Below are 57,671 nucleotides of genomic sequence, written 5' to 3'. Positions count from 1 at the left end.
GCGAACGCGGAGCGAACCCGGGAATCCGTTTCCGGCGCGGACGTCTCACCCTCCTCGTCCGGCCCGCGCCGCCGCGATAGCAGGGCCCGAACGCCCAGGTACACCAGGTAGATTCCGCCGATCACCTTGAGCGTGCGATAGGCCGTCGCGGACTGCTCCAGCAGCGCCGCCACCCCGGCTGCGACCACCACCGCCCAGACGATCCCGCCCAGTGCCGATCCGAGCGCCGCCGCCACCGCCTGACGTCGGCCGGCCATCGAAAACCGCAGGACCAGAAAGGTATCCGGCCCCGGCGTCAGAGCGAGCAGGACGCACAGGCCGACGAAACTGAGCAGCAGCGGAAGACTCACTCCTCCATGGCAACTCGCCACCGCCCCTGAGCGCAAGCCCATTCCCGGCTTCGCGCGACCCGCTCCGGTGTTTCCCCTGCCCGGCCCATGCGAAAGGCCGCCGACCCCCTGATGAAAAGGTCGACGGCCCTCGGACGTCAGAGATTCAGTTCCGCGTGCTGAATTCCGCGCCGAGCTCACGGAACAGGTCGGTGTTCATGGTGAAGGCCAATCGCGCCTCGTCCAGCACGCGCTCGACCTCGGCGCCCGCGATCGGCATGGCATCGAGGGCCTCGCGGTATTCCCGTTTGAACGCGGCCGGATTCGAGATGCCCTCGAACACGTAGAACCGCACCCCATCGCCCTTCTTGGGCAGGTCCCACAGCTTCTCGGCGGTACCGCGAATGACCTGGCCACCCGACAGATCCCCCAGGTAGCGGGTGTAGTGGTGCACCACGTACCCGGCCGGCCATTCACCCGCGCATTCCTCGATGCGGGCGGCATAGGCGGCGGTGGACGGCAGCGGCGCCAGCTCCTCGCGCCAGTTCGCGCCGCCCAGGTAGTCCAGATCGGCTTCGAGCGCGGCCAGGCGATTCAGCTCGGGACGCACGAACGGGCCCGCGACCGGATCGGAAGCCAGTGCGGCGGAATGCTTTTCGAGCGCCTCGTAAACGAACCAGAGCTGCCCGGTGTAGCGGTAGAAGGCCTGCACCCCGAGCTGTCCGGTGAGCAGATCGCGCATGAAGGTGGAGTGCTCGGCCTCGTTGTGCTGCTGCTCGGTCGCGGTGCGGATGAGCGTCGAGAACGGCGTGGCGGCGTCTACCGTGCTGGTCATGGTCGAGCTCCCTCGTGATCAACTACCGGGCCGCACTCTTTAGGCCACCCTAACTTCGTCTCCGACTGTACGCCTCAGCAACGATCTCGCGATTCGAACTTCGGCACCCTCCCACTCCAACTTTCGGATGATTTTCGCGGCGGGGTTGACAACCACCCGAGGCATCTGCCAGCCTCTCCAATCAGGTCATGAGTACCAGCGTCAAGCCCTGGCTAGCTGGTCGGCAACCCTCCTCCGCGGTGGGGTGCTCCAGGTGACGACCGGGCCGTAGCCCGACCGGGCACGGCAAGCGCGGACTCTCGATCACCTGTTTTCTGATCGCGCGTCCCATTACCCGACGGGATTTCGTGATGACTGCTTTCGCCGACCAGGCCTGTGCCCCGCTCGCCACCGTTTCCGGTCGCGACCTCCAGGTCCCCCTCGTCCAGGGCGGAACCACCACCTACGCCAACTTCGACTACGCCGCCAGCGCCCCCGCCCTGCAGCAGGTCACCGACCGGATCGCGGAACTGCTGCCGTACTACGCCAGCGTGCACCGCGGCGCCGGCTACGCCTCCCGCGTCTCCACCGACTGCTACGAAGCCGCCCGCGGCGCGGTCGCCCGTTTCGTGCACGCCGCCGACGACCAGGTCGTGGTCTTCACCCGCAACACCACCGATTCGCTCAACCTGCTGGCCGGCTGCGTGCCCGGCGACACCGTGGTGCTGGATGTGGAGCACCACGCCAACTTCCTGCCCTGGGAGCGGCACGGCCGCCGGGTGGTGCCGGTCGCGGACACCATCGAGGAGACGGTGCAGCGGCTGGTCGCCGAACTGTGTTCGAAGCCGGCTGCGCTGCTTGCCATTACCGGCGCCTCCAATGTGACCGGCGAACTGCTGCCCATCGAGCGGCTGGCCTGGATCGCGCACCAGTGCGGCACCCGCATCCTGGTCGATGCCGCCCAGCTGGCCCCGCACCGCCGCATCGACCTGCAGACCTCCGGCGTAGACTACCTGGTCTTCTCCGGCCACAAGGCGTACGCGCCGTTCGGCGCCGGCGTGCTGGTCGGCCGCCGGGACTGGCTCGACGCGGCCGAGCCCTACCTGGCCGGCGGCGGCGCGGTCCGCTCCGTCACCACCGACAGCGTCGAATGGGCGCCCGCCCCGCAGCGCCACGAAGCCGGTTCGCCCAATGTGCTCGGCGTGGCCGCCCTCGCCGCCGCCTGCGACGCGCTGGCCGCCATCGACGAGACGACCGCCGTCGAGCACGAGCAGTACCTCACCCACCGCCTGCGCTACGGCCTGAAAACCGTTCCGGGCGTGAACTTCCTGCGTATCTGGCGGGACAGCAGCGATGCGGTCGGCATCGTCGCCTTCACCGTCGACGGCTACGAACCCGCCCAGGTCGCGGCCTATCTGTCCGCCGAGCACGGCATCGGCGTGCGCGACGGCCGCTTCTGCGCCCATCCGCTGCTCGCCCGCCTCGGCGTCGATGCCGCCCTGCGCGCCAGCATCGGCCTCGGCACCACCGCCGCCGATGTGGACCGGCTCGTCGATGCCGTGGCGACGCTGGTCGAATCCGGTCCGAAGTGGAATTACGCGCGCACCGAAGGACATTGGAACCCGGTCCCGGAAACCCGCCCCTTCGGCGGCGGCACCGACGGCGCCGCGCCCTGCGCGATCTGAACCGCTTCGCAGTGGGGTTTCACGGCACGAGGTAGCGGGCGGCGAGTTCCTCGATCAGGGGGTCGCCGTCCGCCACGCTGTCCAGGGTTTCGAGGTCGTCCTGGACGGAGATCTGGCGTGGATCATCCTGATCCGGATCCGGCGCACCGTCCTCGTTCAACTGGCGCAGCAGCTTGGCACGTACACGTTCCTTGAGGGAATCGGTCATATCCAGAGCATTACCGATTACACGGGAGCTAGCCAGCTGCCCCACGGGGTATTTCGGAAAACCGTATAGATAAGGAGAAAGCCCGCGGCCGCCCAGACGGCGTTGCGCGGCAGAATCCGCGGCAGCGCCGGAACGCCCCCGCCGCGCCAGCCCACGACCAGCCAATTCACCCAGTAGGCCAGGAATCCGAGCAGCAGCGGCAACACGAAGATATTGCTCTGGATAGCGTCGAGGATCCGCCCGTCGGTGAGATTGTGCAGGCCACGCAGCCCCCCGCACCCCGGGCACCAGAAACCGGTCAGCGTGTAGAACGGGCACACCCCGTAGGACCCTTCCGAATGCGGATCCCGGAAATGCAGCAGCGCCAGCACCCCCGCCGCCCCCGCCCCGGCGACAACGGGCAGGCTCATGCTCACCCAGCGCGGGCGGGGCCGGGAATCGAGCTCGGTCGAGGCGGTGTCCACGAACATCAACGGTAGCCGCGCGCCCGATCCACGGCCAGGCCGATGACCGGCGCGGTCAGCGAGCCCGCGAGCATATCGATGATTTCTCCCCAGGCATCCACATCCCCGGCGCGGACCTTGCCCGCCTCCACGGCGCGCTCGTGATCGGCGAGCAGCGCGAAAAGCATTGTGGTGAGGGCACGCAACCGGCGCACTCGCAATCGCATCGGCAATGCGGCCAGCTCGCGGTCCAGGCCCTGCATGATCACCCGGACCGAAGTGCGGTCCGCGCCTTCCAGATTCCCGGCGTCGGTGACGATCGGGTGGGTGTGGATCTGCTCCAGGAAACGCGCGTAATGATGCGCCCCGTGCCGCTCCCCGAGCTCGAACATGGGAATGACCAGCGCTTCCAGCAGCCCGTGCACCCCCGGCGGCCGCCCCGAACCGGCTCGTTCGGCAAGCAGTTCCAGCCGGCGCACTTCCAGGGTGGCGAGCCGACGTTCGACCACGGCTTCGATGAGCCCGTCCCGGGAGCCGAAGTGATATTGGATCGCCGAATTGTTCCGTTGTTCCGCGGCCGCGGCGATATCCCGCAGCGGCACCCCCTGCCCGCGCTCGGCGATCAAGCGTTCCGCGGCGGCGATGATCCGCTCCCGCGCGTCTGTCCCTGCCACAGTCTGCAGGGTAGCGGTTCACCAGCGCATAAAGAACTCATCCTTGACAGTTAAGAGCTTGTTCTTAAAGACTGCATGTGACCGCCATCACGAGCGGGCAGCTCTCCGAAGGACTTTCGCCATGATCCTGGACACCTTCCGACTCGACGGCCGGGCCGCCGTCGTCACCGGCGCGGGCCGCGGCATCGGCGCCGCCACCGCGCTCGCCCTCGCCGAGGCCGGCGCCGACGTCGCCATCGCGGCCCGCACCACCGATCAGCTCGAAGAAGTCGCGGGCAAGATCCGCGCGCTGGGCCGGCGCGCGGTCACCGTCACCGCCGACCTGTCCGACCTGTCCGCGGTGAAAGCCTTCGCCGATACCGCCGCCGCGGAGCTCGGCCGCCTCGACATCGTGGTCAACAATGTCGGCGGGACCATGCCCAACACCTTCATGACCAGCACCCCGGAATTCCTCGAGGACGCCTTCCGGTTCAACGTCTCCACCGCCCACGCGCTCACCCAGGCCGCCGTCCCGCACCTGTTGCAAGCCGGCGGCGGGTCGGTGGTCAGCATCAGCTCGATGATGGGGCGCACGTCCGGGCGCGGGTTCCTCGCCTACGGCACCGCCAAGGCCGCGCTCGCGCATTGGACCCGGATGGCCGCCACCGATCTGTCGCCGAAGATCCGGGTCAATGCCATCGCGGTCGGGTCGGTGCTCACCTCGGCGCTGGATGTCGTTGCGCAGCAACCGGAAATCAAAGCTGCCATGGAATCGGTGACGCCGTTGCAGCGACTCGGCGAGCCCTGGGAGATCGCGGCCGCCATCGTGTACCTGAGTTCCCGGGCGGGTGGTTACATCACCGGCAAGGTCCTCGAAGTGGACGGCGGCATCGAGCGGCCCAATCTCGAACTTCCCATTCCCGATCTGTGATCTGTTGCGACACTGAGGATTTGCCATGACATATCGTGTAATCCAATGGAGCACAGGCAATGTCGGCGCCCGCGCCCTGCGCTCCATCATCGCCCGGCCCGAACTCGAACTCGTCGGCGTCTGGGTGTCCAGCGACGCCAAAGCCGGTAAGGACGCGGGCGAACTCGCGGGCCTGGACGTCGAAACCGGCGTCAAGGCCAGTACCGATGCCGACGCGTTGATCGCCCTGCGGCCCGACTGCATCCTGCACACCGCCATGGCCGACGACCGGCTCATGGAATCGGTCGAGGACCTGAAGCGGTTCCTGCGCGCGGGCATCAATGTGGTGTCCAGCAGCCCGGTCTTCCTGCAGTTCCCCTACGGCGTGCTGCCCGACGAGGCCATCGCGCCGATCGTGGCGGCGGCCGAGGAGGGCGGGGCGTCGCTGTGGGTCAACGGCATCGACCCCGGCTGGGCCAACGACTGGCTCCCACTCCTGCTGAGCAGCGGCTCCGAGCGGATCGACCGCATCATCTGCTCGGAGATCATGGACTACTCCACCTACGACAACCCCAAGGTCGTCTTCGACATCATGGGCTTCGGCAGCGAACTCGACGCCCTGCCCATGCTGCTGCAACCCGGCGTCCTCACCCTGGCCTGGGGCAGCGTCATCCGCCAGCTCGCCGCGGCGCTGGATGTCGAACTCGACACCGTCACACAGCATTTCGAACGACTGCCCGCGACCGACAAGATCGTCATCGGCGATCGCACCATCGCCTCCGGCACCGCCGCGGCCCTGCGCTTCCAAGTGCACGGCGTGCGCGACGGCCGCGAGGTCCTCACCCTCGAACACGTCACCCGCCTGCACCCCGACCTGGCCCCCGAATGGCCGCAGCCCACCGGAAAGGGTTGCTACCGCGTGGAAATCCAGGGCGACCCGGACTACCAGCTCGACCTGCAGCTCTACAGCAACGGCGACCACGCGCTGGCCGGGGTGGTCGGCACCGCCGCCCGGCTGGTCAGCGCCATCCCGGCCGTGGTCGAGGCTCGTCCGGGCCTGCTCACAGCGGTCGATCTGCCCCTGACCACCGGCCGCGGCCTGGTCAGCAAGCCCGGGAGCTAGCCCGGAACAGCGGCTGCCCGAGTGATCCGGGCAGCCGCGCCGGTTTCCTCCACACCGGATGGGTGCGGCCACGATCACTACGGCCGGCCGCGGCCGCGACCGCCAAGGCCGTGATCACCACACCCGATATGGAACCGTCGCCGCGTACCCGTTCAGCCGATCCGCCACCACGGTCAGCCGCAGCTGCCACTCGCCCGCAAGCGGCACTCGAACCGGCTGCGACACAAAGTAATCCGGCCCCAGCTCGACCGGCTCCACACGCCGGAAAGGCACCTCGATCGGACCGGCCTGCCCATCGGGAAGCACCAGGCGGCCGGTCACCTCGAGCGCGTCCACCGGAGTCCCCGCCGAATCTCGCAGTCGCACGGTGATTTCCTGCCGCCCACTGTGCGCCCCGTCCACCGAGACCCGCGCCTGGAATGCCCCGACCCGCGCTTCGAGCGTGACGGCAGGATCGTAGGTGTCCTTCGCCGGCGCGACTCCGGTCAGCAGCGCGCTGACCACCAGTACCGATACCTGCGCGGCCAATTCCCATCGCACGGTTCGCGTCCGCCCCCACAGGGCGAATCCGAGGGCCACCGCCACCAGACTCAGTTTCAGCACCAGCAACCGGCCCCACGACGTATCCCACAGCGCCGCAAGCGGTTCCACCGCACGCCACGACTGGAACAGGCCGGTGAGCACCAGCACCGCGACCGCCGCCAGGGCTACCCGGCCGAAGCGCGCCACACGCTCGGCGAGGCCGGGCACCCGCCGCGTCAGCACCAGCAGCGTGACCCCGCCGACCCATACCGCCATCGCCACCACATGCAGCACTGTCGAAATCAGTGCGGCCGTGCGATATTCGCCGCCCACCGCATGTCCCGAGGTCGCCGACGCGATCACCACGAGCGCGGCGGCAACACCGGCCGCCACCCCATACCAGCGACCACCCGCGTGCCGAACCGCACACCAGTGGCCACCGGCACGCCGAACCGCATGCGAGCGACCGCCCACTTGCCGAACCGCATGCGAGCGACCGCCCATTCGCCGAACCACAGACCACCGGCCGCCCATGCGCCGAACCGCCGACCAGCGGCCGCCGACCTGCCGATCGAGACCGACTTCCGCCGCAGGTGCGGGCGATCGCCGGGCCCTGACCCAGCGTGCCCCGGCCACGAGCAATACCACCGCGGCCAGGCAGCGGAGCAGCGCCGACGCACCGGCCACCGAACTGGCGGACCGTATCCACGCCTGCGTCTCGCCCCAGCCCGCCGCACCGGCGAGCCGCCCGGGTGTGGCCGCGAAGACGAGCAGGGCCGACACCGCCGTCGACACCCCACCGACGCGAATCAGTTGCAGGATCCCGCGAGTGCGCAATGCCGGCCGCCACACGAACCGGGCCGCCAGGGGCAGACCCACCGCGAGCACCACGCCCGCGTAACCGATCGCGGTGAGCAGTCGCACCACCGTATCCAGCACCGCCACCAGCGGATCCGGAGGCGGCGCGGTCACCGACAGATCCGGCGGCACGCCCACCCCGAACACGATCGACCCGGCCACCACGTGCCCGTCCGCCGACAGCAGCGACCAGCCCAGCAGGTAGGTCCCGTCGGCCACACCGGCGTGCAGCGGCACCACCACGGTGCGCCCGCCGTCGGCGGTATCGACCTCGCCGAGGTCGACCCGCTCCCCGTCCCGATCCGCCACCGACACCGCGTTCGGCACCACCGTCACCGGCTCGTCGAAAGTCATCGAAACCCGCTCCGGCGCAACCGAAACCGTCGCACCATAGGCCGGAACGGTACCGACCAGCACCGCGTGCGCGGCCGCCGTCCCCGCCCCGGCCCACCCGCACACCAGCACGATCCCCACCGTCACCAGCCAGGACCTGGCGCGGCGCCAGGGTGAACGCAGAGGTCCACCGGGGCGTCGAGCCGCGCGCGCAGCGGGTTGGCCGATACGAGTGTGCAGAGCTCCGGTCCGGTACGCCGAGTCGGTGGTAGCGGTTGAGGTCATTCCGGCTTGGAACCGCGCAGTCGCGGAGCGACCGACGAAGCCAGTGCGCCGGCCGATATCGCGAGCGCCAGCCCGGCCAGCCAGATCGATGCGGACGAATCATTGTGCACAGCAGCTGTTTCCGGTGCCGCAGCGGACTTGCCATGGCCGTCGCCGTGGGCCGCGGACAACTTCAGGATCGGGGCGGGCTTGTCGGGCGTGGTGCCGTCGGCGGATCGTTCGATCCACGAAACCACGCTGCCGTCGCTGTAGGTCTGCACGGCCGGGAAGACCAGCTCGTTCACATGCGGCAGCGGACCGATCTGCAGCCGGAACTCGGTGAACTCGCCGGGGCCGATCGCATTGCCGTCCCGGGCCGTGAAGGTCACTCCCGCAACGTATTCCGAGACCTTGCCGCCGTGGCCGTTGTCCACGGGCGTGGCCAGGGTGGCGCGGCGCGCCACGGCCGTCCAGCCCGGCGTGGCTTCGGTGCGCACCACCGCCAGCGGATTGTCCTGCGGCAGCGACACTTCCACCTTGACCGTGCCCGCAGTGGCGGATTCGTTGGGCACTCGGACCGTCAGCACGGTGAAACCACCCGGGGTGGCATCGGCGGCGCTCACCCCGACGTGCGCGGCCGCAGCCCGGGCGCCGCCAGCGTCAGCAGCGCGGCGCCGGCGGCGGCCCAGCGAAGGAATCTCACCGCGTCACTTCCTTTTCCGACTCGGTGATGGCGCGGGCCGCGGCGGTGAGCACCGAGATGTCGACCAGCGCGATGCCCCGCCCCTCGTGCACGATCACCACCGGCCCGTGCTGCCCGGCCAGCCGTTCGGCCGCCCCGAGCACCGATTCGGTGAGTCCGGACAGTGGCAACGGCGCATCCGCGTAATCGGTCACCGGCGCATCGCCCGGCGCGCCGATCAGATCGGAAGCGGTGACGGACCCGATGATCTCGGCCACCACCGCCGGCCCGGAAGTGGTGCGCTGCAGGACGATCGGCAAGGTGCGATCGTCGCCGAGCAAGGCCCGCGCCTGTGCCACCGTGGCCTGCGATCCCACCGATTCCGCCTCCGCACCGCGGTCGAGGTAGCTGAGCACCTCACCCACCGTGCGATCGGTCGCCGGGGTGGCGAGCGGGAAACCCAGCGTCCCCAGCCAGGCGTCGCTGTAGTACTTCGACAGGTAGGCCCGGCCGGAATCCGGGGCGATCACCACGACCACGTCGTCCGGGCCGAGTTCGCGCGCGATCCGCAGGCCCGCCGCGATGGCCGTGCCGGAGGATCCGCCCAGCAGCAGCCCCTCCTCGCGGGCCAGCCGGTGCAGCAGCCCGATCGACTCCACATCGGGAACGCTCTCGATCCGGTCCACCACCTCCCGGTGATACGACTCCGGCCACAGGTCCTCCTCGGTCTGCGGATGCCGGAAGTGCCCGACCGCTTCGACGTACCAGATCCGCCCGTCCCCACCGCCGTACACCGAGGTCTGCGGATCCGCGCCGATCACCCGCACGGCGCCGCCCGAGGCTTCCTTGAGGAATTCGCCGGTACCGGAAATCGTGCCGCCGGTGCCGATCCCGGCCACGAAATGCGTGATCCGCCCGCCGGTCTGGGCCCAGATCTCGGGCCCGGTGGTGGCCTTGTGCGCGGCCGGATTGGCGGGATTGTCGTACTGCCCGGCGAACCAGGCCCCGGGAATCTCCTCCACCAATCGCAATGCCACACTGCGCAAATGCTCCGGATGCCCGACCGGCCGCAGCCCGGGCGTCACATGCACCTCCGCGCCGTGCGCCCGCAGCAGCGCCTTCTTCTCCTCGCTCACCTTGTCCGGCACCACCACGACGGCCCGGTATCCGCGCGCCGCCGCCAGCGCGGTCAGCCCGAGCCCGGTATTACCGGAGCTGGCCTCCACCACGGTGCCGCCCGGCCCCAGTTCGCCGGATTCCTCGGCCGCGCGCAGCATCCACAGCGCGGCCCGGTCTTTCACGCTGCCACCGGGATTCAGGTATTCCAGCTTCACGTACACGGTGGCCCGGATGTCATCGGTCACCCGGTTCAGTCGTACCAGCGGTGTATGGCCGACGGCGTCGGCGAACGAGTCGTACACGCCCGCGGCGGACGCGGAGATTGCGGTCATGCGGCAGCCCTGCCTGTCTCGCCGAGCGCGGTGAAGAGCTCTCGGCGCAATCGGAGAAATTCTGGATGGTCGTGATCACGCGGGCGCGGCAGGTCGACGGCCAAGTCCCGCACCACTTTTCCGGGCCGCGGCGTGAACACCACCACGCGGTCGGCCAGGCGCAGCGCCTCGTCGACATCGTGGGTGACCAGCACCGCGGTGAAGCGGTCGCGCTGCCACAGCCGGGAGATCTCGGTCTGCAGCGTGGCGCGGGTGAGCGCGTCGAGCTTGCCGAGCGGTTCGTCGAGCAGGAACAAGCGTGGCCGATTCACCAGGGCGCGCGCCAGTGCCACGCGTTGCGCCATACCGCCGGACAGGTGCGCCGGGTAGGAATCCCGAAAGCCGGTCAGACCGACCAGTTCCAGCGCTTCGGCGACCCGATCCCGCTCCGCGCCCAGGCTGCCCCGCGCCTGCGGTCCGAGCGCCACATTCTGTTCGACGGTCCGCCACGGGAAGAGCGTCGGATCCTGGAACATCAAGGCACGATGCGGATCCGGGCCCGCGATGAGCTCGCCGCCGGCGCGCACCACGCCCCGCGACGGCCTGTCCAATCCGGCGAGCAGCCGTAGCAGTGTCGACTTCCCGCACCCGGACGGCCCCAGCAGCGCCACGAACTGACCCGGCTCGATGCGCAGCGACACGTCGGTGAGTACCCGCAGCCGCCCCAATTCCTGCGCCCGGGTCGGCACCGGCGCGGGCCGCCCCAGGGCGCGGTCCAGCAGCGTGCGCCGGCGCGCCCCGGCCACCGCGAACTGATGCGAGACGCCTTCGATATCGACCGCGAGGCCCTCGGTCACCATCGCACCAGATCCTTCTGCCAGTCCAGGGCGCGGTTCCGCAACCGGAACAACCCCAGAATCAACAATCGGCAGACCACGATCATGATCACGATCGCCGCGTACATGCGCGGATACGCCGCCCAGCCCTTGGTCCACTGGATGTACCAGCCGAGCCCGTTCTTCACGCCCAGCAGTTCCGCCACCGCCAGCGCCGCCAGCGAAGCGCCGAGGCCCATGAACAAGCCGGTGAAAATGCTCGGCAGCGCGCCCGGCACCGCGACCCGCCAGATCAGGAATCGATTCGACGCGCCGAGGGTCTGTGCCACATCGAAATAGCCGCGCCCGACGCCCGCGATCCCGGCCCGGGTGAGCACCGCGACCGGGAACCACACCCCGAACGCCACCATGAACACGCTGCCCAGGTAGGTGGTCGGGAACAGCACGAACACCAGCGGCAGAATGGTGGCCGGCGGTACCGGGCCGAGCGTCTGCAGGATCGGATTCGCCCAGTAGGAAACCGCTTTCGACCAACCGGTCGCGATTCCGGTGGCGAGTCCGGCCACCGCGCCGATGCTGAATCCGATCAACAGCAACAGCAGCGAATGCCAGGTGCTCGACGCCAGCAGCCCGGCATCGTCGTAGAAGGCCAGCAGCATCTGCTGCGGCGAGGCGAAATGCGGCGGCTGCAACCAGCCGGTCTTGGCGGTGGTCCACTCCCACACCAGCACCCAGGCCGCCACCACCGCGATCCACGGCGTCCAATGCCGCAGCCGGACCGTCGCGGGAGCACTGCGGTAGGCGAGGATCGCCCAGCCGGTGAGCGCGATCGTCCACGCGCCGAACAGGATTCCCGCCGCACGCGGAGACGCCGCCGTCAGTTCGTCCGGCACCAGCAGGGTGACCGCCGCGGTCAGCACCCACAGCGACCAGCCGAGCACGAACCCGGGCGTCGGCGGATACCGCCGCGCGCCAGGCGCTTTCGCCGGGGCCGCGCCCGCTTCCGGTGTGACGACCGCGGCGGGCGCGGTCGTCACCATGTCAATCCCAGATCCACGTACACCTTGTCGGCGAGCACCCGGGCCTCGGTCTTGCGGTCCAGGTACCCGGTCTTGGCGAATTTCTCGATCCCCGGCGTGATCTCGGTCTTCAACCGCGCCGCCGACGGGTTGTAGCCGTAGGTCTGCAGAATCGATTCGATGACCGGCTGCTCGGCGGCCACATACTTGTGCTCCGCCTCGATGGCGGCGGTGCGCGCCAGATTCGCGCCCACCCAGCGGCTGCCCTCGGCCCACGCGGTGACCAAGGCCCGCGCGGTATCCGGGTCCTCGCGCAGCAGACGGCCGTTGACCGCGGTCGCGCAGCAGTACAGCTGCCGGTTCGCGCCCGTCGCGTTATTGGTGAGCTCGCGCGCCTTGCCCCGCAATGTCGGCAGCAGCGCGTTCGGGTCGCTCCCGGCCACCGCCGCGATCTCGCCACGCGCGAGCGCGTCCCCGAGCTGATCCCCCGGGAACACCCGCCATTCCACGTCCTGACTCGGGTTGATCCCGGCGTCCAGCAGATCCACCGAGAAGAACGACATGGCCGAATCGCCGATGGCCGCCACGCCGATCGTCTTGTTCCGCAGCTCCGCAATGGATTTGATCGAGCTGTCCGGCGGCACGATGATCCGCAGGCAGCCTTCGTGCAGCCCCGCCGCCAGCTTGGCGTCGATCCCCTGCTCGATCGGCTTCAGCCAGGAGAAGAAGATGCCGGGCGCGGCATCCAGCTTCCCCGCCCCGACCGCGTCCTTGATCTCATCGGCCCCGGTCTTGACCACCTCGACCTGCAATCCGTGCTTCTCGAAGATGCCGGTGTGCAGGGCCGCGAACAGCGGCGCCTCGCACACGCCGCCGCCGAAACCGATCTTCAAGGCCCGATGCACCGGCCCCGACCCCGGCGTCCGCCGCGTGGTCAGCCAGGCCGCCAGTCCGCCGCCGGCCACCACCGCGGCCGCGATCCCGGCCCCGGCGAACAACTTCCGGCGCGACAGCGCCGGCACATCCAAATCCGCGGGCGCCGCCAGATCCTCGGATTCGTCGTCCTCGGGCACCGTCGCGGCCGGTACCGCCACCGGCTCCTGGACCTCGTCCTGCGCGTGCTCGTTCTCACCGGCCACGGTGCGGCTCCCTCCAGATTTCGCCGCACCTCGCCATCGTCATCCGATACCCGGGCGGCTTTCCTCCCGGCCGATCCGCCGGGTCGCAATGCCGCCAGATTCGCAAAACCGAGCCCGCCCGAACAGATTTCGCCTCACCACGAACACAAGTCGCCGCCCACCGACCCCCGATCGCTGCGGCGGACCAGCCGAATCCAGCACGCCGCGAGCCGAATACATCGCGGTGCCGGGCCCTGAAACCAGAAAACCCATCCGCCCGCGAATCCGCAGGCGGATGGGATATTTGATGGAGCCGCCTGGGGGAATCGAACCCCCGACCTTTTCATTACGAGTGAAGCGCTCTACCGACTGAGCTAAGGCGGCGTGCCTTCCGGCGCTGCGAGTCTATCGTCTCGGGCCCGGATCACGAAAACGGGTGGTCGGGCTCACGCGGAGCGGGCGGCGATGAGGGTGGCGGCCATGGCGGCTACCGCGAAGCGGGGCTTCACGTTGGTTTCCAGGGCGTCGCGGCAGTCGAGGACCGCCTGGATGGAGCGGAGCAGGCCCTCGGGGCGGACGTCGGTGGCGAGTTCGCGGATCTGGTCGGCCATATCGGGGTGGGTGAGGGTGACCCCGGATTTGGCGTCGGCGGTGGCGGCGCCGAAGCGGACGGCCAGGGCATCGCGGTAGAGGCCCGCGACGTCGATGAGGGCGCGGTCGAGGGCGTCGCGGCCGGTGCGGGTGGCGCGTGACTTCTGGCGTTTCTCCAGGTCTTTGAGGGCTCCGGCGGAGCCGCGGGTGGCCCCGGCGGTGCCTTTGCCGGTTCCGCCGGCGCCGAGGGCGGTCGCGAGTTCGTCGCGTTCCTTCTCGTCGCGTTCGGCGCTCATCTGCTTGGCCTCGTCGTCGGCCGATTTCACCAGTGCGTCGGCCGCGGCGTAGGCGGCCGCGGGGCGGGCGGTGGCGGTGACCAGGGCCAGTGCGCGTTTGCGCCGGGAGCGGGCCTCCTCGTCGGTGGCCAGGCGGCGCGCCCGGCCGACGTGCCCGCCGCTGACCGCGGCCGCCCAGTTCGCGACCTGCTCGGAGAGCCCGTCGCGTTCCCGCAGCACCTGGGCGATGGACGCCACCGACGGCGTGGCCAGATGCACGTGGCGGCAGCGCGAGCGCAGGGTGATCGAAATGTCCTCGGGGTCGACCGAGGGCGCGCAGAGCAGGAAGACCGTGCGCTCCGGCGGTTCTTCGACCACCTTGAGCAGTACGTTTCCGGCGGCTTCGGTCAAACGGTCGGCGTCCTCGACGACGACCACCTGCCAGCGCCCGGTGCTCGGCCGCCGCGAGGCGACCTGCACGATCTCGCGCATCTCCTTGGTGCCGATGCTCAAACCCTCCGGCACCACCCGGCGCACGTCACCGTGGGTGCCGGCCATGGTGGTGGTGCAGGCGTGGCATTTTCCGCACCCGGGCGTACCCGGGTCCGTGCACTGCAGAGCCGCCGCGAAGCACAGCGCCGCCACCGATCGCCCCGATCCGGGCGGCCCGGTGAACAACCACGAATGCGTCATTGCCGACGAGGACCCCGCGCCATCGCGCGCGGCCACCGCGGCAGCGGTCAGTTCGGACTCGACCGCACCTTGGCCGACCAGCCGATCGAAGACACCCGCCACGTCGTACACCCTAGCCGCCCGCACCGACAGCCCGGCTCAGCCCATCCGCATACCGCGCGGGCCGGACGACCGGTTTCCTCGGGTGTCAGGCGCGCTGGTAGGTGGTGTTCGCGCCGTCGAGGGATTCGCGAATGATGTCGGCGTGCCCCGAGTGGTGCGAGATCTCACGCAGGATGTGCAGCAGGATGAAACGCGCTGTCCACCACATCCGTTCGGGCGACCAGGGCGCGGTCGGGATCGGAATGGATTCGTCGAGGCTGTCCAGCCCGCGGATGAGTTCGGTGGTCCGCGCGATCACCGTCTCCCATTCGGCCAGCAGCCCTTCCAGGGTCTCGTCCGGACCCATCCGGTATTCGGTGTCCATCCCGGACACATCGAATTCGGCGTTCTCGTCCCGATCGACGATGACCTGCGTCCAATGCCGTTCGGTATTGATGACGTGGTGCAGCAGTCCGCCCAGGGTCAGCTCGCTGACGGTGCTGCGCTGCCGGGCCTGATCTTCGTCCAGCCCACGCAGGGTGATGCGGAAGATCTCGCGCTGTTCGGCGAGCAGGTCGATCAGATCCTCGCGGCTCCGGTCCACTGTCATCGAATACCCTTCCGCTGATGCGTGTTCCGGAGTACACGCTACGGCAGCGGACCGACAGAGAAAAGCCACTTCAGACCGATTGGTACGGTCCGAAGTGACCCCAATTCTCCGGGCATCGCCCCAGTTCAGGACTTGGCGGCCGCCGTCTTGGCCGCGGTCTTCTTGGCGGCCACCTTCTTCGCGGCGGCCTTCTTGGTCGTGACCCCATCGGCGGTCTTGGCGGCGGCCTTCTTCGCGGCCGCCTTCTTGACCACCGTCTTGGCCACGGCCTTCTTGGCCGGCGCCTTCTTCGCGGTCTTCTTGGCCGCCTTCTTCACCGGCCCACGCGCCCGCCGATCCGCCAGCAGCTCCGAGGCCCGCGCATCGGTGATCGACTCGACCTCGTCGCCCTTGCGCAGGCTGGCATTGGTCTCGCCGTCGGTGACGTACGGCCCGAACCGGCCGTCCTTGATCACCATCGGCTTCTCCGACACCGGATCCACACCCAGCTCACGCAGCGGCGCGGCACTGGCCGCCTGCCCGCCGCGACGCTTGGGCTCGGCGTAGATCTTCAGCGCCTCCTCGAGGGTCACCGAGAAGATCTGATCCTCACCGGCCAGCGACCGGGAATCCGTACCCTTCTTCAGATACGGCCCGTACCGGCCGTTCTGTGCGGTGATCTCGTCACCCGAAGTCGGATCCACGCCCACCACGCGCGGCAGCGACAGCAGCTTCAGCGCGTCGTCGAGCGTGATCGAGGCCAGGTCCATCGACTTGAACAGCGACCCGGTGCGCGGCTTGGGCGCGGTCGCCTTCTTGGCCGACTTCTTCGCCTCCGGCTCCTCGGCCGGCTCGGGCAGGATCTCGGTCACGTACGGACCGAAACGCCCTTCCTTGGCGACGATTTCGTGCCCCGACACCGGATCCACGCCCAGCGAGCGACCTTCCTGCGGCGTCGAGAACAGCTTCTCGGCCACCTCGGGCGTCAGCTCGTCCGGCGGCAGATCGTCGGGCAGGTTCGCCCGCTGCGAGACCGGATCCCCTTGCGGGTCATCGGGATTGGCGATCATGCGCTCCAGGTACGGCCCGAACTTGCCGACCCGGACCACCACATCGCGACCCTCTTCATCGCTGAACAGCTTGATGGAGTTGACTTCTCGCGCATCGATCCCGTCGAGATTGTCACCCACCATGCGCTTCAGGCCGCCCGAGCGCGCCACCGAACCCTCGGCGCCGTGCTCGCCGCCGAAGTAGAAGCTGGACAACCAGTTTCCGCGCTGCTCGCGGCCACCGGCGATGGCGTCGAGATCGTCCTCCATGGCCGCGGTGAAGTCGAAGTCCACCAGCCGCCCGAAGTGCGCCTCCAGCAGCCCGACCACCGCGAACGCCACCCACGACGGGACCAGCGCGCTACCGCGCTTGTACACGTATCCGCGATCGAGAATGGTCTTGATGATCGAGGCGTAGGTGGACGGACGGCCGATGCCGAGCTCTTCCAGCGCCTTGATCAGCGAGGCTTCCGTGAACCGCGCGGGCGGATTGGTGGTGTGCCCGTCCGGCAGCAGCTCGATGGCCGTCACGCCCTGACCCTCGGTCAGCGCGGGCAGGCGCGATTCGGCGTCGTCGGACTGGCCGCCCGCCTCCTCGTCCACGCTCTCCACGTAGGCCTTCAGGAAGCCCGCGAAGGTGATGGTCCGGCCGGAGGTCGAAAAGACGCATTCCTCACCGGTATTCGCGACGCCGGTGACCCGCACGGTCATGGTGGTGCCGCGCGCATCGGCCATCTGCGAGGCCACGGTGCGCTGCCAGATCAGTTCGTACAGGCGGAATTCGTCATTGTCGACCCGCGAGTGCACCTGGCCGGGCGTCATGAAGGTGTCGCCCGAGGGACGGATCGCCTCGTGCGCCTCCTGCGCGTTCTTGACCTTGCGGGTGTACTGCCGCGGCGTCGGGCTCACGTACTCCGCGCCGTACAGCTGCGTGGCCTGCGCCCGCGCCGCCTGAATCGCGGTGTCCGACAAGGTGGTCGAGTCGGTACGCATATAGGTGATGTAGCCGTTTTCGTACAGCCGCTGCGCCACCCGCATGGTGCGCTCGGAGGTGAAGCGCAGTTTCCGCGCCGCCTCCTGCTGCAGGGTCGAGGTCATGAACGGCGCGTACGGTTTCCGGGTGTACGGCTTGGACTCGACCGAGGTGACCGCGAGGTCCACCCCGTGCAGCGATTCCGACAGCCGCTGCGCGTACCCGGCGTCCAGCACCACGACACCCGAGGACTTCAGCTGACCATCGGCCCCGAAATCCCGGCCGCTCGCCACCCGCGCGCCGTCGACCGCCACCAGGCGCGCCCCGAAAACGCTCGGATTCCCGCCCTCCTGGGCGCCGGCGTCCAGCTTGGCCGCGATATCCCAGTACTCGGCGGACCGGAACGCCATGCGCTCGCGCTCGCGCTGCACGATGACGCGCGTCGCCACCGACTGCACGCGGCCCGCCGACAGCCGCGGCATGACCTTCTTCCACAGCACCGGCGAAACTTCGTAACCGTAGAGCCGGTCCAGGATGCGCCGCGTCTCCTGCGCATCGACCAAATCCTTGTCGAGTTCGCGCGTGTCGGCCGCCGCGGCCTGGATGGCCGACTCGGTGATCTCGTGGAACACCATGCGCCGGACCGGCACCTTGGGCTTCAGCGTCTCCAGCAGATGCCACGCGATGGCCTCGCCCTCGCGGTCGGGGTCGGTGGCGAGGTAGAGCTCGTCGGCGTCGGCGAGCAAGCTCTTGAGCTCACTGACCTTGGCCTTCTTATCCGGGCTCACCACATAGATGGCTTCGAAATCGTTATCGACGTCGACGCCCAGGCGCGCCCACTGCTGTCCTTTGTATTTGGCCGGCACGTCCGCCGCACCGCGCGGCAGGTCCCGGATATGCCCCACCGAGGCCTCCACGGTGTACCCGCGGCCCAGGTAGGGAGCGATCTTGCGGGCCTTCGTCGGCGACTCGACGATGACGAGACGACGCAGGGGACGGCCCTGGTCGGGCGCTGCCTGGGAGTTCGGCGCTGCACCGCGGTCTCGTGTTGCCACCGGCGAACACACCTTTCGTCTCGATCCGCGGGGCGCGGCGGGCGCGCGATACGCGGCTTGGGGCAAGCGGCTGCGACTACATATATCGCTGCCAGCAACGTTTATACCGTGTTCAAGAGCTGCACTCGCTGTGCAGCGACGATGTCGCCCCGGGTCGTGATCGAGTGTAATGGGTCCGGATATGGGTCGTCCCCCACCGCCTGGGAGGCGATGGGGGACGGATACCTGTGGGTAGGCCCGCTATCAGAGCGCGCGAACACCAGTGGCCTGCGGGCCCTTGGTGCCCTGGCCGACCTCGAACTCGACCTTCTGGTTCTCCTCGAGAGTGCGGAAGCCCGAACCCTGGATCTCGGAGTAGTGGACGAAGACGTCAGCGGACCCGTCCTCGGGCGCGATGAAGCCGAACCCCTTCTCCGCGTTGAACCACTTCACAGTTCCCTGTGCCATTCTGTTCCTTCTCTTTCCATACCGGAACGGCGGACAAGTAGGTTCATCCACCGGGTCCGTTCCGACCGCTGTACTCTGTTCCCCCTGCAGGAAAGCACCCAGTACACCGTTCGCAACATCGATCCTGCTGATGGTTTGGACTTTGGATCCGTCCCTCGAACACAGAAGCTTGCGACCAGGACCCACTTAACCATGTCTCCGCTCAATTCAACAGCCGAGTTACCCACAATTTGCAAAAAAGTTGATCTTGCGAATGCGCAGGTGAGGGGCACAATGCCCAAATCCGTACTTGAAGTAGGTTTGCTTCCCGATAACAGAGCGAGCATCCGGCAAACTGGGTGTGAGGCGGGTCGCTACTCGGTAGTGAAATGGCAGGTAGAGCGTCGGACGTACACACCGTTCGCAGCGCGCGGGCGTGTCGCGGCAACGGTTCGATGAAAGGAACCGAGCCGACAAGCCCGGACGGCCACGGAAGCGAAACGAGCTACGGTCAATCGTTGCTGAATCGTGTCCTAAATGGCTTCGGAAACGGTGACCCCCGCCTCACCCATATAGCTGAGCTACCGGCGCGCGCCGCCCAGGTCACGAATTGGCCCGAATGGATATCGCCCGAGGTCATCAGCGCAGTTCAGAGTATCGGCGTCGAGCGGCCGTGGAGTCATCAGAGCGCGACGGCGGACCTGGCTTACCGGGGGCGACACGTCGTGGTGTCCACCGGAACGGCGTCCGGCAAGTCCCTGGCCTATCAATTACCGGTACTCACCACGCTGCAACAGGATCCGCGGGCAACCGCGCTGTACCTCTCGCCGACCAAGGCGCTGGGGGCCGATCAATTGCGCATGGCCTGCGAGCTGACCGGGGCGGATGCGCTGCGCGGTATTCAGCCGGCGTCCTACGACGGCGATACCCCGGCCGAGATCCGGCAATGGGTACGCGCCAATGCCCGTTGGGTTTTCACCAATCCCGACATGCTGCATCTGGGCGTCCTGCAATCGCATCAGCGGTGGGCGCGGCTGTTCCGGCAATTGAAGTACGTGGTGGTCGACGAATGTCATACCTACCGGGGCGTATTCGGCTCGCACGTGGCCCTGGTACTGCGCCGGCTGCGGCGGATCGCGCAGCGGTACGGGGCCGATCCGGTCTTCGTGCTGTGCTCGGCGACCACGGCGGAACCGGCCGATACCGCCTCCCGACTGATCGGCGCGCCGTGTGCGGCGGTCACCGAGGACGGGTCGCCGCAGGGGTCGCGGACGGTCGGATTATGGGAGCCGCCGCTCATCGGGGCGGGCGTGACCGGGGAAAACGGTGCGGCGCTCCGGCGTTCGGCCGGGGCCGAGGCCGCGCAGGTGATGGCGGAACTGGTGGCCGAAGGAGCGCGGACGCTGACCTTCGTACGGTCCCGGCGCGGGGCCGAACTCATCGCGATGGACACCCGGCGGCTGCTCGCCGATGTGGACGCCACGCTGCCGGAACGGGTCGCGGCGTATCGGGCCGGATATCTCGCGGAGGACCGGCGGGCGCTGGAAACGGCCCTGTCGGAAGGGTCCTTATTGGGCGCGGCCACGACGAACGCGCTGGAACTGGGCGTGGACATCGCCGGGCTGGATGCCGTGGTGGTGGCCGGATATCCGGGGACGGTGGCCTCGTTCTGGCAGCAGGCCGGGCGGGCCGGGCGGCGCACGCAGGGGTCGTTGGTGCTGCTCATCGCCCGTGACGACCCCCTGGACACGTATTTGGTGCACCATCCCGAAGCGCTGCTCGGGCGGCCGCTGGAAGCCAGCATCACCGACCCGCACAACCCGTACGTGCTGGCGCCGCATCTGCTCTGCGCGGCCATGGAACAGCCGCTCACCGATGCCGAAGTGCACGGGTTCGAGGCCTGGGAACTGCTCGCCGACCTGGCCGAACAGGGGTTGATCCGGCGGCGGGACGGGGTGGCGCGGGACGGCGGGGCGCGCTGGTTCGTGACCGCCGAATCACATCCGCACGATGCCGTGGACGTGCGCGGCGGAATCGGCTCGGCGGTCGCCGTGGTGGACGGCGAGACCGGGCGGATGCTCGGCACCACCGACGCCGGGCGCGCGCCCGCCACCCTGCACGTGGGGGCTGTGCACCTGCATCAGGGCGAGAGTTTCGTGGTCGACGCGCTGGACCTGGAGGAAGGCGTGGCGCTCGTGCACGCCGAGACGCCGGGCTGGACCACCAGCGCGCGGGCGGTCACCACCATCGAGCTCGGCGAAGTCACCGACCATCGCGTATACGGGCCGGTCACAACCGCATTCGCGCACGTGCTGGTGACCCGGCAGGTGATCGGCTACCTGCGCCGGCTGCCCAGCGGCGAGGTACTGGACATGGTGTCGCTCGACCTGCCGCCGCAGACGCTGCCGACCCGGGCCGTGCTCTATACGGTCACGCCCGACCTGCTGGAACGCGCCGGGATCGACGCCAAGCGGGCGGCCGGGGCGCTGCATGCCGCCGAACACGCCGCCATCGGCATGTTGCCGCTGGTCGCGACCTGTGATCGGTGGGATATCGGCGGCGTGTCGACCGCGGCACATCCCGATACCGGGCTGCCCACGGTGTTCGTCTACGACGGGCATCCGGGCGGGGCCGGGTTCGCCGAGCGGGGCTTCGGGCGGCTGCGGCACTGGCTGGGCGCGACCCTGGCGGCCATCGAATCGTGCGTCTGCGCGGGTGGGTGCCCGTCCTGCGTACAGTCGCCGAAGTGCGGAAACGGCAATAATCCGCTGGACAAGGCGGGGGCGGTGCGGCTGCTGACCGCGGTGCTGGCCGAACTCGGGCTCGATGACGGGGACGCCGTCGAACCGTGACCTGACCGGGGCTGGGCCGAGACCGGACCGCCATCAGGCCGTCCGGTCTGTCCGAGTCAACTGGGTGGTATCGGACACGGTCCGAGAGGCCCGGGCCGAGTCCCGCACGGCGTGGCCCATAGCCGAATAAAAAGGGATGTGATCCTGTTAACTGGAGGGTTGCTCCGTTCGATAATGTCGCTGGTGCATTTACCTGTGCATTCTTTCCGAACCGTCTTACGGAGCGAATGCGAAAGTGATCGATACCCAATCCATTCGACTCGCACTTTCATCGAATTTCGACATTGATCACCCCGGCGTGTGGGCCACGCCATCACATTTCTAACCAACCGCTCGGTACGAGATTGTTACCTTTGTTCGCGCAACTCCCAATCCGCCGGTCCCGCGCGAGCGACGCCGTACACCACTCGCACGCCGAGTGGTCCGAGTGACACTCGCCCTTCCGTAGTGACCGTCACATCCCAATCCGCCGGCACGCACTCGACCAATCGCCCGCCCATCCGCCGCACGATGTCCGAGGCCTTCGCGCATCCGGCGGACCCGCCGCCGGCCAATCCGCCCGCCGCGGCCAGCGCACCCAGATCCGCCGCGGCCTGCATCCGGTGCCGGGCGACGACGGCCACCCCGATCTGCGCCATCGACACCGTGACCGCGAGCACGGCCAGCAGCGCCAGGCACGTGGTGATCGTCACGCCCCCGGTATCGGAACCGAACCTCGCACCGTGACGAGCCCGGAGTGTCGCCGCCCAGCGCGCGCCGGCGGCCTCGAGCCGCGCCGGCCACACGCCTGCGCGCCTATCCACCCCGCTCCCTCGACTCGTCACCGCTCAGCCCCGGCTCCCGAGCGGCCACAGCTTCCGCCCGCAAGGTGATCGGCAGCATCGGCGCGGAAACACTGACCGTGGCGACCACCAGCTCACCGTCCGCCCGCACCCCGACGGCCGCCCCGGGCGGCGCGACCCGCCTCGCGATCATTACCGCCCGCTCGGTTTCCCCGCGCGCCGTCAATCGCGCCGCCTCCCGGGCGGCATCGACACAGCGCACCTGTGCCGATGCCGTCAACAACGCGCCGACACACAACACCAGCACCGTGACCAGAGCGGCAAGCGCGATCGCCGCCTCCACGGTCGCCAGCCCGGCCTCGTCCCCCAGCCCGCGCCCAGCCGCCCTCACCCCACCGAAGTCTTCAACGCCTTGTCGATGATCTTGGTCAAGGCATTGACGATGCTGTCCCCGGTCACCACCGCGTACAACACCGCCCCGAACGCCGCAGCCGCAATAGTCCCGATCGCATACTCCGCCGTACTCATCCCCTCCTCTCCCACCGCCGCCTCCACCAGCCGCCCCCGCAGCCACCACCCCAACTCCCGCACAGTCATCCCCACACTCATCCCTTCTCTCGGTCCAACGCGGCAGTCCCGCGCCGGCACAGCCATTCCGACAGCCGCCCCACCTCGTGATCCAGCAGAGCCGTCCCTCACAGACACAGTCGTTCCGACAGGAGATCCCTCCTGCAGTCCGGCACAGGCCTCCCGCACGGGCACAGTCGTTCCATCGAGCAACCCCTCTCGTGGTCCAGCGCAGCCGTCCTGCGCTGACACAGTCGTACCGATGGGCGACCTTTCTCGTGGTTCGGCACAGCCGTCTCGCACCCGCACCGACATCCACTCGAATTCGCCCACCTCCACCCGGCAGTCGTTGCCCGGCAGCGTGATCCGTGGCCGCTGGCCCGGCCGATCGCCGCTTGTCCGCCTCGTCGCAGGTCACAGCAAACCTCCGCCCAATACTCGGCCCGCGAGCCCGATCACCACCGGCACGATGCCCAGGCACACGAAGGCCGGTAGAAAGCACAGGCCCAGGGGACCGGCTACCAGTACCCCGGCTCGTTCCGCGCGCGCCGCTGCGGCGTCCTCGGCCTCGGCGCGCTTCCGTTCCGCCAATTCGGTTACCGCGGCGGCCAATCCGGCTCCGGAGCGAGCGGACCGTCGCGCCATTCGGGCCAGCGCGGCCGCTGTCTCATCCGCACGCCCGGCCGCCGCCTGCTCCCATGCCGCCACGGGATCGGCTCCCAAGGACAGCAGATCCGCCGCCCGCCGTAGTACCGACCGCAGTGGTTCCGGAGCCGCCGGAGCGACTGCGGCGGCAGCGGTCGCCGCCGGCAGACCGGATCTCAGACAGGCCGCGAAAAGATCGAGCGCACCGGCGCCGGCCAGCGGATCGTGAGCCGGTCGCGCGGATCGTCCACTCGCCCCGGGCTTCTGCCTCGGCGCTTGCCGCAGTCTCCGTAACCGCCGTACCGCCCCGTCCCGCCCGGGGAGAAGCAGCAGAGCGAGCGCGCAGCACAGTGCCGATATCGAAAGGGCGCTCATTGCAACGCCTTTGTGCGCTGATGGGCCGCGATCGACAGGTCCACGGCACCGACGACGCAGGTCCACGCGGTCAGGGTCATCGCCGGCCTCTGTTCCGGAGGATGGCAGCAGCCCACACGAGCGATCCGAGCGGTGACGCACTCGGCATCGGCAGTCCGATCAGTTCGTCGCTCCGCAACCATAGGTCACGGCCGTCGGTCGCGCAATACTGCCCACCGGAACCGGATGCGCCGGAAGCCGCTGTGCTCCTGAGCATTCGCCCGCGAGCACGACCGCGATCCAGCAGCACACCGGGCACCCGACCGAAACGATGCGACGAGCCGTCCTGACACGCCAGGTTCGCCTTCACCGAATTGCCTTGCCCTGACACCGAACAGCGGCCTGCCATGCCCGCGGACCGCCGGCATCCGGTCCCGCAGCACCAGGAATCTCCGCCCCGCGACTTCGCCGCCGCCAGTTCGAACACTGCACAACCTGCGGCCGAGCATGAGCGGCCAAGGTGTCGCCCTGTTTCCGGATCCAGCCGGGCCTTACGTACTTCATCTTGAATTCCTTTCCATGAGGGAGGTCCACCATGCGGACGTTGTCGGCCAACGGCTTCGGCAGTGGTCCTAGCCGCAGTTCCAAACCGCCACTACGCCGTTCCGGCCGACCGAGCCGATCGAGCGGGCAAGCTGGCCGAGCCGGTCGAGCGCGACGAGTTGATCGAGAGGGACGAGCTGGTCGAGCTGGTGGTGTTATCGCAGGACTCGTTCGGTGATCGCGTCGGTCCAGAGGAGGCCGGCGCAGGTGAGGGCGGTGCCCAGGGGGAGCAGGAAGGTGCCCGCTGGGCTGGCGAACAGGATGTTCAGCGGGGCTGCTCCCATCAGCTGGCCCAGGGCGATTCCGATGAGCGGGAGCAGAGCGAGGACTGCCGCGGTTGCGCGGGCGCCGGCCAGCGCGGCGCGGGTGCGATCGCGAAAGCGGCGGCGGCCCAATAGGTCCAGGCGGGCTGCGGCGAGCAGTTCGGCGAGGGCCAGCCCGTGGTCCTCCGCGACTCGCCAGGCTTCGGCGATTCGCGACAGTTCCTGTGCCACCGCGGCTTCGGATTGGCGCAGGCCGTCCGCGCCGGAGCCACCTAGCCGGCTCCGCGCGGCGCTCACCGCGAAAGCGTGCGCAACTTCCCCTTCCGTCTCGCGCGCAGCGATCGCGGCGGCTGCACTCGGGTGCGCACCGATACGCAGCTCGCCGATCACCGCCTCCAAACCTTCGAGCAGCTGCGTGCACCCCTCGGTCCGGCCGCGCTCCCGGATACCTCTTCGACGCCGCAGGCCGAAGGTTCCCGCCAAGGAGATCGCCGCGAGCATCGGGCCGACACCGAGAACGATCACCGCCACCGGTGCGAGTAATGCCGACAGCTGAATCACCCGGCCCATTCGCCACTTTCGTGACGGCACCGGGGCACGGAACATCGCATCGAAGCGTCGCCGCGCGGCGGGCGCAGGCAGTGCTACCAGCGCGAGTGCGATGCAACCCAACGCCGCGGGGAAAGGCGCGATCCCCACCATCACGTACCGCCTTTGCCACCCAAGTTGTCCTCAGGAGCCCACCCACGGTGGCCGTCGGGCATCGAAGGCCGATGGCCGAACCGCCAGCGTCGAGGTAGCCCCGGCGGCTGCGACGGGCGCCACCAATACGGCTTGCCCCGACGGAGATCCGGATGTTTCTGGCCACGCGCGGTGTCCGGCACAGCGAGATCCGGCAACCAGCGGGAGCGGTCGGAGCGGGAGGGGTTTTGGCTTGTCATCGGTCGGTCCTTTCGGCGATCAGGCGGTGCAGGGTTGGGGCGGCGGGGGTGGGCTGGCCGCGGGCGGACCAGGCGGGGGTGATGCGGACCTGGGTTTCGGTGGGGGTGACCAGGCCGATTTCGCGGAGGGTGCGGGTGCCGTCGGGGTCGCGGTGGACGTGGAGCACCACTTGGATGGCGGCGGCCAATTGGCTGTGCAGGGCGGCGCGGGACATACCGCCCAGGGCTGCGAGGGCTTCGAGGCGGGCCGGGACCTCGCGTGGGGAGTTGGCGTGGACCGTGCCGGCGCCGCCGTCGTGACCGGTGTTGAGGGCGGTCAGCAGGTCGACGACTTCGGGGCCACGAACCTCGCCTACTACTAGGCGGTCAGGGCGCATTCGGAGGGCTTGGCGGACCAGGTCGCGGACCGTAACCTCGCCTGCGCCTTCGACATTGGCGGGGCGGGCGACCAGGCGGACGACGTGGGGATGGGGTGGGGCGAGTTCGGCGGCGTCCTCTACGCAGATGATGCGTTCGGCGGGATCCACCTTGGCGAGAAGTCCGGACAGCAGCGTGGTCTTTCCCGCGCCCGTTCCACCGATGACGAGGAACGCGAGACGGGCTCGGATGATGTTCTCCAGCAGCGCTTTCGCTTCCGGAAGCACCGCCCCAGACGCAGCCAACGCGTCCAAACCCTGTGCGGCTGGTCGTAATACGCGCAGGGACAGGCAGGTTCCGCCGTGAGCTATGGGTGAGAGCACCGCGTGCAATCGCACGCCGAACGAATTACCCAGGGCCGCTTCGGTTCCGGACAAACGTCCGTCCACCCATGGTTGCGCGTCATCGAGGCGCCGCCCCGCCGAGAGGGCGAGCCGTTGGGCGAGCCGCCGTACGGCTGCTTCGTCGGGAAACCGCACCGTGGTGCGCCGGAGCCCGCGCCCGCGATCCACCCAGACCGCATCGGGCGCGGTGACCAGCACGTCCGCGACTTCCGGATCGTGCAGGAGGGGCTCCAACACCCCGGCTCCGGTCATCTCGGTCTGCAAGAGCCGCAGGGCGCGCAGCAGATCCGTATCGCCGAGCATGCCGCCGGCCTCGGCGCGAAGCGCCGCCGCGACTCGCGCGGGATCCGCCTCACCCGCGCCCTCCGCGAGCCGATCCCGTACGCGATCCAAGAGCTCGGCGTTCACCAGCGCACTCATCACGCGCGCCGAGGTGCGGTCACGCGCCTAGGACCGAAGCACCCCGCTGCGGAGCCGGCGCGGCCCTCGCCCGGAGCCCCCACCTGCGACTCGCCCATGGCGTCGGCCCCCGACTCTCCCACCGCATCACTGCGCGGGTGTGCCGCCGCAGCGTTGCGCGACTCACCCGCCTCGCCGCTGCGCGGGTCTGCCACCGCATCACTGCGGGGCTCTCCCACCGCAGCGTTGCGAGGCTCTCCCACCACACCGTTGGGCAATTCCGCGGCTGCGTCGGTTCGAGACTCAGCGGGCATATCGGACTGCGCCGGCGCCACCTGGCGAGTCCGTGCAACAGCCGCTGTGGCGGTTCGTGCCATTGCCACCATGTCAGTTCGGGACTCACCGGTGAGATCGATGCGGGACCCCGTCCCGGTGCCGGATCGGGATGCGGGTCCCGCCGCGAGCGGCGGTACACCCGGCTTCTTTGCCGAATTGCGTTGCGGGTCGGACTTTTTAGTGAGTGAGACGGTCATCGGAGTGCCTCCGCGATGGGGGTGTTGGATGTAATGGGGCCGGGGTGGGCGGGGGTGCATGTGGACGTGGGCGGTCTGCGGCGCGGAGTCGAGCGACGCATGGCGGGTGCGCGACGAGGTGTGGCGGGGAGTGGGAGGGCTTCGAGGATGGCGGCGGCAGCGGTTCGGAGGGGGCCGCGGCGGTTGACGGTGAGGCCGGTGCGTTCGAGGCGCTCGGGGAGACCGGGCTGGGGTGGGACGGCGGCCAGGAGGGGGAGAGCGAGGGTGGTCGCTATGTCGGAGCCGCGCAGGCCGCCGGGGGCGGGGCCGCGAACTATGAGGGCTGCGTTGGGGTTTCGGGTGAGCAGGTAGTCGCGGACGGATTCGGCGGCGACTATCGCGCGGAGCCGGGCGGGGGTGATCAGGACGGTGAGGTCTGCGGCTTCCAGGATCACGTCGGCGTGTGGGGCGCGTTCGGTGGAGAGGTCGCAGACCACGAGATCGCCTGCCGAGCGGCCTGCTTCGATTACGGCGGCTACGCCCGTCGGGGAGAGTGCCGGGTTCACGGAGGGTTGTTCATTCGCGGACTGGGATGCGCATCTCCCAAGTGGGACTTCGTGTTTCCCGGCGGTCCCGCAGCAATCCCGGCCTGCGACTGCCACGGGAGGGTGGCTCGACGTGGAGGCAATCAAGGGTGGCTGGACGGTCTCGGCCATGAACGCTGACGCAGTTGCATCGAATCCTGTTGTCGTCCCGCCTCTTCCGCAGGAAAGTACGGACACCCCCGAGATGGCGGGGAGCGCCTGGTGGAGGGCGACGGCGGAGATGCGGCCGTTTTCGATAGCGAGGTCGGGCCAGCGCAAGCCCGGGTTTTGTTCGATCCCGAGAAGTAGGTCGAGACCGCCGCCGTAAGGGGCGGCGTCGATGAGAAGAGTGCGGTCGCGGTAGTGGGTGGCGGCCGTGAGGGCGACGGCGGCGGCGAGGGTGGATGCGCCGGCGCCGCCGCAGGCCCCGGCTATGGCGACTACCGCGCCTCGCGTGTGAGAGCGCTGGTAGTTGGTGGTGAAGGCGGTGATGAGGGTGTCCGATTCGGCGGGCAGGCGCAGCACCTGTTCGGCGCCGACGGCGGTGGCGGTCTGCCAGTCGAGCAAACTCGGTTCCTCGGCGGTTACCAGGATGATTCCGGGTCGGCGGGGGTGTCCGGCGGCTACGCAGTTACGTGCGGAGAGGGTGTCGAGGATGATCACCGGCGCGGCCGCCCAGGGGTGGCGGCCCGGCAGGGCGGGGCGTTCGTCGAGGGGCTGGTCGGCCGCGGCGGCAATGCGCCGGATCTCTTCGCGCAGCGGAATCGCGGTGAGGAGGACCAGAGCCGGAGCGCCGGCGGCGGGGTGGTTGTCCATGCAGGTCAGCGTCGCGCCGAAAGGCGAGCGATAACAGCGGCCGATCGGCGAGTGTGGATAACACGCGAGGTGTGGACAAGTTGAAATTCGGCGATGGGAACAACCGAACTGTCCGGAAATAGAGGACGGCCCCAGCCGGGGGGGGAGGAGGCTGGGGCCGTCGGGTTCAGCCCCGGGGGGTCGGGCTGAACGCGCCTGGACCATGTCCAGGTAACGGCAATACTACACCCATGACCCGCCAGGTTTGCAAGTCCGCCCGGCGAGTCTTTTTCCCGCCGACACCCTTCGGCTTCCGCCTGGCTAACTCGGGCAAAAGCTACCGAGACGCACATCTGTCATCCGCGAAACATATTCTGGACCACGTGACAGCCGAGCGCGGACGAGTCGCCGCCTTCTTCGATCTCGACAAAACGGTGATCGCCAGGTCGAGCGCCTTCGTGTTCAGTAAGCCTTTCCTGGACCAAGGCCTGCTCAGCAGGCGTGCGGTCCTGGAAAGCAGCTACGCGCACTTCCTGTTTCTGCTCTCCGGCGCGGACCACGACCAGATGGAGCGCATGCGTGAGCACCTCACCAAGATGTGCGCGGGCTGGGACGTGGGGCAAGTGCGCTCGATCGTCGCCGAGACGCTGCACGACATCGTCGATCCGCTGATTTACGCCGAGGCGGCGGATCTCATTGCCGACCACCGGATTCGGGGCCACGACGTGATCATCGTGTCGGCTTCGGGCGAGGAAGTCGTGGCGCCGATCGCGGCGGCGCTGGGCGCCGATCATTTCGCCGCCACCCGCATGGTGATCGAAAACAACAGGTACGCGGGCGAAGTCGAGTTCTACTGCTACGGCGAGGGCAAAGTCGAAGCGATGAAAAGGCTTTCGGCGCAATACGGTTACGACCTGGCGCGCTGTTATGCGTACTCCGATTCCGTGACCGATCTGCCGATGTTGAACGCGGTCGGGCATGCCACCGCGGTGAATCCGGACCGCGGGCTGCGGCGCGAGGCGCAGGCGCACGGGTGGCCGATTCTCACCTTCTCCAATCCGGTATCGCTGTGGGCTCGGCTGCCCGCGCCGACCACCACGACCGTCGCGGCGAGCGTGGCGGTGGGGTTGGGCGCGGTCGCGGCGGGGGCGCTCAGCTACCGATTGCTCCGCCGGCGGCGTTAATGCGCCAATGCGCGAAACGCCATACGCAAAATTGCGAGACACGCCGGATATTTGAAAGTTTCCCCAGCTCTTGATGTGACGGCGGTCACGGGGTAACAATGGAGGCACGGAAGGACGGAAGGCCAAGACCGGACCGGAAGAGAAGGTCCGACCTCCCATCCCACCCTTCCCAGCACGGACACCAGGCACCCACGCGGAGCACGCCGCGACAAGGGCACGAGTGTTGTGGGCCTGCGTTATCCGGGATTTCGAGGGCGAGGGCCTCGCACGATGCGGGGATGAACCAGCGGATTCCGGAGAGCTCGCCGAGGCCGGAACACAACCCGATGAGCACGCTTGGTAACCAGGTAGTCCGTGCTAGCGGGCGGTGAGGTCGCAATTTCGCGACAACGCCGCCCGCTTTGATGTGAAAACCCAACTCTCGGGACTCTCAGGGGCTTCGCCCCCGAACCCCCTCACGATTCTCAGGACTCCGCCCCGTACCCGCTCACGATTCTCAGGACTCCGCCCCGTACCCGCTCACGATTCTCGGGGCTCCGCCCCGTACCCCGAATCGCGTTTCGACGCGAATTGATGCCCGCCGGAATTCCGATGGGCCGTAAGGGTTCTTGACCGATGCGGATCAGTTGACGGCGGAGTCGGCGATGGAGCGCGCTTCTCGGGCGCCGTCTTCGAGGGCCCCGCAGGTGAACAGGACCCAGCCGCCTACGCCTTCGGGGGTGCCCATGCCGAAGGAGGCGGCGGCGTCGAGGTAGGGCTGGTGACGGCGGAGGTAGAAGACTTCCGGGACGCCGAGGCTGTGGGGGTCGAGGCCGGTGGAGACGGCTACCAGGCGGGACGCGGCGCGGGCGACAATGCCGTCGGCGGTGCCGAAAGGCTTGAGGGAGAGCAGTTCTCCGTGCACGACGGCCGCGATTACCGGGGCGGGGGCCTTGGTGGTGGTGATGGTTTGGGTGAGGAGGTCCAGGCGTTCGGCCACACCGGGCACATTGCGGGGGCGGCCCAGGAGGTCCTTGTCCTCGACGAGGTCGGCGGCGGCGAGCAGGTGGAGGCGGGCCAGGGCCTGCAGCGGGGCGCGCTGCCAGACGGCCACCAGGTTGGTGAGGGCTTCGCCGTCGAGAGCCTGGCCGACGCGCAGGGCGCCGGCGAGGATCGGGTCTTCGACATTGCCGTCGGCGGGGAGATCGATGGTGCCGCCCTCGATGGCCGCCGAGGAGCGGGCCGCGCGGACCGCCGCTTCCGCCGCAGTGGTGGGCCAGCCGCGCCGGTTCGCCCGATGGCGATGCACTTCGGCGAGGGCGTCGCGGGCCTTGTCGGCGGCTTCGCGGACGCCGGGCAGATCGACGAGGGGCTGGAGCGGATCGGTCACCCCACAGAGGCTAGCTGTCCCGCCTCTCCGTGATTTCAGCGCGCGGCTCGAGGGGCGTGGGCAGTGGCGCATGCGAGCCTGCGGTCGGGTGCCGAAACTATTTTGGGCGTACCCGGGGAGTTACCCCGAGCGGCGCGAGATCAGTTGTCACTTTTCGGTGCGGAGCCGATGGGGTGTCAGCTCACCAGCAGGTCGCGGCCGGGGATGGCGTCCAGGAGGCGGCGGGTGTAGTCGGATTGCGGGTTGTCGAAGACCTCGGTGGTGGTGGCGGCCTCGACCACGTGGCCCTGCTGCATGACGACCACGTTGTCGGCGATCTGACGGACTACCGCGAGGTCGTGGGTGATGAAGAGGTAGGAGAGGCCGAGTTCGGCTTGGAGCTCGTTGAGGAGTTGCAGGATCTGGGCTTGGACGAGGACGTCGAGGGCGGAGACGGCTTCGTCGCAGACCACGAGGTCGGGTTCCAGGGCGAGCGCGCGGGCGATGGCCACGCGCTGGCGCTGACCGCCGGACAGTTCGCCGGGGTAGCGGTCGGCGACGGAGGTGGGGAGGGCGACGAGTTCCAGGAGTTCGCGCACGCGGGCATCACGTTCGGCGCGGGTGCCGATGCCGTGCGTGCGCAACGGTTCCACGATGGTGCGATGGATCGAGTAGGACGGATCCAGTGAGCCGTACGGGTTCTGGAAGATGGGCTGGACGCGGCGCCTGAAGGCCAGCGGCGCCCGTTTGGCCATCTCAGCGACATCGCGACCGTCGAAAGTGACCGCACCCGAGGTGGGCGGCACCAGGCCGAGTACCATTTGGGCCACGGTGGTCTTGCCGGAACCCGATTCACCGACCAGCGCGGTGGTGGTCCCCCGGCGCAGGCGGAAGGAAACCTGGTCGGCGGCAACGAGTTCGGTGTGCTTCCAGGGCACCGAGCCGCGAATGCGGTAGCGCTTGGTGAGCGCGTCGGCGACGAGGATGTCATCGGGTTGCGCGCCTTCGGTTTCCGCGGCGGCGACGTCTTCGGCGAGTTCCCGGATCTTTGCGCGGGTGCGGACGGCCGAGAGCCGCTGCGAGGCGATGGAGGGGGCGGAGTCGACCAGCCGGCGGGTGTACTCGTGTTGCGGATCGCGCAGGATCGCCAGTGCCGGACCGGATTCCACCACCCGCCCGCGATACATGACGACCAGATGTTCGGCCCGTTCGGCCGCCAGCCCCAGATCGTGGGTGATCAGCAGAACCGCGGTGCCGAGTTCCTTCGTCAGCCCGTCGATATGGTCGAGGATCTGCCGTTGGACGGTGACATCGAGCGCGGAGGTGGGTTCGTCGGCAATCAGTAGTTTCGGCCGCGCCGACAAGCCGATGGCGATCAGCGCGCGCTGCCGCATACCGCCTGAGTATTCGTGCGGATACTGGTTCACCCGCTGTTCCGCGTCGGCGATCCCGGCTTCGGCCAGCAGTTCGACGGCACGCTGCCGAGCGGCCCGGCCGCGCGCAATGCCATTGGCGGCCAGGGTTTCCGCGATCTGGAAGCCGACCTTCCACACCGGGTCCAGATTGGACATCGGATCCTGCGGCACGAACCCGATGCCGTTGCCGCGCACCGCCACCAGTTCGGCGGCCGACGCGGCGGCGAGATCCTTGCCGTCGAAGAGAATTTGCCCGGACTCCACCCGTCCGGTGCCGGGCAGCAGCCCGATCACCGCGTGCGCGGTGGTGGACTTCCCGGACCCCGACTCCCCCACGATGGCCACGGTCTGCCCCGGATACACCGTCAGATCGACGCCGCGCACGGCTTCGACCCGCCGTTCCCCGGATCCGAAAGACACCCGCAGATCCCGGATTTCGAGCAGTGGCGCAGTCATCGCCGCTCCTTCGGATCGAGGGCGTCGCGCAGCGCATCGCCGAGCATGATGAAGCCGAGCACGGTCAGCGCCAGCGCGGTCGCCGGATAGAACAGGATGAGCGAGCCGGCCCGCAACTGCCGTTGCCCGGCAGCGATATCCGCGCCCCAGGACACTTCGGTGGGCGGCAGGCCGACGCCGAGGAACGACAGGGTGGCCTCGGTGACGATGAAGACGCCCAGCCAGATGGTGGTCACCACGATCACCGGACCGAGCGCATTGGGAAGGATGTGCCGCAGCAGAATGCGAAACCTGCTGACGCCCAGGGCTTGTGCGGCCAGCACATAGTCGCTGCCCTTGACCGAGAGCACCGAACCGCGGGCGATACGCGCCACCTGCGGCCAGGTGAAGGCGGCCAGAATCGCGATCACCACCCAGATGGTGCGATGCCCGGCCAGCTGCATGAGCACGATGGCGGCCAGCATGAGCGGGATCGCGAACACGATTTCGGCGATCCGCGAGATCACCGAATCCAGCGGTCCCCCATAGAATCCCGCCAGCGCCCCGAGCGTCCCGCCGACCAGCAGGAACAGCAGTGTCGCCCCGATGCCGGTGAGCACCGACGCCCGCGCCCCATAGATGGTGCGCGCGTAGATATCGCACCCTTGCAGGTCGTAGCCGAACCAGTGGTCCCGGTTGGGCCCGACCAGGCTGTAGTCGACCACGCAGTACCGCGGATCCTGTCCGGTGAACAGGCCCGGGAACGCCGCGACCAGTACCACCAGCGCGATGATCGCCACCGCCACCAGGAAGAGCGGTTTGCGCCGCAGCTGCCGCCACGCCGACCCCCAGAAGCCGGCCGGGGCGCCGTGCACCTCGACCTTGTCGGTGGTGACCACCTCCACCTCGTCGGGCGGCGCCACCCAGCGTTCTTGACCGGGCCGCGGATCGCCCTGTGGCGCATCCTTTTCCAGCATCGGTGGCTCCCGTTCAGGCATAGCGGATCCGTGGGTCGAGCACGGCGTACAGCAGGTCCACGATCAGGTTGGAGATGAGGAAGACGACGATCAGCGCGGTCACGAAGGACACCACCGTCGGCGCCTCACCGCGCACCACGGCCTGGTAGAGCGTGCCGCCGACGCCCGGGATATTGAAGATGCCCTCGGTGACGATGGCCCCGCCCATGAGCGCGCCCAGGTCCGCACCGACGAAGGTGATGACCGGGATGAGCGAGTTCCGGAGAATGTGCACCACCACCACGCGCCGCCGGGTGAGCCCCTTGGCGGTCGCGGTGCGCACGTAATCGGCGTCCTTGTTCTCCGCCACCGAGTTCCGGGTCAACCGCAGCACGTAGGCGAAGGACAGCGAGGCGAGCACCAGCGCGGGCATGATGAGCCGCGGGATGCTCACGTCGGAACCGACCGTCACGGGCGCGATATGCCATTTCACGCCGAACAGGAACTGCGCCAGGAAGCCGATGACGAATATCGGCATGGCGATCACGACCAGGCTGGCGACCAGCATGGTGGAGTCGAACCAGCCGCCCTTGCGCAGGCCCGCGATCACGCCGAAGAAGATGCCGAACACGGCCTCGAAGAACACCGCGAGCAGCGCCAGCCGGAAGGTGATCGGGAACGCGTGCGCCAGTACGTCTTTCACCGGCCTACCGGAATAGGACGTGCCCAGATCGAAGGTGAAGATGCCCTTCAGATAGTGCAGATACTGTTGCCAGAACGGCTGATCCAGCCCGTACTGCGCCTTCAACTGCGCTTCCAGCGCCGGGGTGAGCGTGCGCTGGCCCGCCAGCGCGGTCACCGATCCGCCGCTCACCTTCCAGATCAGGAAGTAGATGAGCAGGGTCGCGCCGAAGAACACCGGGATCATCTGCAGCAACCGCCGCACTATGTACCAGGTCATGCGCCGCTCATTTCAGCTCGAGGTTCTCGAAGTCGGCCAGCCCGTTCCAGGTGATGGCGACCGACTGCACCCGCTTGGAATATCCGGACGAGGCGATGTAGTCGAAGATCGGCACCGTCGGCAGGTCGCGCAGCAGCACCGATTGCGCCCGTCCGACCACCCGCCAGGATTCCTCCAGGGTCGGCGCCGCCTCCGCCGCCGCGATCAGGCTGTCGTACTCGGGGCTGTTGTAGCCGACGTCATTGGTCTCCGAACCGGACAGGAATGCCGGTTCCAGGAACTGCAGCATGGTCGGATAGTCGCCCTGCCAGCCGTACCGGAACGCCTTGCCGATGGTCTTGTGCGTGATCTGATCGCGCAGCTGCTTGAAGGTCGGGTACGGCGCGCCCACCGCTTCGATGCCCAAGGTATTGCGAATGCTGTTGGCCACCGCGTCGATCCACGCCTGATGCCCGCCGTCGGCGTTGTAGGCGTACTCGAATCGCCCACTCCAGGGCGCGATCTCGTTCGCCTGCGCCCAGCGCCGCCGCGCCTCGTCGGGGTTGTAGTCGAGCACTTCCGAACCCGGCAGGTTCCCGTCGAACCCCGGCAGCACCCGGGAGGTGAAGTCGCGGGCGGGCAGGCGGGTGCCGTGGAAGATCTTCTGCCCGATCTGGGCGCGGTCGATGGCCATCGAAATGGCCTGCCGCCGCAGCAGTCCCTCGGCCCCGGTGAAATGCGCCAGGTCCAGCGGAACACCCATCCACTGGTTCTGCGCGGTCGGCGCTTGGACGGCGCGTTCGCCGAGGTCGTGCTGGAACACCGAGACCGCGCTGTCCGGGATGGTGTCGAGCACGTCCAGGTTGTCGGCCAGCAGATCCGAGTACGCGGCATCGAAGTTGGAGTAGAAGACGAAGGTCAGGCCCTTGTTGTGCGGCGGCCGCCCGCCCTTGTAGCGCTCGTTCGGCACCACGGTCAGCTGCACGTCGTGCTGCCAGGCGTCACCGTCGGCGAGCCGATAGGGGCCGTTGCCGATCGGATGTTGCCCGTAGGCCTGCATGTCCTTGAACGCCGACTCCGGCAGCGGATAGAACGGCGCGTACGCCAACCGGGTCAGGAAGTCGATGGTCGGCGCGATCAGATCCACCGTGAAGGTGCGGTCGTCGATCACCTTCAACCCCGACATGGTCTGTGCCCGAGGCGGATCCGCCTGCACGTCGGCGAATCCGACAATGGGCGCGTAGGTGTAGCTCTGCAGCTGAGCGTTGGTGACCAGCGCGCCGTAGTTCCACGCGTCCACGAAAGACCTTGCGGTGACCGGTGATCCGTCGCTGAAGGTCCAGCCTTCCTTCAACCGGATCCGATAGTGCTGCCGGTCGCTGGTCTCGATGGATTCGGCGACCTCGTCGTGCAGCACCCCCTTGGCGTCGATGTACCGCAACCCGGCCCACAGCCGGTCCACGATGCGCCCGCCGCCGTTCTCGTTGGTATTGGACGGAATCAGCGGATTCTGCGGCTCACTGCCGTTGACCGCGATCATGTCGCCGAACACGGGCTTGATGGTGCAGCCGGAAAGGACCGCGGAAAGCAGGGCCAGCACCACGGCCAGCGCGACCGCGCCTCGGCGTAAAGCCGGTTTCGCCAGTTCCACCTGCGCCCCCGATTCGGTTCACGGTTCGGTCATACAGAGCCTGGAAAGTTAGGAGCCGACGTTACGTGGGTTCCGCGCCGTTGTCCTGATAGTCCGGACTTCGCGCGCGACACGCCGGAGGCCCAGCCCCGCGCGCGGACGTGAAAACCCTCACGATCCGCCGAGTGAGACCGATCCGGACGGGCGAACCCGACGCAGGTCACAGTCGGTTAGGGTCGAACGTGGCCGCGGTCACCCCCGCCGGCCGAGACGCGAGAGAAGAAGAGACGAGATGACCGAAACCGCCGATCACCTGGATGCCTATCCGCCGAGCGCCGAGTTCGCGGCCGCCGCCAACGGCGACGCCTCTCTCTACGATCGGGCCGCCGCCGACCGCGAGGGCTTCTGGGCCGAGCAGGCGCAGCGGCTGCACTGGCACGAGCCGTGGACCCGGGTGCTGGACTGGGACGACGCGCCCTTCGCCAAATGGTTCGTGGGCGGCAAGCTGAACGTCGCCTACAACTGTGTCGACCGCCATGTGCTGGACGGCCACGGGGACCAGGTCGCCATCCACTGGGAGGGCGAGCCCGGGGATTCCCGTGACATCACCTATGCCGAACTGCTGGCCGAGGTGTCGCGGGCCGCGAACTACTTCACCGCGCTCGGCCTGGAAGCCGGGGACCGCATCGCCATCTACATGCCGATGGTGCCGGAAGCCATTGTGGCCATGCTGGCTTCGGCGCGCCTGGGCCTGACGCACTCGGTGGTGTTCGCCGGGTTCTCCCCGAGCGCGCTGCGCCAGCGGGTCGACGACGCACAGGCCAAGCTGGTCGTCACCACCGACGGGCAGTGGCGCCGGGGTTCCGCCGCGCCGCTGAAAACCGCTGTGGACGATGCGCTTTCGGCCGAGGGCAGCAGCGTCGAGCATGTGCTGGTGGTGCGCCGGACCGGGCTGGACGTGCCGTGGACCGAGGGCCGGGATCTGTGGTGGGACGAAACCGTCTCCCTCGCCTCGCCCGAACACGAGGCGCAGGCCTTCGACGCCGAGCACCCGCTGTTCATCCTCTACACCTCCGGCACCACCGGAAAACCCAAAGGCATCCTGCACACCTCCGGCGGCTACCTCACCCAAGCCTCCTACACCCACCACTACGTCTTCGACCACAAGGCCGGACAGGACGTCTACTGGTGCACCGCCGACATCGGCTGGGTCACCGGGCACTCCTACATCGTCTACGGGCCCCTCTCCAACCGCGTCACCCAGGTCGTCTACGAAGGCACCCCGAACTTCCCCAACGAGCACCGCCACTGGGAAATCATCGAAAAATACGGGGTCAGCATCTATTACACCGCCCCCACCCTGGTGCGCACCTTCATGAAATGGGGCCGCGAAATCCCCGAAGCCCACAACCTGTCGAGCCTGCGCCTGCTCGGCTCCGTGGGCGAGCCGATCAACCCCGAAGCCTGGCGCTGGTACCGCGAAGTCGTCGGCGGCAACAAGACCCCCATCGTGGACACCTGGTGGCAGACCGAAACCGGCGCCATCATGATCTCCCCGCTGCCGGGCGTGACCGCCGCCAAGCCCGGCGCGGCCATGACCCCGCTGCCGGGCATCTCCGCCAAGGTCGTCGACGAGGAAGGCCGTGAGGTCGAACTCGGCGAGACCGAGGCCAACGGCTACCTGGTCCTGGATCAGCCCTGGCCCTCCATGCTCCGCGGCATCTGGGGCGACAACGAGCGCTACAAGGACACCTACTGGTCCAAGTACGCCGACCAGGGCTGGTACTTCGCCGGTGACGGCGCGAAGCTCGACACCGACGGCGACCTCTGGGTGCTGGGCCGCGTCGACGACGTCATGAACGTCTCCGGCCACCGCATCTCCACCGCCGAGGTCGAATCCGCGCTGGTCGGGCACTCGGGCGTGGCCGAAGCCGCGGTCGTCGGCGCGTCCGACGCCACCACCGGCCAGGGCATCGTGGCCTTCGTGATCCTGACCGCCGAGGCCAAGGACACCGGCGAGGACCTGGTCAAGGAGCTCAAGGACGAGGTCTCCCGCGAGATCTCCCCCATCGCCAAGCCGCGCGAGATCCACGTGGTGCCGGAGCTGCCCAAGACACGCTCGGGCAAGATCATGCGCCGCCTGCTGCGCGATGTGGCCGAGGGCCGCGAGCTGGGTGACACCTCAACCCTGGTGGACCCCAACGTTTTCGAGGCCATCCGGGCCGGTAAGGCGTAGCCCTCGGACGCGCGAGGGAATTGACGGCCCCCTGACCTGACGGTCAGGGGGCCGTGTCGCGCTGAGCGAAAGCAGCCCCCGTGACCTGCGGGTTCGGGCGGATTCGCGCACGGGGTGGTCAAGAAGTTCCCGGCAAACCGTTAGAATTGCGCAAAAGGTGTGCCGGGAAGTCTGGTCGGCATGCGGTTGTGCCTACCTCCGATGGATTGGTTACGCACGCCGCTTTTTCGTCGACCGACCGACCGAAAGGTGTGCACGTGATTGTCCAGGTCCGCTCGGAGCTAGCCAGATACCTACGGACCGAAACCTTCGGCGGCGCACTGCTTCTCATCGCCGCGGCCGCCGCGCTCATCTGGGTAAACTCCCCTTGGGGAGCGAGCTACACGACAATGGTCGAGACCAAGCTGGCCATTCCCGCGCTGCATCTGGATCTGACCCTGGCGGATTGGACCAAGGACGGTCTGCTCGCGGTCTTCTTCTTCGTCGCCGGCCTGGAGCTCAAACGCGAACTGGTGGTGGGCGAGCTGGCCGATCGCAAGAGCGCCACCCTGCCCATCGTGGCGGCGTTCGGCGGCGTGCTCATGCCCGCGCTCATCGCCATGAGCGTCGGCTGGGGCGTGGACGGCATGGATCGCGGCTGGGCGATTCCGGTGGCCACCGATATCGCCTTCGCGCTGGCGGTACTGGCCATGACCGGCTCGCGGATCCCGGCCGGCGCGCGGGTGTTCCTGCTCAGCCTGGCCGTGGTGGACGATCTGATCGCCATCATCCTGATCGCGGTGCTGTTCACCACCACCGTGAAGATGCTGTGGCTGCTGGTCGCGCTGCTCTGCTTCATCGCCTGGGCGGTCGGGCAGAAGTTCCGGGTCGGCACCCCCTTCCTCTACGTGCCGCTGGCCCTGGTGTCCTGGTACGCCCTGCACGAGGCCGGGATTCATCCGACGCTGGCGGGCGTGGCGTGCGGCTTGCTGACCCGGGTGCGGCCGGATCCGGACGAGGACGAGCACTGTGTGCCCGCGGTCAGGCTGGAGCACTTCTTCCAGCCCATCTCGGCGGCCGTGTGCGTGCCGCTGTTCGCGCTCTTCGCCTCCGGCGTGCCGCTGGATTCGCAGGTGTTCTCGAAGCTGTTCACCGACCGGCTCTCGCTGGCCGTCATCCTGGGCCTGCTGGTTGGCAAGACCGTCGGCATCTTCGGATTCAGCTGGCTCGCAGTGCGTGTCGGCATCGCGGTGAAGCCCAAGGATCTCGGCTATCGGGACATGTTCGCCCTCTCGGTATTAGGCGCGATCGGCTTCACCGTTAGCCTCTTGGTGGCAGAACTCGCACTGGAGGATGTCGGCGACGGGTCGGCGGCCGAACTCGCGAAAGCAGCGGTGTTGCTGACGTCATTGGCGGCTTCCCTGGCGGGTTCGGCGCTACTGTTGCGTCGTGGCCGTGCTCACCAGGCACGACGCGACGAGCGGGCGCTGCAAGATCAACAGTGACCACCGGAGCAGTACCGGGACGACGGAGAAGGGTCGGGCAATTGAGCTTCACACAGGGCGGTAACGGGCAGGACGGGCGTCGCCCCCGCACCATCACCTCGATTCCGTTGTCCGGTGTCGATTCTCGCCAGGAGAGCTTCGGCGACCTGGTGCGCGATGCCAGCGAGCAGATGTCCACGCTGGTGCGCGCCGAGGTCGAACTGGCCAAGGCCGAGGTGACCGGTGAGATCAAGAAGGGGCTGCAGGGCAGCGTCTACTTCATCGCCGCGCTGACCGTGCTGCTGTTCAGCTCGTTCTTTTTCTTCTTCTTCCTGGCCGAGCTGCTCGATGTGTGGGTGTACCGCTGGCTGGCGTTCCTCATCGTCTTCCTGCTGATGATCGTGGCGGTGGCGCTGTTCGGCCTGCTCGGCTATCTCAAGGTGCGCAAACTGCGCGCGCCGGAGAAGACCATCGAATCGCTGAAGGAAGCGAAGACCCTGGTGCCCAGCGGTTTCAGCGGTCACGGTAAGCACGAGGCCGACGCTCCGGCGCAGCTCGACACCTACCGGAACTAGTTCTTCGATTACGCTCCTTCGGCGTGTCGTCGAATTCGCTGCCGGATCCGTCCGCCGTCCGTTATGACGGACCGTGGATCCATCGGGACGTGCATGCCAACGGCATTCGCTTCCATGTCGCCGAGGCCGTGCCCGCCAGTGGCGCGGCCTACGCGGATCCCGACACGCCGCTGGTGGTGCTGCTGCACGGATTCGGCGATTTCTGGTGGTCGTGGCGGCATCAGCTGACCGGGCTGGCCGAACGCGGGTATCGCGCGGTGGCGGTCGACCTGCGCGGGTACGGCGACAGCGACAAACCGCCGCGCGGCTACGACGGCTGGACCCTCGCGGGTGATGTGGCTGGCCTGATCCGCGCCCTCGGCCACACCGATGCCACGCTCGTCGGACACGCCGAGGGCGGCCTGGTCTGCTGGGCCACCGCCGTACTGCATCCGCGCCTGGTGCGCTCCATCGCGCTGGTGAGTTCACCGCACCCGGTGGCCTTGAAGCGCGCCGTACTGCGCGATCGCCGCCAGCGCGCGTCCTGGCTGCCGAACTTCCTGCGCTACCAGCTCCCCCGCTACGGCGAACGCCTCATCACCGCGCACGACGGCTACGAGATCGAACGCCTGCTGCGCGAACGCGCGGGCGAACGCTGGTCCGCCACGCCCGAATTCGCCGATACGGCCCGCCGTATGCGCACCGCTATCCGGGTGGCCGGAGCCGCCCACTGTGCGCTGGAATACCAGCGCTGGGCCTTCCGCTCGCAATGGCGTCCCGACGGCGCGCGTTTCATGGCGGCCATGAGCGAACCCATCCAGGTGCCGGTGCTGGCGCTCTACGGCGATCGCGACCGCTACATCCTGCCGGCCACCATCCGGCGCGGCGGCGAACTCGCGCCGAACCGCCGCATCGTGCCGATCCCGGACTCGGGCCACTACGCCCATCAGGAGAACCCGGACGCCGTCACCGCCGAGCTGGCGAAACTGCTCGACTGAGTACGCCGGAAAAGCAACGGGGCCCGCGCTGTTCGCGCGGGCCCCGTTCCCGATTCAGCTGAGCACACAGCTCCCGGTTCCCACCGGAGTCGAAACATTCGGCGCCGCTTGCACTTCCGGCCGCACCTCGTCGAGCGTGAGGACGTATCCGGTGTCGTCGTCGGTCACCGCCGCGCCGAAGACCACGCCGAGGATATTGCCGTCGGTGTCGACCAGCGGGCCGCCGGAGTTGCCGGCGCGGACCTGGCCGCGAATGGTGTAGACCTCGCGCTGCACCTCGCCGTCGCGATAGATGTTGGGACCCTTGAGGTCCAGGGTCTCGCGGACACGGGACGCGGAGGCGGTGTAGCGGCCGCCGCCGGGATAGCCGAGCACGATGGACGATTCACCCGAGCTCGCGGGCTGCGGGGCCAGCGGAATGACCGGTGCGGTCAGTCCGGGCACCGCGAGGATCGCGATGTCCTTGGACGGATCGAACAGCACCACCGAGGCGTCCAGCTTGCCGCCGGCCACATCCACCGACACCGAATTGGTGCCCGCCACCACGTGGGCGTTGGTCATGATGCGCTCCGGGGCGACCACGAAGCCCGAACCCTCCAGCTGCCGTTGGCAACTCGGGGCGATGCCGCGGATGCGCAGCACGCTCGTCTGCAGATTCTGCGCCACCGGGAGCTGCAGGACGCTCGCGTCCGGCGGTTCCACCGCGGCGATCGGCACCCGGCCGAATGGCCCGATGACGTCCGGCAGCCCGGAGGTGTTGAGCAGGTTGGAGAACTCGTTGGGGATCTTGCGGAGCCAGTCGGGCGCGACCGTGTCCACCTTGATCAGCACCTGGGAGTTCTTGACCGCGGCCGCGATTCCCGGTTGCGAGGAGTTGGTCAGCGGCAGCGCCAGCAGCCAGGCGGTGGCGAGCACCGCGACGGCCTGCAGGCCCGCGCCGACCACGCTGTCCACGCTGCGGGTGAACGGGTCGCGCATACCGCTGCGCGCGGCGCGGCCCAGCACCATGCCCGCGACCTCGCCGACGATCACCAGCGCCACGATGAGCAGCACGCCCACCAGCACGCGGCTGCGGCCTTCACTGAGGTGGATCAGGATGTGCGGGGCGATCAGAATGCCCGCGACCGCACCCAGCACCACGCCCAGGAACGCGAGCGCCGAAGCGACCGCGCCCTGCCGCCACCCGGAGGTGGCGGCCAGCAGCGCCAGAATGATGATCCCGATATCGAGCCAGCCAGAGGCACTCATAACGTCATCCCAACCGCGGCCAGCGAGGCCTGCAGATCACGCACATCATGGTGGTCCCACTCGTTTTCCCAGCCGGACACCGCGAAGAGTCCGGCAAGCACGCCCGCGGTGAAGCCCCACACCAGCATCCCGTCCACCGCGAAGGCGGGACCCATGTATCCGAGCGGATGCCGGACGACGAACCGGTTGGCCGGGTCCAGCAGTTCCGAGAGCGGCACCCGCACCACGCGGGTGGCCTCGTTCTCGCTGACCACGCCCACCTCGCCCGGCGTCCGCCAGTAGGCCACGACCGGCGTCACGTCGAAACGCGACGGCGGCACGAAGATCTTGGGTAGCAGGGCGAGCGGTTCGATGCCGGCCGGATCGACCCCGGTCTCCTCCCACGCCTCCCGCAGCGCGGTACTGACCGGCCCGTCGTCCTGGGGTTCGACGCCGCCGCCGGGAAAGGCTACCTGCCCGCTGTGCGTGCGCATGGTGGCGGCCCGCTGGGTGAGCAATACGTCCGCATCGCCCGGAAGCCCGCCCGGCCCTTGCGGATCCGCCTCCGGCGCGCCGCCGAACAGCACCAGCACCGCCGCCTCGCGCGTCTTGCCGACCGCGCCGAGCGCCCGCATGGCGGTCCGCCGCAGCACCGGATTCACCCCGCTGGGGTCGGCCGGATCGTGTTCGGTCACCCCGCGCAGCCAGCCCGGTACAGCCAGGCCGTTCGTCTCGATTCTCATCAACACACCTCAACCACATAAGCCACACCGCAGACATCACCGAGTATCGCTGGCGCGCTCGGTTCCGGGGCGGTCGGCCGCCGAGCCGGGTCGCTCACGCGCGCACCCCGAGTTCGGCCGCGACGGTGGCGGAGATGTCATCGACGCTGGTGAACGGGCGCACCACGACCTTGGCGACGGTCCCGTCGGCGCGCACCAGCACCGAGATGGGCAGCACGGCGGGCGCGCGAACGGCGGTGCGCACCTGTGAGTTCGGATCCTCGACCCCCGGCAGGTGGATATCGAGCCCGGCGAGCCGCGCCAGCCCCTTCGCGATGCCCGGATCGCTGTGCACGGTCAGCACGGTGATCGCGCTACCCGCCTGCTTCGAGAATTGCTGCAACAACGGCAGTTCCTCGGCGCACGGCCCACACCAGTAGGCCCAGAGGTTCAACAGTGCAGGCTTTCCCGCGAGCGCGGCGGCCAGATCGACCGGCCGTCCGTCCGCCATGCAGTTCAAGGTGGTCCCACGCAGCGGACTGTCACCGACCTGCGCACCACTGGGCTGCGGGCATCCGACAAGTGCGGCAGCCGCGCGATCGGCGTCCGAAACCGCCGCGACCGCAGGCTTACCGGCAGACGTCGTGACACCGGCAACGGACTCGTCCTCGGATCTCCCGCCGACCACCGACCACGCCACGATGCCGACCGCCAGCACGATCACGACAGCCGCGACGGCCCATCGCCACCCGGCTCCGGGCATCGCTGCCGGGCCGGACGGCTCGGGCTCGCCGCCGGACGGGGACTCAGCGCTCACAGCCCCACCAGCTCGAGCAGATGCTCGGTTTCGGGGCCCTTCACCAGTTTGGCGGCGGTCACGGGATCGGTCGGGCCTTCGCCGAAGGACGGGCAGTCCTTGGCGAGGATGCAGGCGCCGCAGGCGGGCTTGCGGGCGTGGCAGACGCGGCGGCCGTGGAAGATCACGCGGTGCGAGAGCATGGTCCAGTCTTTGCGGTCGATCAGTTCGCCGATGGCGTGTTCGACCTTGACCGGGTCTTCCTCGGTGGTCCAGCCCCAGCGGCGGACCAGCCGGCCGAAGTGGGTGTCGACGGTGATGCCGGGGACGCCGAAGGCATTGCCGAGGACCACGTTCGCGGTCTTGCGCCCGATGCCGGGCAGCGTGACCAGGTCTTCGAGGGTGCCCGGGAGTTCGCCGTCGTAGCGCTCGACCAGCGCCTGGCCGAGCCCGATGAGCGAGCTGGTCTTGTTGCGATAGAAGCCGGTCGGGCGGATGTATTCCTCCAGCTCGGCCCGGTTCGCCTCGGCGTAATCGCGCGCGCTGCGGTACTTGGCAAACAACGCGGGTGTGGTCATGTTCACCCGCACGTCGGTGCATTGCGCGGAAAGGATTGTCGCCACCGCCAATTCGAGGGGGGTGGTGAAGTCGAGTTCGCAGTGCGCGTCGGGAAAGGCGACGGTGAGTTCGCGGTACATGCGCCGGGCGCGACGCACCAATCCGATTCGAGTTTCCTTGTCGCGTTTGCGAGCCTTGGTGGGCCGCGCCACATTCCGGGCCGTCCCCGATGGCGCATCCGAGACACCGCCCGGCCCGTTGTCCGATGCCGCGGTCGCGCCGGAAACGCCCGGGTCGGCCCCGTCAACGGCCGCTTTGGATTCGGTGACACGCACGCGTCCACCTTACGGAACCACCCGGTCCCGACAACCGGGCTGCACACTCCCCGTGTTCCATCTGAGACCTTCGGCGTGTTTACTCACCCCTATGCAAGGACTCGCCGTGGTGCTGTTTCCGATAGCACTGATGCTGTTCGCGTTGGTGATGGAACGGGTCGAGAACCGGCTGCGCAAGCTGCTCGAGCCGGATCCGGAAGTTCAGCAGTACCTCGATCGAGCCACGAACGCCGAGGTCAGTGACCTGACCAAACTCGGCTTGCCGGCCGCTGCGGCCCGGCCGCGGCGCGCCCGCCCGGCCCCCAAGGGTTTGGACGTGGCGCAAGCCAGTTGATCTTGCCGAGCGACGCTCTCCGATCCGGGTGACCACCGGGATTTTCCCGGTCGGCGCCCGGATTTCGATCTTCTGTACCGAATGAGCGCGGCGTGTCGCTAGATTGAAACTCGCGTGTCGCAAAACCGTTCTCGTGTGTCTCGTGATCAAGCGTCGCGTGTCGCGTAATCCGGCCCTGCGTGTCGGAGAATGAGCGTGCCGCGTGGTGTCTATCACTACCCGGCGGTATTGCAAAGTAGACTGCACTGTCGGCCGAGCTCGCTTCGGTCCAGGACAGAGCCATTTCCCATAAGGAGCACATTCGTGGACGAGGCCCTCGCCAGAGCAGGCATCTTCCAAGGCGTCGAGCCCACCGCGGTGGCGGCTCTCGCCAAACAACTTCAGCCTGTGGACTTTCCGCGCGGCCACGTCATCTTCAACGAAGGTGAACCGGGCGATCGGCTGTACATCATCACCTCGGGCAAGGTGAAGATCGGCCGCCGCTCGCCGGACGGCAGAGAGAACTTGCTGACGATCATGGGCCCGTCCGATATGTTCGGCGAGCTCTCGATCTTCGACCCGGGTCCGCGCACCTCGACGGCCACCACCGTCACCGAGGTCCGCGCCGTGACGATGGACCGCGACGCGCTCAAGGCGTGGATCGACCAGCGCCCGGAGATCGCCGAGCAGTTGCTGCGGGTGCTCGCCCGCCGCCTGCGCCGCACCAACAACAACCTGGCCGACCTGATCTTCACGGACGTGCCCGGTCGCGTGGCGAAGGCGCTGCTGCAGCTGGCCCAGCGCTTCGGCACCCAGGAAGCGGGCGCGCTGCGCGTGACCCACGACCTGACCCAGGAAGAGATCGCCCAGCTGGTCGGGGCCTCCCGCGAAACCGTGAACAAGGCGCTCGCCGACTTCGCGCACCGCGGCTGGCTGCGGCTCGAGGGCAAGAGCGTGCTGATCTCGGACTCGGAGCGGCTCGCCCGCCGCGCCCGCTAGGGATCAGGAACAGAGACTCGTAGGGACCGGGTCGTCACCTTCGCGGTGACGCCCCGGTCCCTTCGTGTGTGTGCCACACCGAAAGACATTCACGGCCCCCGTTGCGGAGGCAACGGGGGCCGATGCTCGAAAAGGCGAACCCCGCCTAGCCGTGCGAACGGATATAGGCCAGTTGGGCATTGACCGAGCTCTGCGCGGCGGGCCAGAGGTTCTTGTCGACGTCGGCGTAGACCAGGGCGACGATATCCATCGAGCCGGCGTCGGAGCCGAGCTGCTCCAAGGCCGCGCGCACCTGGTTCAGGCGTTCCTCGCGATGCGAGATGTAGTACCGGATCACCGGTTCCGCGTCGGCGTGCTCAGGCCCGTGCGCCGGGAGCAGGGTGCGCCCGGGAGCCACCGCGACCAGGCGATTCATCGAATCGAGGTAGTCGGCGAGCGCGCCGTCACGGGATTCCAGGACCGTGGTGCCGCTGCCGAGCACGGTGTCGCCGGTGAGCAGCAGCTGTTCGCCGTCCGGTCCGTCCACCAGGAAACTCAGCGAATCCTGGGTGTGCCCCGGAGTAGCCAACACCGTGATGCGCAGCCCCGCCGCCTCGATGACTTCGCCGTCCGCGAGCACCGTGCCGGTCCCGCGCAGAAAGCGCTCGGAGTAGGCGCGCACCGGAGCCCCGGTCGCCTTCACCAGCCCCTCGATGCCGCCGGTGTGGTCGAAATGCTCGTGGCTGATCAGCACGAGCGCGATGTTCCCGCCGGTCGCCGCGACCACGGCGTCGGTGTGGCGGCGGTCCTCCGGCCCCGGATCGACGAGCACGTAATCCGTGCCGCCGGGAGCGCGCAACAGCCAGGTGTTGGTGCCCTCCAACGTCATTCCGCTGGGGTTCTCGGCCAGCACCACGGCGGCGGACGGAGTCACTTGCCGCAGCTGCTCGTACGCGGGATGGGTGAGCGTCATCTTCCCGTCCTAATGCAGGAAGCGCGATGCGTCCAGAATCGAACGCACCGCGCTTTTATTTGGCGTGCCAGTAGCTTTCGCTCAGCGAACTTCCGCGATGAGTTCCACCTCGACGGGGGTGTTCAGCGGTAGCTCGGAGACGCCGACGGCGGAACGCGCGTGCACGCCCGCGTCGCCGAAGACCTCGCCGAGGAATTCGGAGGCGCCGTTGATCACCTTCGGCTGCCCGGTGAAACCCGGTGCGGAGGCGACGAATCCGACGACCTTCACGATGCGCACCACATTGTCGAGCCCGACCAGCGCGTGCACGGCGGCCAGCGCGTTGAGCGCGCACCGCTGCGCGGCTTCCGCACCCTGTTCGAGGCTGACCTCGGCCCCGACCTTGCCTTCGATCGACAGCGCGCCGTTCACCATCGGCAGCTGGCCCGAGGTGTAGACGAGATTGCCGGTCTGCACGGCGGGCACGTACGCCGCGACGGGTGCGGCGACACCGGGTAGTTCGAGCCCGAGCTTGGCGAGGTTCTCCGCCCAGTTGGTCGCGGCGGCCATCAGTTCTTGGGTCGCTTCAGGTAGGCGACATGCTGTTCGCCGGTCGGCCCGGCCAGCACGCTGACGAGCTCCCAGCCGTCGGCGCCCCACTGGTCCAGAATCGCCTTGGTCGCGTGCGTCAGCAGCGGCACCGTCGCGTATTCCCACACGGTCACATCACTCATGGGCTGAGAGTAGCCGCGCGGCGGGTCGTGCAGGATGCCGGGACCACTGGAGTACGGTGCCAGAACAGGAAATCCAGGTTTCCGAAGTGGTGTACCAGACAGTTATACGTCACTCTGGGCAGGATTCAGGAACGAGTTATAGGCTCGCGAGCGTGGGAGTACCGATAGCAGTGCCCGTTTCGGTTGAGCCGGGGGTCGAAGCAGGTTGGCCGGAGCGGGCGAATAAGGCCCGCCTGCATTATGTTTCCGGCAAAGGGGGGACCGGTAAGTCTACGGTCGCAGCGGCGCTCGCACTCGCGCTGGCCGCTGGGGGACGCCGTGTGCTGCTGGTCGAGGTAGAGGGGCGTCAGTCGATTGCGCAGCTCTTCGACCTGCCGCCGCTGCCGCCCACCGAAACCAAGATCGCCACCGCGGACGGCGGCGGCGAGGTGATGGCCCTGGCGCTGGATGTCGAGCACGCCTTCCTGGAATACCTCGACATGTTCTACAACCTGGGTTTCGCGGGCCGCGCCATGCGCCGGGTGGGTGCGATCGAGTTCGTCACCACCATCGCGCCGGGCCTGCGGGACGTCATCCTGACCGGCAAAATCAAGGAATGCGCGGTGCGCGTCGACAAGGCGGGTAAACCGGCCTACGACGAAATCGTCATCGACGCCCCGCCAACCGGCCGCATCGCCAGCTTCCTGGACGTCACCCAGGCCATGGCCGAGATCGCCGGCGGCGGCCCGATCGCCTCGCAGGCCGAGGGCGTGTCCAAGCTGCTGCATTCCGAGCAGACCATGATCCATCTGGTCACGCTGCTGGAGGCGCTGCCGGTGCAGGAAACCGCCGACGCCGTCGCGGAACTCACCGCCAACGACCTGAACATCGGCACGGTCATCGTGAACCGGGCCAGCGAGGGCTACCTGCCGCGCGCCGTGCGCGAGCGGGCGGCCAATGGCGATTTCGACGCCGAGGCCCTGCGGCAGGGGCTGGCCGAGGCCGGAATCAGCTTGTCCGAGGCCGATTTCGACGGCCTGGTCGCCGAGGCGGTCGAGCATTCGGCGCGCCTGGCCGCGCAGGACGAGAGCGCCGCCGACCTGGCGCAGGTGAACATCTCACGGCTGTACCTGCCGTCGCTCGCCGACGGCATGGATCTGGGCGGGCTCTACGAGCTGGCCGAAGTATTGAGCGCCCAGGGGGTCCGCTAGTCATGATCGTTCCGGCAAGCACTGTGCCCCTGGACATTACGAAGATCATCACCGATCCGACGGCCCGCATCGTGGTGTGCTGCGGTTCCGGCGGCGTCGGCAAGACCACCACCGCGGCGGCCATCGCGCTGCGCGCGGCGGAGGCCGGGCGCAAGGTCGTGGTGCTGACCATCGATCCGGCGCGGCGGCTGGCGCAGTCGCTCGGGGTCAGCGATCTCGGGAACACCCCGCAGCGAGTGGACCTGGGCCACGAGGCCAAGGGCGAGCTCTACGCCATGATGCTGAACATGCGCCGCACCTTCGACGAGATGGTGCTCGAGCACACCAGCCCCGACAAGGCCGAGCAGATCTTCGCCAATCCCATCTACCAGACCGTGGCCTCGTCTTTCGGCGGCACTCAGGAATACATGGCGATGGAGAAGCTGGGCCAGCTGGCGTCCAAGCGCGAGTGGGATCTGATCGTGGTCGATACGCCGCCGTCGCGGAACGCGCTGGACTTCCTGGACGCGCCCAAGCGGCTCGGTAACTTCCTGAACGGCAAGATGATCCGCGTCATCATGGCCCCCGGCCGCGGTGTCGGTAAGTTCGTCGCCGGCGCCATGAGCCTGGCGCTGCGCGGCGTCTCGACCATCGTCGGCGGCCAATTGCTCAAAGACGCCTCTGTCTTCTTGCAGTCACTGGAGTCCATGTTCGGCGGCTTCCAGGATCGCGCGGATCGCACCTACGCCATGCTCTCCCGCCCCGGCACCCACTTCATCGTGGTCGCCGCGGCCGAGCCGGACGCGCTGCGCGAAGCGTCCTTCTTCGTCGATCGCCTCTCGCACGACAAGATGCCGCTGGCGGGCCTGGTGCTCAACCGCACCCACCCGGTGCTGAGCTCGCTCTCGGCCGAACAGGCCCAGGTCGCGGCCGATCGTCTAGCCCCGCAGACGAACGGCAATGGCGCGGCCGGCGATAGCGAGAACGAATCCCCGGCCGCCGTCACCGCGGCCGTGCTGCGCATCCACGCCCAGCGGGCCGCCACCGCCAAGCGCGAACAGCATCTGCTGCACCGCTTCACGGGCGCGCACCCCAGCGTGCCGATCGCCGCGGTTACCGCGCTGCCCTTCGAGGTCGCCGATCTCGAGGCGCTGCAGGCGGTCGGCGATCAACTCGCCGAAGCGGGAAACGCGAAATCGGCCTGATTCGCCGATCCGATGCGACCGCGGCGGGCGCGACCGCGCACGGGTTCGGGACCCTCCCCCAACCCCTTTCACCTGGAACAATTCCGGATGAAACTGCCCGGTCTGGCCCGGATGCCCGATTCGACCCCGGAAACGGACCGAGCCCGCAAGATGCGGGCTCGGTCCGTTCTGCCTATGGGGGGATCGGAGTTAGGGGATACTGATTACATCGCTACTTTCTGCGAACGCTGGGCGAAGAAGAAGTCGGCCCAAGACGTCACTTCGGGGTGTTGCTTGAGCAGCGCGCGGCGCTGCCGCTCGGTCATGCCGCCCCACACTCCGAACTCGACACGATTGTCCAGGGCGTCCGCCCCGCACTCCATCAGCACCGGGCAGTGCCGGCAGATGGTCGCCGCTTTACGCTGCGCGGCGCCGCGCACGAACAGCTGGTCGGGATCTACTTCCTTGCATCGGGCCTGGGAAACCCAGGCGATTCTCGCTTCGGCCTGCTCCACGTCCAATCGAGCGATCGGGGTAGTCATGTGCATTTGGTGTGCCCCTTTGCAGTCCGAACACCGGGTCACGGCGCTCCAGAATCGCGTACAGCGCGCAGTTACCCAACCCCACTGCGTTCTGCACCACATTCCACTTTGAGTGTTAGCTCTATCACACTGGGTTCTCAATCTAGATAAGAGTGTGAGGCTTGCGCAAGACCGTCCCGAGATTTTCTGGTACGTCCGTCCATGCATTCGTCACCAGAAACCGGGCAGTCGGCACCATTACGGACGAATGGACACCCCGACGCGAGGGCACCGAGTGTCGCGACGGCCAATTAGGCTGTGGCACGTGCCCATCACACGAACGCTCTGGAGACTGGCCGGCAGCTGCATTCTGGCCGCCGTGCTTCTCGCCGGGTTGCTGTTCCCGCTTGCGGGCGGATTCGGTTTCATCTCCAACCGCGCCGCCGACGCCGTCGACAATGTCTCCGCCGAACTGGTGGAGGGCACCGTGCCCGCGGTGTCCACCATGGTCGACGCGAACAATCAGCCCATCGCGTGGCTGTACGAGCAGCGCCGGTTCGAAGTGCCCAGCGACAAGATCTCCAACGACATGAAGCTCGCGCTGGTGTCCGTGGAGGACCGCCGCTTCGCCGAACACGGCGGTGTGGACTGGCAGGGCACCTTCCGCGCCTTCCTGACCAACACCTCCGGCGGCGAAGTGCAGCAGGGCGGTTCGACCATCGACCAGCAGTACGTGAAGAACTACCTGCTGCTGGTGGTGGCCAAGACCGACGCCGAGCGCCGCGCCGCGACCGAGACCACGCCCGCCCGCAAGATCCGCGAGATCCGGATGGCGCTGACGCTGGAGAAGGAGCTCACCAAGGACGAGATCCTGACCCGGTACCTGAACCTGGTGCCGTTCGGTAACTCCTCCTACGGCATCCAGGACGCGGCGCAGACCTACTTCGGCGTCGACGCCAAGGATCTGAGCGTGGTGCAGGCCGCCATGCTGGCCGGCATGGTGCAGTCCAGCTCCAAGCTGAACCCCTACACCAATCCGCAGGGCGTGCTGGAGCGGCGGAACACGGTGCTCGACACCATGATCCAGAACATCCCCAGCCGGGCCGACGAGTTCCGCAAGGCCAAGGCCGAGCCGCTGGGCGTGCTGACCGAGCCCAAGGGCCTGCCGCGCGGCTGCATCGCGGCCAATGATCGTGGCTTCTTCTGCGATTACGCGCTGCAGTACCTGGCCAACGCCGGCATCAGCCGCGACCAGATCGACAAGGGCGGCTACCTGATCAAGACCACCCTGGATCCGGATGTGCAGAACTCGGTGAAGGCCTCGGTGAACGCCAATGCCGACCCGAACCTGGACGACATCGCCTCGGTGATGAACATCGTGGCGCCGGGCCAGGATTCGCATCCGGTGCTGGCCATGGCGTCGAGCCGCACCTACGGCCTGGACGCGAACGCGCACCAGACCGTGCAGCCGCAGCCGTATTCGATGGTCGGCGACGGCGCGGGCTCGATCTTCAAGATCTTCACCACCGCCGCGGCCATGGAGAAGGGCCTGGGCATCAACGCGCAGCTGGACGTGCCGGGCCGCTTCGAGGCCAAAGGCATGGGTAACGGTGGCGCGCGGGGCTGCCCGGCGGCCACCTACTGCGTCGAGAACGCGGGCAAGTACAAGTCGCCGATGTCGGTGACCGAAGCGCTCGCCACCTCGCCGAACACGGCCTTCGTCAAGCTGATCCAGGCCGTGGGCGTGGCCCCGACCGTGGATATGGCGGTGCGCCTGGGCATGCGGTCCTACACCCAGGCCGGCACTTCCGGGCACGGCAATCAGAGCCTGGCGGACATGATCAAGGATCAGAACCTGGGCTCGTTCACGCTGGGCCCGGTGGCGATCAACCCGCTCGAATTGTCCAATGTGGCGGCCACCTTGGCCTCCGGCGGCAAGTGGTGCCCGCCCACCCCGATCCGGGAAGTGGTCGATCGCAGCGGCAAGACCGTGCCGCTGACCCAGCAGGCGTGCGAGCAGGTGGTCGAGCCCGGCCTGGCCAATACCCTCGCCAATGCGATGAGCAAGGACGACGTCAGCGGTACCGCGGCGGGCGCGGCGCAGTCGGTGGGCTGGAACGCCCCGCTGTCCGCCAAGACCGGTACCACCGAATCGCACCGCTCCTCGGCGTTCCTGGCGTTCACCAACGCGCTGGCCGGTTCGGCCTACATCTACGGTGACAGCCCGACGCCCGGCGAGATCTGCTCGTTCCCGCTGCGGAACTGCGGCAGCGGCAACCTGTTCGGTGGTAACGAGCCGGCCCGCAGCTGGCTGGGCGCGGTCAAGAACGTGCTGGGCAAATTCCCGCCGCCGGGCCTGCCGCCGCTGGACGACAAGTACGTGCGCGGCTCGAACAATTCGCAGATCCCGGATGTGGTCGGCCAGACCCAGGCGGAGGCGACCGGCAATCTGATCGCCGCCGGTTTCCAGGTGTCGGTGGCCACGGCCGCGGGCGCGAACAAGGGCACGGTGCTGAGCATGTCGCCGGACGGTTCGGCCATCCCCGGGTCGGTGATCACGATCTACGTGAGTGACGGCACGGCGCGACCGGCTCCGGCCGCACCGGAGACGCCGGCGCCGGGGATACCCGGATTGCCCGGCATCACGCTCCCGCCGATCCCCATACCGATTCCGATCCCACGGTGAGTGAACGGCCCCGCGCTCTCAAGCGCGGGGCCGTTTTCGATCCGCGATGCCGGAGTCGCCTTACGCAATACGAAACGCCCGGAGCGAGTCAGTCACTCCGGGCGTTTCGTATTAATAGGGCGTAGCTCTGACAGCCGTCAGAGTCGGGCTTTGACGGCGGCCGAAACTCGCGAACCGTCCGCGCGCCCGGCGGCCAGCGCGGTGGCGATCTTCATGACCTGACCCATCTGCTTCATGCCGGGCCGCTCGCCGATCTGCTCGGCCACATCCGCGATGGCGGTGTCGGCGATGTCCGCGACCTCGGCATCAGTCAGCGGCGTCGGCAGGTACTCGTCGATGATCTGCTCTTCGGCGCGCTCGTTGGCGGCGAGCTCACCGCGTCCGGCCTGCTCGTAGACGACGGCGGCTTCGTTGCGCTTCTTCGACTCCTTCGAGAGCACGGCGATCACCTCGGCGTCGCTGAGCTCCCGCGCGGTCGATCCGGCGACCTCAGCGGTCTGGACAGCGGCCAGCAGCATGCGCAGCGTATTGAGGCGCAGCACGTCCTTGGCCTTCATCGCGGCGGTGAGGTCCGAACGCAGCTTCGATTTGAGTTCCGACATGCGCCACACGCTACCGCCCGACCCCGGCACGCTCGCACGTCTTTTTCGCGGTGTCGGTTCCGGCGGGCCCCGGGGCGAGTCCGCGCGGAGCGCCCGGAGAGTCCGGCGTATCGCAGCTCATATGACTCGATGTTTCTCCCTTGGGTCGCCTATTCTGGGCAAATGCCCGTAATCTCGACCTCCGCCCTCACCCGCGCCGCACTCGGAGCCGCTGGGGCCGCGGTCGCCGGTATCGGATACGCCTCGCTGATCGAACGCAACATGTTCACGCTGCGCGAAGCGACCCTGCCGGTACTGGAACCCGGAAAACCGTCCCTGCGCGTCCTGCACATCTCCGACCTGCACATGATGCCCGGCCAGCAGTTGAAACAGGCCTGGTTGCGCGAACTGGATCGCCTGGAACCGGACCTCGTGGTGAACACCGGCGACAATCTCTCGCATCAGAAGGCGGTGCCTTCGGTGGTGCAGTCGCTGGGCGGATTGCTCGGCCGCCCCGGCATTTTCGTTTTCGGCAGCAACGACTATTTCGCGCCGGTGCCGAAGAACCCGCTCAAGTACTTCGACAAGAACCACAAGCGCGTCTTCGGCGATCCGCTGCCCTGGCAGGACCTGCGCGCGGCGTTCACCGAGCGCGGCTGGCTGGATCTGACCCATGTGCGCCGCGATATCGAGGTCTCCGGGGTGAAGATCTCGACCGCGGGCGTGGACGATCCGCACCTGCGGCGCGACCGCTACGACACCGTCGCCGGTTCGCCGAACCCGCTGGCGGACTTGAGCATCGGCCTCACCCACTCCCCCGAGCCGCGGGTACTGGACCGGTTCGCGGCCGACGGCTACGACCTGGTGATGGCCGGGCATACGCACGGCGGCCAGCTGGTGCTGCCGGGCTTCGGCGCGCTGGTCACCAATTGCGGTATCGATCGCTCGCGGGTGAAGGGCGCCTCGCGCTGGGGAGCCCATACCCGCCTGCACGTCTCGGCCGGTATCGGCACCTCGCCGTGGGCGCCGTACCGCTTCTGCTGCCGTCCGGAGGCGACGCTGCTGACCTTGGTCGGCGCCCCGCCCAAGAAGCCGGCCACGGAATCGGGTCGGGGACGGACCGCGTCGTCGGAGGCTGTCGCGCGTTGAGCTCGTACCGCGATATACAACGCGGTACGTAGTCGTCAGTCAGGGGAGCTAGTCGTGTCCAGTGGGAACGAGCGGAACGAGGGTGCGGGCGCGGGGCCCGATCCGAACTGGTGGCAGGGTGCCCCGGCGCCGGATTCGGCGTGGTCGAATCCGGCGCAGCCGACCCAGGACGGTCCGCCGGCGGGTTACGGTGCGCCGCAACCGGATCCGGGGTGGCAGCAGGGTTATCAGCCGACCGCGCCGTTCCCGGGCGGGCCGTACGGGTCGGCGGATCCGACCCGGCAGTTCCAGCCGTCCGGGCCGAATCCGACGCAGCAGTTCCCGGGTCAGCCGGGTCCGGATCCGACCGTGCAATTCACGGGGCAGCAGCCGTATCAGCCGGGGCCGGTGCCGTATGCGGGGCAACCGGGTTACGGGCAGCCGGGGTACGGCGGCGGGTATCAGCAGCCCCCGGGCGGGGGTAAGCGCAAGGTCTGGCTGTTCGCCGGGATCGGCGGGCTGGTGCTGGCCATCGTGATCGCGATCGTCGCGGTGGCGCTGGTCAACAATTCGAATGATCCTTCCGCGCAATCGAATACGACGCCGTCGCTGGTGAGCGCGCTGACCACGGAGAAGTCGCCGGCCTCGGGCAAACCGTCCACCACACCCAAGCCGTCGGCCACCAAGTCGGGCACACCGACGCCGGTGATCCCCGGGTACCAGACCGTGACGATCCCGGAATTCGAAGCGGCATACGACATTCCGAAGGATTGGCAGATCGACAAGTCCGGCACCGGGGCGTTCGGGACGGGCACCGATCAGATCGTCGCCTTCGGCCTGTCCGAGGAAGGCGTGGACTACTGCACGGGTTACACCCGCACCACCGCCTTCGTGACCGACTCGGACGAGTCCGATCTCTCGAAGGCCGCGGCGGATGTCGGCGCGCGCATGGCGAAGATCGGCTACGCGAACTCGACGGGCGCGAAACCCGGTGCGTCGGAGCAGTTCTCGACCTCCGACGGCAAGCTGTCCGGAATGTTCGTCGAGCTCACCGGCAGTGCGCCGGCGCCGGCGGCGGGGTGCGCGTCCACCTACTCGATCTACACCTTCGCGTTCTCCACTTCGCAGGGCTCTTACGTTTTCACGATCGTCGCGGATACTGGGGTCGACAAAGCGGTAGACAAAACGCTCGCGAAGAAGATTCTCGCCAGCCTCCGCCCCATGTAGCGGCGGACGGGCGGGAGCTCGACTCGTCCGACAGGGGGTCCGACGATGACCAGTGGATTCGACGACCGGAAACCGGAACCCGGCAGTGAGGATCAGACCGCCAACTGGTGGCAGGGGGCGCCGGCGCCGGGATCGCAATGGGACTCGCGGCCGCATCCGGTGCAGCCGCCGGGGTTCGGGCCGCCGGTGCAGCCGTATCCAGGGAATCCGGCGACCGGGCCGAATCCGTATGCGGTGGGCGGTAATCCGCAGCAGGCCCCGAATTCCGCACCGTCGGGCGCGAATCCGTTCCCGACGGGCCCGAACCCCTATCAGACCGGTCCGTCCCCGCATCAGGGCGCACAGCCGCCCTACGGGGGTGGTTACGGGCCGCCGCCGAGCGAC

The 57,671-nt window shown here is 68.4% G+C and carries 53 protein-coding genes, 1 tRNA gene and 1 riboswitch (2 of these 55 running past the window's edge); of the genes, 17 read left to right on the top strand and 37 right to left on the bottom strand.

All coding sequences use genetic code 11. From position 1 onward, the window contains the following. Both NY1_RS26050 and NY1_RS26045 read right to left on the bottom strand, forming a co-directional pair. On the bottom strand, nt 1-350 hold the 5' portion of the coding sequence (locus NY1_RS26050) for a LysE family translocator (protein ID WP_067718657.1). It extends 274 nt beyond the left edge of the window; only the first 350 of its 624 coding nucleotides appear in the window; its start codon is at nt 348-350; the stop codon falls past the left edge of the window. 145 nt (nt 351-495) lie between these two features. Beyond that, entirely contained in the window at nt 496-1,164 is a 669-nt protein-coding gene (locus NY1_RS26045; protein ID WP_067718655.1) for a biliverdin-producing heme oxygenase, read from the bottom strand. Nucleotides 1,165-1,348: 184 nt separating this feature from the next. Continuing rightward, a riboswitch (SAM riboswitch) is annotated at nt 1,349-1,462 on the top strand. Between the two features lie 52 nt (nt 1,463-1,514). Here NY1_RS26045 and NY1_RS26040 point away from each other — a divergent pair. Then, nucleotides 1,515-2,828 carry an aminotransferase class V-fold PLP-dependent enzyme gene (locus tag NY1_RS26040; protein WP_067718652.1) on the top strand — a complete coding sequence of 438 codons (1,314 nt, stop codon included), beginning with the start codon at nt 1,515-1,517 and terminating at the stop codon, nt 2,826-2,828. 19 nt (nt 2,829-2,847) lie between these two features. Here the strand turns inward: NY1_RS26040 and NY1_RS26035 are convergent, their stop codons facing one another. Genes NY1_RS26035 through NY1_RS26025 form a run of 3 tightly spaced genes read right to left on the bottom strand, consistent with a single transcriptional unit; the run spans nt 2,848 to nt 4,153 of the window. After that, complete coding sequence (locus NY1_RS26035) at nt 2,848-3,036, bottom strand: hypothetical protein (protein WP_067718649.1); 189 nt, start codon at nt 3,034-3,036, stop codon at nt 2,848-2,850. A 17-nt stretch (nt 3,037-3,053) separates the two neighbouring features. Then, the gene (locus tag NY1_RS26030) at nt 3,054-3,446 is read right to left on the bottom strand and encodes a DUF2752 domain-containing protein (RefSeq protein ID WP_501193565.1); all 393 of its coding nucleotides are present in this window, start codon (nt 3,444-3,446) and stop codon (nt 3,054-3,056) included. 59 nt (nt 3,447-3,505) lie between these two features. Further along, nucleotides 3,506-4,153 carry a TetR/AcrR family transcriptional regulator gene (locus NY1_RS26025; protein ID WP_157762480.1) on the bottom strand — a complete coding sequence of 216 codons (648 nt, stop codon included), beginning with the start codon at nt 4,151-4,153 and terminating at the stop codon, nt 3,506-3,508. 121 nt (nt 4,154-4,274) lie between these two features. On the opposite strand from NY1_RS26025, the gene NY1_RS26020 reads away from it, so the two are divergent. Continuing rightward, on the top strand, nt 4,275-5,063 hold the full coding sequence (locus NY1_RS26020; protein WP_067718642.1) for an SDR family oxidoreductase: 789 nt from the start codon (nt 4,275-4,277) through the stop codon (nt 5,061-5,063). Between the two features lie 25 nt (nt 5,064-5,088). Then, complete coding sequence (locus NY1_RS26015) at nt 5,089-6,165, top strand: NAD(P)H-dependent amine dehydrogenase family protein (protein ID WP_067718639.1); 1,077 nt, start codon at nt 5,089-5,091, stop codon at nt 6,163-6,165. 114 nt (nt 6,166-6,279) lie between these two features. Here NY1_RS26015 and NY1_RS26010 read toward each other — a convergent pair whose 3' ends face one another. From NY1_RS26010 to NY1_RS25960, 11 genes are all read right to left on the bottom strand, one after another. Continuing rightward, on the bottom strand, nt 6,280-8,025 hold the full coding sequence (locus tag NY1_RS26010; RefSeq protein WP_067718636.1) for a copper resistance CopC/CopD family protein: 1,746 nt from the start codon (nt 8,023-8,025) through the stop codon (nt 6,280-6,282). 134 nt (nt 8,026-8,159) lie between these two features. Next, a complete protein-coding gene (locus tag NY1_RS26005; protein ID WP_067718633.1) occupies nt 8,160-8,765 on the bottom strand; it encodes a YcnI family protein in 606 nt (201 codons plus the stop codon). Nucleotides 8,766-8,841: 76 nt separating this feature from the next. Then, nucleotides 8,842-10,275: a PLP-dependent cysteine synthase family protein gene (locus tag NY1_RS26000; RefSeq protein ID WP_067718630.1), complete on the bottom strand. Its 1,434-nt coding sequence runs from the start codon at nt 10,273-10,275 to the stop codon at nt 8,842-8,844. Continuing rightward, nucleotides 10,272-11,114 carry an ABC transporter ATP-binding protein gene (locus NY1_RS25995; RefSeq protein WP_084535344.1) on the bottom strand — a complete coding sequence of 281 codons (843 nt, stop codon included), beginning with the start codon at nt 11,112-11,114 and terminating at the stop codon, nt 10,272-10,274. The genes NY1_RS26000 and NY1_RS25995 overlap by 4 nt, the downstream gene beginning before the upstream one ends. Beyond that, a complete protein-coding gene (locus NY1_RS25990; protein ID WP_067718627.1) occupies nt 11,108-12,130 on the bottom strand; it encodes an ABC transporter permease in 1,023 nt (340 codons plus the stop codon). Before NY1_RS25990 ends, NY1_RS25995 begins: the two co-directional genes overlap by 7 nt. Further along, on the bottom strand, nt 12,124-13,248 hold the full coding sequence (locus tag NY1_RS25985; RefSeq protein ID WP_084535343.1) for an ABC transporter substrate-binding protein: 1,125 nt from the start codon (nt 13,246-13,248) through the stop codon (nt 12,124-12,126). Before NY1_RS25985 ends, NY1_RS25990 begins: the two co-directional genes overlap by 7 nt. Nucleotides 13,249-13,535: 287 nt before the next feature. Continuing rightward, nucleotides 13,536-13,611 (bottom strand) — tRNA-Thr (locus NY1_RS25980). Nucleotides 13,612-13,673: 62 nt separating this feature from the next. Beyond that, nucleotides 13,674-14,888, bottom strand: a complete 1,215-nt coding sequence (locus NY1_RS25975; RefSeq protein ID WP_067719024.1) for a DNA polymerase III subunit delta' — start codon at nt 14,886-14,888, stop codon at nt 13,674-13,676. An 85-nt stretch (nt 14,889-14,973) separates the two neighbouring features. Next, nucleotides 14,974-15,477, bottom strand: a complete 504-nt coding sequence (locus NY1_RS25970; RefSeq protein WP_067718625.1) for a DinB family protein — start codon at nt 15,475-15,477, stop codon at nt 14,974-14,976. 125 nt (nt 15,478-15,602) lie between these two features. Further along, entirely contained in the window at nt 15,603-18,533 is a 2,931-nt protein-coding gene (gene topA, locus NY1_RS25965; RefSeq protein WP_067718622.1) for a type I DNA topoisomerase, read from the bottom strand. Nucleotides 18,534-18,776: 243 nt separating this feature from the next. Continuing rightward, the gene (locus NY1_RS25960; RefSeq protein WP_029925108.1) at nt 18,777-18,980 is read right to left on the bottom strand and encodes a cold-shock protein; all 204 of its coding nucleotides are present in this window, start codon (nt 18,978-18,980) and stop codon (nt 18,777-18,779) included. A 434-nt stretch (nt 18,981-19,414) separates the two neighbouring features. On the opposite strand from NY1_RS25960, the gene NY1_RS25955 reads away from it, so the two are divergent. Beyond that, a complete protein-coding gene (locus tag NY1_RS25955; protein WP_067718619.1) occupies nt 19,415-21,811 on the top strand; it encodes a DEAD/DEAH box helicase in 2,397 nt (798 codons plus the stop codon). Between the two features lie 347 nt (nt 21,812-22,158). Here NY1_RS25955 and NY1_RS25950 read toward each other — a convergent pair whose 3' ends face one another. From NY1_RS25950 to ssd, 7 genes are all read right to left on the bottom strand, one after another. After that, the gene (locus NY1_RS25950) at nt 22,159-22,503 is read right to left on the bottom strand and encodes an Rv3654c family TadE-like protein (protein WP_067719021.1); all 345 of its coding nucleotides are present in this window, start codon (nt 22,501-22,503) and stop codon (nt 22,159-22,161) included. 103 nt (nt 22,504-22,606) lie between these two features. After that, the gene (locus NY1_RS25945; RefSeq protein WP_067718617.1) at nt 22,607-22,984 is read right to left on the bottom strand and encodes a TadE family type IV pilus minor pilin; all 378 of its coding nucleotides are present in this window, start codon (nt 22,982-22,984) and stop codon (nt 22,607-22,609) included. Beyond that, nucleotides 22,981-23,190: a DUF4244 domain-containing protein gene (locus tag NY1_RS25940; protein WP_067719019.1), complete on the bottom strand. Its 210-nt coding sequence runs from the start codon at nt 23,188-23,190 to the stop codon at nt 22,981-22,983. Before NY1_RS25940 ends, NY1_RS25945 begins: the two co-directional genes overlap by 4 nt. 384 nt (nt 23,191-23,574) lie before the next feature. Then, nucleotides 23,575-24,180: a type II secretion system F family protein gene (locus NY1_RS25935; RefSeq protein ID WP_067718614.1), complete on the bottom strand. Its 606-nt coding sequence runs from the start codon at nt 24,178-24,180 to the stop codon at nt 23,575-23,577. A 737-nt stretch (nt 24,181-24,917) separates the two neighbouring features. Next, nucleotides 24,918-25,616 carry a type II secretion system F family protein gene (locus tag NY1_RS25930; RefSeq protein ID WP_233434486.1) on the bottom strand — a complete coding sequence of 233 codons (699 nt, stop codon included), beginning with the start codon at nt 25,614-25,616 and terminating at the stop codon, nt 24,918-24,920. 346 nt (nt 25,617-25,962) lie between these two features. After that, on the bottom strand, nt 25,963-27,147 hold the full coding sequence (locus NY1_RS25925) for a TadA family conjugal transfer-associated ATPase (protein WP_067718609.1): 1,185 nt from the start codon (nt 27,145-27,147) through the stop codon (nt 25,963-25,965). Between the two features lie 508 nt (nt 27,148-27,655). Next, the gene (gene ssd / locus NY1_RS25920) at nt 27,656-29,038 is read right to left on the bottom strand and encodes a septum site-determining protein Ssd (protein WP_067718606.1); all 1,383 of its coding nucleotides are present in this window, start codon (nt 29,036-29,038) and stop codon (nt 27,656-27,658) included. A gap of 353 nt (nt 29,039-29,391) precedes the next feature. On the opposite strand from ssd, the gene NY1_RS25915 reads away from it, so the two are divergent. Next, nucleotides 29,392-30,201 carry an HAD family hydrolase gene (locus NY1_RS25915; protein WP_408639427.1) on the top strand — a complete coding sequence of 270 codons (810 nt, stop codon included), beginning with the start codon at nt 29,392-29,394 and terminating at the stop codon, nt 30,199-30,201. A 622-nt stretch (nt 30,202-30,823) separates the two neighbouring features. Here the strand turns inward: NY1_RS25915 and NY1_RS25910 are convergent. The 5 genes from NY1_RS25910 to NY1_RS25890 form a co-directional block, all read right to left on the bottom strand. After that, nucleotides 30,824-31,570, bottom strand: coding sequence for a Fic family protein (locus NY1_RS25910; protein WP_067718603.1), 747 nt, complete (start codon nt 31,568-31,570; stop codon nt 30,824-30,826). A 176-nt stretch (nt 31,571-31,746) separates the two neighbouring features. Next, the gene (locus NY1_RS25905; protein WP_067718600.1) at nt 31,747-33,420 is read right to left on the bottom strand and encodes a dipeptide ABC transporter ATP-binding protein; all 1,674 of its coding nucleotides are present in this window, start codon (nt 33,418-33,420) and stop codon (nt 31,747-31,749) included. Beyond that, nucleotides 33,417-34,376, bottom strand: a complete 960-nt coding sequence (locus NY1_RS25900; protein ID WP_233434485.1) for an ABC transporter permease — start codon at nt 34,374-34,376, stop codon at nt 33,417-33,419. Before NY1_RS25900 ends, NY1_RS25905 begins: the two co-directional genes overlap by 4 nt. A 13-nt stretch (nt 34,377-34,389) precedes the next feature. Continuing rightward, on the bottom strand, nt 34,390-35,316 hold the full coding sequence (locus tag NY1_RS25895; RefSeq protein WP_067718595.1) for an ABC transporter permease: 927 nt from the start codon (nt 35,314-35,316) through the stop codon (nt 34,390-34,392). Nucleotides 35,317-35,323: 7 nt separating this feature from the next. Further along, entirely contained in the window at nt 35,324-36,835 is a 1,512-nt protein-coding gene (locus tag NY1_RS25890) for a peptide ABC transporter substrate-binding protein (RefSeq protein WP_084535364.1), read from the bottom strand. Nucleotides 36,836-37,217: 382 nt separating this feature from the next. On the opposite strand from NY1_RS25890, the gene acs reads away from it, so the two are divergent. From acs to NY1_RS25870, 4 genes are all read left to right on the top strand, one after another. Beyond that, on the top strand, nt 37,218-39,161 hold the full coding sequence (gene acs / locus NY1_RS25885) for an acetate--CoA ligase (RefSeq protein WP_067718592.1): 1,944 nt from the start codon (nt 37,218-37,220) through the stop codon (nt 39,159-39,161). Nucleotides 39,162-39,418: 257 nt separating this feature from the next. Continuing rightward, complete coding sequence (nhaA, locus tag NY1_RS25880) at nt 39,419-40,645, top strand: Na+/H+ antiporter NhaA (protein ID WP_067719011.1); 1,227 nt, start codon at nt 39,419-39,421, stop codon at nt 40,643-40,645. Between the two features lie 41 nt (nt 40,646-40,686). Next, nucleotides 40,687-41,199 (top strand): phage holin family protein, encoded by a 513-nt coding sequence (locus NY1_RS25875; protein WP_067718590.1) that lies wholly within the window; start codon nt 40,687-40,689, stop codon nt 41,197-41,199. Between the two features lie 23 nt (nt 41,200-41,222). Next, nucleotides 41,223-42,176 carry an alpha/beta fold hydrolase gene (locus NY1_RS25870; RefSeq protein ID WP_067718587.1) on the top strand — a complete coding sequence of 318 codons (954 nt, stop codon included), beginning with the start codon at nt 41,223-41,225 and terminating at the stop codon, nt 42,174-42,176. A 54-nt stretch (nt 42,177-42,230) separates the two neighbouring features. Here the strand turns inward: NY1_RS25870 and NY1_RS25865 are convergent, their stop codons facing one another. The 4 genes from NY1_RS25865 to nth form a co-directional block, all read right to left on the bottom strand. Further along, entirely contained in the window at nt 42,231-43,424 is a 1,194-nt protein-coding gene (locus tag NY1_RS25865; protein ID WP_067718585.1) for a MarP family serine protease, read from the bottom strand. Continuing rightward, nucleotides 43,421-44,146, bottom strand: coding sequence for an NUDIX hydrolase (locus NY1_RS25860; protein ID WP_067718582.1), 726 nt, complete (start codon nt 44,144-44,146; stop codon nt 43,421-43,423). The genes NY1_RS25865 and NY1_RS25860 overlap by 4 nt, the downstream gene beginning before the upstream one ends. Before the next feature lie 94 nt (nt 44,147-44,240). Next, the gene (locus NY1_RS25855; RefSeq protein ID WP_067719008.1) at nt 44,241-44,888 is read right to left on the bottom strand and encodes a TlpA family protein disulfide reductase; all 648 of its coding nucleotides are present in this window, start codon (nt 44,886-44,888) and stop codon (nt 44,241-44,243) included. Nucleotides 44,889-44,938: 50 nt separating this feature from the next. Beyond that, on the bottom strand, nt 44,939-45,619 hold the full coding sequence (nth, locus tag NY1_RS25850; RefSeq protein WP_084535363.1) for an endonuclease III: 681 nt from the start codon (nt 45,617-45,619) through the stop codon (nt 44,939-44,941). Between the two features lie 286 nt (nt 45,620-45,905). On the opposite strand from nth, the gene NY1_RS25845 reads away from it, so the two are divergent. Both NY1_RS25845 and NY1_RS25840 read left to right on the top strand, forming a co-directional pair. Beyond that, nucleotides 45,906-46,148, top strand: a complete 243-nt coding sequence (locus NY1_RS25845; RefSeq protein WP_067718579.1) for a hypothetical protein — start codon at nt 45,906-45,908, stop codon at nt 46,146-46,148. Between the two features lie 303 nt (nt 46,149-46,451). Next, nucleotides 46,452-47,126, top strand: a complete 675-nt coding sequence (locus NY1_RS25840) for a Crp/Fnr family transcriptional regulator (protein WP_019044571.1) — start codon at nt 46,452-46,454, stop codon at nt 47,124-47,126. 145 nt (nt 47,127-47,271) lie between these two features. On the opposite strand, the gene NY1_RS25835 is transcribed toward NY1_RS25840, so the two are convergent. The 3 genes from NY1_RS25835 to sp36 all read right to left on the bottom strand — a co-directional run bounded on the left by NY1_RS25835 (nt 47,272) and on the right by sp36 (nt 48,791). Further along, on the bottom strand, nt 47,272-48,078 hold the full coding sequence (locus NY1_RS25835) for an MBL fold metallo-hydrolase (protein WP_067718576.1): 807 nt from the start codon (nt 48,076-48,078) through the stop codon (nt 47,272-47,274). 81 nt (nt 48,079-48,159) lie between these two features. Next, a complete protein-coding gene (locus NY1_RS25830; protein ID WP_067718566.1) occupies nt 48,160-48,627 on the bottom strand; it encodes a RidA family protein in 468 nt (155 codons plus the stop codon). Beyond that, complete coding sequence (sp36, locus tag NY1_RS43145) at nt 48,627-48,791, bottom strand: Sp36 family protein (protein WP_157762479.1); 165 nt, start codon at nt 48,789-48,791, stop codon at nt 48,627-48,629. The genes NY1_RS25830 and sp36 overlap by 1 nt, the downstream gene beginning before the upstream one ends. A 170-nt stretch (nt 48,792-48,961) precedes the next feature. Here sp36 and bagA point away from each other — a divergent pair, with 170 nt between their 5' ends. Beyond that, entirely contained in the window at nt 48,962-49,981 is a 1,020-nt protein-coding gene (bagA, locus tag NY1_RS25825) for an ATPase BagA (RefSeq protein WP_067718562.1), read from the top strand. A 2-nt stretch (nt 49,982-49,983) separates the two neighbouring features. Next, the gene (gene bagB / locus NY1_RS25820) at nt 49,984-51,165 is read left to right on the top strand and encodes an ATPase BagB (protein WP_067718561.1); all 1,182 of its coding nucleotides are present in this window, start codon (nt 49,984-49,986) and stop codon (nt 51,163-51,165) included. Nucleotides 51,166-51,368: 203 nt separating this feature from the next. On the opposite strand, the gene NY1_RS25815 is transcribed toward bagB, so the two are convergent. Further along, complete coding sequence (locus NY1_RS25815) at nt 51,369-51,692, bottom strand: WhiB family transcriptional regulator (RefSeq protein WP_067718558.1); 324 nt, start codon at nt 51,690-51,692, stop codon at nt 51,369-51,371. Between the two features lie 298 nt (nt 51,693-51,990). Between NY1_RS25815 and NY1_RS25810 the strand changes: the two genes are divergently transcribed. Continuing rightward, on the top strand, nt 51,991-54,351 hold the full coding sequence (locus NY1_RS25810) for a penicillin-binding protein (RefSeq protein WP_067718556.1): 2,361 nt from the start codon (nt 51,991-51,993) through the stop codon (nt 54,349-54,351). A 137-nt stretch (nt 54,352-54,488) separates the two neighbouring features. On the opposite strand, the gene NY1_RS25805 is transcribed toward NY1_RS25810, so the two are convergent. Beyond that, on the bottom strand, nt 54,489-54,953 hold the full coding sequence (locus NY1_RS25805) for a GatB/YqeY domain-containing protein (protein WP_067718553.1): 465 nt from the start codon (nt 54,951-54,953) through the stop codon (nt 54,489-54,491). Between the two features lie 162 nt (nt 54,954-55,115). On the opposite strand from NY1_RS25805, the gene NY1_RS25800 reads away from it, so the two are divergent. The 3 genes in view from NY1_RS25800 to NY1_RS25790 are tightly spaced (at most 54 nt apart) and all read left to right on the top strand, a layout consistent with a single transcriptional unit that may run on beyond the window. Next, nucleotides 55,116-56,081 (top strand): metallophosphoesterase, encoded by a 966-nt coding sequence (locus NY1_RS25800; RefSeq protein WP_067718550.1) that lies wholly within the window; start codon nt 55,116-55,118, stop codon nt 56,079-56,081. A 54-nt stretch (nt 56,082-56,135) separates the two neighbouring features. Next, nucleotides 56,136-57,287: a DUF8017 domain-containing protein gene (locus NY1_RS25795; protein ID WP_067718548.1), complete on the top strand. Its 1,152-nt coding sequence runs from the start codon at nt 56,136-56,138 to the stop codon at nt 57,285-57,287. 45 nt (nt 57,288-57,332) lie between these two features. Continuing rightward, a protein-coding gene (locus NY1_RS25790; RefSeq protein ID WP_067718545.1) for a DUF8017 domain-containing protein crosses the window boundary here: on the top strand, nt 57,333-57,671 show its beginning. The gene runs 714 nt beyond the window's last position; only the first 339 of its 1,053 coding nucleotides appear in the window; it begins with the start codon at nt 57,333-57,335; its stop codon lies beyond the right edge, outside the window.

It is taken from the genome of Nocardia yamanashiensis NBRC 100130 (assembly GCF_001613325.1).
GTDB classification, from domain to species: Bacteria; Actinomycetota; Actinomycetes; order Mycobacteriales; family Mycobacteriaceae; genus Nocardia; species Nocardia yamanashiensis.
This window is presented reverse-complemented; position numbering and strand designations above follow the sequence as displayed.

Excerpts from the sequence above, each read along its gene's own strand:
- NY1_RS26045 (WP_067718655.1), bottom strand. The coding sequence starts at position 1,164 with ATGACCAGCACGGTAGACGCCGCCACGCCGTTCTCGACGCTCATCCGC.
- NY1_RS26040 (WP_067718652.1), top strand. The coding sequence starts at position 1,515 with ATGACTGCTTTCGCCGACCAGGCCTGTGCCCCGCTCGCCACCGTTTCC.
- NY1_RS26035 (WP_067718649.1), bottom strand. The coding sequence starts at position 3,036 with ATGACCGATTCCCTCAAGGAACGTGTACGTGCCAAGCTGCTGCGCCAG.
- NY1_RS26030 (WP_501193565.1), bottom strand. The coding sequence starts at position 3,446 with ATGAGCCTGCCCGTTGTCGCCGGGGCGGGGGCGGCGGGGGTGCTGGCG.
- NY1_RS26020 (WP_067718642.1), top strand. The coding sequence starts at position 4,275 with ATGATCCTGGACACCTTCCGACTCGACGGCCGGGCCGCCGTCGTCACC.
- NY1_RS26015 (WP_067718639.1), top strand. The coding sequence starts at position 5,089 with ATGACATATCGTGTAATCCAATGGAGCACAGGCAATGTCGGCGCCCGC.
- NY1_RS26000 (WP_067718630.1), bottom strand. The coding sequence starts at position 10,275 with ATGACCGCAATCTCCGCGTCCGCCGCGGGCGTGTACGACTCGTTCGCC.
- NY1_RS25995 (WP_084535344.1), bottom strand. The coding sequence starts at position 11,114 with ATGGTGACCGAGGGCCTCGCGGTCGATATCGAAGGCGTCTCGCATCAG.
- NY1_RS25990 (WP_067718627.1), bottom strand. The coding sequence starts at position 12,130 with ATGGTGACGACCGCGCCCGCCGCGGTCGTCACACCGGAAGCGGGCGCG.
- NY1_RS25970 (WP_067718625.1), bottom strand. The coding sequence starts at position 15,477 with ATGACAGTGGACCGGAGCCGCGAGGATCTGATCGACCTGCTCGCCGAA.
- NY1_RS25960 (WP_029925108.1), bottom strand. The coding sequence starts at position 18,980 with ATGGCACAGGGAACTGTGAAGTGGTTCAACGCGGAGAAGGGGTTCGGC.
- NY1_RS25955 (WP_067718619.1), top strand. The coding sequence starts at position 19,415 with ATGAAAGGAACCGAGCCGACAAGCCCGGACGGCCACGGAAGCGAAACG.
- NY1_RS25940 (WP_067719019.1), bottom strand. The coding sequence starts at position 23,190 with ATGACTGTGCGGGAGTTGGGGTGGTGGCTGCGGGGGCGGCTGGTGGAG.
- NY1_RS25935 (WP_067718614.1), bottom strand. The coding sequence starts at position 24,180 with ATGAGCGCCCTTTCGATATCGGCACTGTGCTGCGCGCTCGCTCTGCTG.
- NY1_RS25925 (WP_067718609.1), bottom strand. The coding sequence starts at position 27,147 with ATGAGTGCGCTGGTGAACGCCGAGCTCTTGGATCGCGTACGGGATCGG.
- ssd (WP_067718606.1), bottom strand. The coding sequence starts at position 29,038 with ATGGACAACCACCCCGCCGCCGGCGCTCCGGCTCTGGTCCTCCTCACC.
- NY1_RS25905 (WP_067718600.1), bottom strand. The coding sequence starts at position 33,420 with ATGACTGCGCCACTGCTCGAAATCCGGGATCTGCGGGTGTCTTTCGGA.
- NY1_RS25900 (WP_233434485.1), bottom strand. The coding sequence starts at position 34,376 with ATGCTGGAAAAGGATGCGCCACAGGGCGATCCGCGGCCCGGTCAAGAA.
- NY1_RS25895 (WP_067718595.1), bottom strand. The coding sequence starts at position 35,316 with ATGACCTGGTACATAGTGCGGCGGTTGCTGCAGATGATCCCGGTGTTC.
- NY1_RS25890 (WP_084535364.1), bottom strand. The coding sequence starts at position 36,835 with ATGATCGCGGTCAACGGCAGTGAGCCGCAGAATCCGCTGATTCCGTCC.
- acs (WP_067718592.1), top strand. The coding sequence starts at position 37,218 with ATGACCGAAACCGCCGATCACCTGGATGCCTATCCGCCGAGCGCCGAG.
- NY1_RS25865 (WP_067718585.1), bottom strand. The coding sequence starts at position 43,424 with ATGAGTGCCTCTGGCTGGCTCGATATCGGGATCATCATTCTGGCGCTG.
- NY1_RS25860 (WP_067718582.1), bottom strand. The coding sequence starts at position 44,146 with ATGAGAATCGAGACGAACGGCCTGGCTGTACCGGGCTGGCTGCGCGGG.
- NY1_RS25855 (WP_067719008.1), bottom strand. The coding sequence starts at position 44,888 with ATGCCCGGAGCCGGGTGGCGATGGGCCGTCGCGGCTGTCGTGATCGTG.
- nth (WP_084535363.1), bottom strand. The coding sequence starts at position 45,619 with ATGTACCGCGAACTCACCGTCGCCTTTCCCGACGCGCACTGCGAACTC.
- NY1_RS25845 (WP_067718579.1), top strand. The coding sequence starts at position 45,906 with ATGCAAGGACTCGCCGTGGTGCTGTTTCCGATAGCACTGATGCTGTTC.
- NY1_RS25835 (WP_067718576.1), bottom strand. The coding sequence starts at position 48,078 with ATGACGCTCACCCATCCCGCGTACGAGCAGCTGCGGCAAGTGACTCCG.
- NY1_RS25830 (WP_067718566.1), bottom strand. The coding sequence starts at position 48,627 with ATGGCCGCCGCGACCAACTGGGCGGAGAACCTCGCCAAGCTCGGGCTC.
- sp36 (WP_157762479.1), bottom strand. The coding sequence starts at position 48,791 with ATGAGTGATGTGACCGTGTGGGAATACGCGACGGTGCCGCTGCTGACG.
- bagB (WP_067718561.1), top strand. The coding sequence starts at position 49,984 with ATGATCGTTCCGGCAAGCACTGTGCCCCTGGACATTACGAAGATCATC.
- NY1_RS25815 (WP_067718558.1), bottom strand. The coding sequence starts at position 51,692 with ATGCACATGACTACCCCGATCGCTCGATTGGACGTGGAGCAGGCCGAA.
- NY1_RS25805 (WP_067718553.1), bottom strand. The coding sequence starts at position 54,953 with ATGTCGGAACTCAAATCGAAGCTGCGTTCGGACCTCACCGCCGCGATG.
- NY1_RS25800 (WP_067718550.1), top strand. The coding sequence starts at position 55,116 with ATGCCCGTAATCTCGACCTCCGCCCTCACCCGCGCCGCACTCGGAGCC.